Here is a 57,671-nt window from a genome sequence, read left to right on the forward strand (position 1 = left end):
AAGCCTTTGCACCCCATTTATTCATCCTGCCGTAAGTGGTGGAAGCGTCTTCGCTCAACATCGGTAAAACTTCATTGAGTTCCTTCAACACAAAGTCGTACACCTCTTTCCGGGTGTTTTGTTGGGGCAAGGTGGTATCCTTAAAGTCCACTACAATGGGCACATTGCCATGGTTGTCCAGCAAAAGGTAATAAGCCAATGCCCTGATGGCCCTGAGCTCTGCGGTGGCGGCATCATTAATGTCACCCAATTTCAAGGTACCTTCTTCTAATTGCGACAATACGGTATTTACTTTGGTAATCGCAGAGTACGCATTTTGCCAGGTATTATAAGGCTGCCATTCCTGTGTAGTCCAGGCGTGCTGGTGCATACGTCGGTAAGTACCGGCATCGTCCCATCCATTTGGACGCACCGGCGTAATGATGGCATCGGCGGCCTCTTCCTGTAAGTCGAAATAGCCTTGCCAGCCACACATCACCGTACGTAGGGAAGCATAAGCTGGCGCCAGGATGGCTGGCAAATCTTTCTCTGTAGGTTGAAATTGCGAAGGCAGTACCTCCGAATAAACCTCTTCATCCAGCTTAGTACAGGAGCTTATGGCGCCTCCGCAACTAATGGCTGCAACAAGTATATATTTTACGAAATTCGTTTTCATGATTTATAATTTAGACTAAAATGAAACATTAAGGCCGGCAGTGAATGTGCGTGTTGTTGGATAAGCGTCGCGGTTTTCAATGCCCGGTGCAAAGGTGAAATCGCCTGTGTAACTTACCGCTTCCGGATCCAGGCCTTTGTATTTGGTAATAGTAATCAGGTTTAATCCAGAAACATATATCCGCAGGTTTTTAACCCCTTTTATCAGCCTGTCGCCAAAAGTATAACCCAACGTAATGTTATCTATTTTAACGTAATCGCCTTTTTCAATGTAATCACTTACATACACGAGGTCGTTATTTAATACCTGTCCATATTTAGGATCATAAGCTGTAGCCAATGCATTGTAGGCCTTATTTACTGGGTTTTCATAATACATTCGCTGCATGTTTAGCACATCGTGCCCAAAAGCACCACGCACGTTTACAGATAAGTCGAAGTTTTTAAAATTAAAGGAGTTGTTCCAGCCAAGGAGGTATTTAGGAATACCATTGCCGTAATATTGGCGGTCGTCTGGTGAGGAATCAGAAATAGAGATGACCTCTCCGTCTTTATTTTCTACCAGCCATTTGCCATTTTCGTCTACACCAACACTTTTCAAAACAAAGTACTGACCAATCGGTCCACCCACATTTACCCGGTGGGTAGATGTTTGTATCGGCTCACCTGTATAACCGGCATCAAAGAAATCGGCCGTCACGTCAAATTTATCATTAGATAAGTTAACCAGTTTATTCTTATTGGTCGAATAGGTCACATTAGAATTCCATTTAAAAGCTTCGCTATCAACAACTTTGAAATTAACCAAAGCTTCAAAACCTGAATTTTCCATGGTACCTGCATTGATCAGCATGCTTTCAATTAAGTATGGTGGTACAGGTACACGGAAGTTATAAATCAAATCTTCTACCGTTCTGGTGTAATAATCTAATGATCCTGTGATTCTGCTACCTAATAAACCAAAGTCTACACCCACGTTATATTCTTTCTTCTTCTCCCAACGCAAGTCTGGATTGAAGTTCCTGGCCGGTACAAACCCCTGCACCCATTTACCATTGATAAAAGCACCCTGGTTATAGGTGAAATTATAACTGGTTTGCGACATATAAGGATCATTGGCAATGGTACCGGTAACGCCGTAACCAGCCCTGATTTTTAAGTCAGACACCAAAGTTACATCCTGCATGAAATCTTCTTTAGTTACACGCCATCCTACAGAGGCCGCTGGGAAAGAACCCCATTGGTAGTTCTCTCCAAATTTGGAAGACCCCTCTCTTCTGATACTGGCCATGAACAAGTATTTCTCATCCCAATTATAGGTTAAGCGACTGAAGAAACCTGCCAGTTGCCATTTACTTTTATAACTGCTCATTGTTGCCAACCCACGTTGTAACGCAGATCCGGCTTCTAATTTATTCCAGGTATAGGCATCGGTAGGAAAATCAAAATTATAAGCATTAAAGCTTTCATAAACGGCATCTTGCCAGCTATAACCACCTAAAACGCTGAAGTTATGTTTACCAATAGTTTTATTGTAGTTACCGGTAAATTCTACCAGGTTTTCTACATTGGCGTAGGTAGAGCGGGAGGCCGTTCCATTTAATTGAGCCTTAGTGGTATTAACGTGGTTAAAAGTAGTGCTGTTACCATATAAATTAGTGTTTTGAACATTAGAGGCCATTAATTTTAAGCTTAAGTCTTTAATTGGCCTGTAATCAAGGCTACCATTAACGCGCATTTCCTTAAAGGTGTTGTCGTTAGTAGCCTCATTTATTCTTGATAAGGGATTGTCGTAATTATAAGCTTCTCTTTCCTGCCATTTACCATCTTCATTGAAAATGTTATCTGTTGGATTTCTGATAATGGCCTGGCGGTAAGCGTAACCATCAGCACCACCTTGTTTAGCGGTGGTGGTCCGGTTAATTACCTGAATATTAGTTTTCAGCTTATCATTAAACATCGCATGGTTTAAGGAGGCCCGTATGTTCAGGCGTTTCTGACCTGTACGGATAAAAATACCCTCCCAATCACGATAGTTAATTGAGCCCGTAAAGTTGGTGGTATTGTTACCTCCGAAGATCGTTACATTGTGGTTTTGACTCACCGGATTTTGCAGAATCTCATCCAGCCAGTTGGTGTCGCCACCATAGTCGATATACTGCTTACCCTCACCAATTAAGCGACGGTAATCGGCCGCCGTTAACATATTCGGCTTCCTGGCAATCTGCTGTACATTTACATAGTTGGCATATTCGATGGTGGCTTTAGAATCAGACCTGTTTTGGCGAGTAGTAATTAAAATTACCCCTCCGGTGGCGCGGGTACCATAAATAGCGGCCGCAGAACCATCTTTCAGCACGTCGATCGACTCAATATCTTCAGGTGAAACCGTATTCAGGCTTCCCGGAACCCCGTCGATCAGGATTAAAGGTTCAGAGGTTCCACTGATGGAATTTAAGCCACGAAGGTTGATTTGCGTACTTGCGGTAGGATCGCCTGATGGGGTAGTGATCCTTAAACCCGCTACCTTACCCTGCACCAGTTGCGCCGCATCACGCACTGCGCCTTTGGTAAAATCTTCGGCCTTTACTGTCGCAATGGCACTGGTTACCTCACCCCTTTTCTGGGTACCGTAACCTACCACCACCACTTCGTTCAAACCGCGACTTTCGGCATCCAGTTTCATGTCTACGTTTGTCCTTCCTCCCAACGCTATCTCTTGTGCAACATAACCAATATAGCTGAATATGAGCTGTGCATTGGCATTATTAACCCGCAGGGTATAGTTACCATTCTGATCCGTACTAGCGGCATTTGTTGTTCCTTTTTCCTTAACAGATACCCCGATTAATGTGGTACCATCTTTGGCATCGGCCACATTTCCTTTGATCAAAAGGGCATCCTGAGCAAAGAGCTGACAGGGTAAAAAGAACAGCAAGAGAAGCCAGGTTCTTTTGCATAGGTAACGATAAGGTTCGGTTTTTGTTTTCATGTTCATCTTGTTTGGTTCAACTAATCAAATGACTAGTAGTCTACAAGTTATGACCAAAAACACAAATTCAGTTTTCGTATATTATCAGGTATTACCCGGTTTTTACCCTATTATCTGGAAGGGGCAAATGGATAGATATCGATTGTTGTTTTTTGTTCTGAAATGAGCTGACTTACTAATGATCCGGTTGCAGGACCAAGGCTCATGCCCATCATTCCATGTCCGGTAGCCACCACCAGGTTATCTCTTTTTGTACTTCTTCCAATATAAGGTAAGCCATCAGCAGAAGAAGGACGGAAACCATACCAAATATCCTTTTCGGCCGGTAGCGCAGGGTGCAAATTGGGTAAGTACCGCGGTACAGATTCTACGATTCCCCTTACCCTTTGCATGTTAATCCGGGTATTAATTTTATCAAGCTCCATGGTACCGCTATACCTGATTCCCCCATCCATAGGCGTAATGGCTACCCGGGCTTCGCAAAGTAAAGCCGGAATCGTCATGCGTTGCTGCGGTTCCGGTTCCATAAATGAATAACCTTTTCCTGGCATCAGACAGATTTTGATATTCATCATTTTTGCTATGGCTGGCGACCAGGAGCCTGTGGCGAGCACATACTGGTCGGCTTCCCACACCTTTTTGCCGGTAAAAACTCTTGTGATCTTTGATCCTGCGGTTTCTATTTGCGTGACTTCCTGTTGGCGGGCGATGGTGACACCTGCTTTTTCCAGAAAACGTAATAAGGCATTCATCACTTTAGGCGGACTCATGTGTGCATCGTCACGGAAATGTGCTGCACCAAGAATATCCAGGTTAAGGTTTGGCTGCAGTTTTTTACAATCCTCCGAGGTTAATATGGCCATATTCATTCCCAATTCTTGGGCACGTTTTACGATATGTGCTTCTTCTTCAGCAGCCCGTTCGGTTTTAAACATAGAAAGTATACCATTACTTTGCAATTCGAAATCAAAACCAGGTTCTTTGGCCAGGTCGATATAAAGTTGCTTGCTTAACAGGTTAAGTTCCATTAATGGAATTGCAGAACGGGAAACATGACCTGCATTGGCATGTTTCAAAAATTTCAGTCCCCAATTAACCAACTCCGGATGCAGGGATGGCCGCACGTAAAATGGACTTTTCCGGTTAAACATCCAACGGACGCCTTGCTGCACCATGCCCGGTGCGGCAAGCGGTATAAAATGACTCGGAACAATCATGCCGGCATTTCCGAAAGAACAGTTGTCGGTAATGTCGCCTTTATCAAGAACAGTCACCGTATGCCCAGATTTATGAAGGTAATAGGCAGAACTTAGTCCTACGATGCCGCCGCCTATGATGAGTATATTTGCCATATTAATTATATTGAGATGAGCGACAGGATTAAATCACAAGAAAACCATGCGCATAAGGGTCATCATCATCGATTTTTATCGTGTTATACCCATAAACTTTTGCCCAGCCTTCTACACTTGGAATGATTGCCTCCTGGCCATTCAACTGGATTACATCTTCCACCTTGCCGGTAAACTTGCTCCCAATAATACTTTCGTGGATGAAAACATCACCTTTTTGCAATTTACCCTTTGCATGCCACTGCGCCATCCTGGCGGAAGTACCTGTGCCGCAAGGCGATCGGTCGATGGCTTTATCACCATAAAAAACAGCATTACGTGCCGTAGACGTTGGATCAAGGGTGGCGCCAGCCCATAAAATGTGGCTACAGCCGTTGATGGTCGGATCGAGCGGATGTACAAAAGTATGGGCTTCATTAATTCTTTTACGGATCACCTGGCTCCAGGCAATTAATTGCGAAGCCGTGAAATTTTCTATACCCTGAAAATTCTCCTGAGGATCAATAATTGCATAAAAATTACCACCATAAGCTACATCAAAAGTTAAGGTACCTAAATCAGGGCAATCTACGACTAAGTTTGCCGCAGCCAGGTATGCCGGCACATTCTGCAGTTTTACCGAGGTAACTTTATTCCCTGTTTGCTGATATTCAATCTTTACTAAACCTGCTGGCGCTTCCATGCGGATGATGCCTGGTGTTTTAGGAATGATAAGTCCTTCTTCAATAGCAATGGTAATGGTGCCGATGGTACCATGGCCACACATGGGCAAACAGCCGCTGGTCTCAATAAATAAAACTGCTACATCATTCTCTGGATCGTGAGGCGGATAAAGGATACTGCCCGACATCATATCATGACCGCGTGGTTCAAACATTAGCCCGGTGCGGATCCAGTCGTATTCTCTTAAAAAATGTTGTCTTTTCTCGCTCATATTGGCCCCATGAAGCACAGGACCCCCACCTGCAACCAGTCTTACTGGATTTCCGCAGGTATGTGCATCTACGCAAAAGAAGGATTTGGTCATTGTTTGATCCAGTTGAGGTCTATAAGTCTAAAAATACCTAAAGGATTATTTGCTTTCAGCGCATCAGGAAGCAGGTCATCATCCCAATCCTGCCAGGCAACCGGCCTCACAAAACGGTAAACAGCCGTAGAGCCAACAGAAGTAAAACGACTGTCGTTGGTAGCTGGGTATGGTCCCCCATGTTGCATGGCCGCACTCACCTCCACCCCCGTAGGTACACCATTTAAAATGATGCGCCCCGTTTTATCGGTCAGCGTACTGATCAATTCCGGATAGGCTTGCAACTCCCCTTTTTCAGCCATAACCGTTGCCGTAAGCTGGCCTTCCAAGGCGGCAACAAGTGCCGTTAATTCAGCATGATCTTCTGCCACAACTAATAAAGAATAAGGACCAAAGACCTCTTCATGTAGTTGTTTATTACTCAAGAATACTGTTGCGCTAACGGAAGCCATGCGCGCTACCGACTGGCTTTTCAATTCTGTATTAACTAAAGGTGATTCGGCAATTAAGGTAACACCGTTGGCGCTGAGCACAGCTTTAGACAAAGCCCCGTAATTTTCACAAATGCCAGGCGTAAGCATGGTTGCTGATGGCGTTTCTTTGATCGCCGCAGCCAGAGCTTCCTTAAATGTATCCAGAGCGGGTGACTTTATGGCCAGCAGGAGGCCAGGGTTAGTACAAAACTGTCCGGCACCCAAGGCAATAGACGCTGCACATTGCGATGCCAGGACTTGCGCCCTGTTGTTTAAAGCTTCCGGCAATAATACAATAGGATTTATGCTTCCCATTTCAACAAATACCGGTATAGGATGTACGCGTTGCTGTGCCAGCTGTATTAAGGCATTGCCTCCTTTAAACGACCCTGTAAAAGCCACAGCTTTTGTTTTCGGGTGTTTAACCAGGTAGGCACCAATGTCGTGACCTTCATCGTACAACAATGAAAATAAGCCTGTAGGAACGCCTGTTTTTTCTATGGCTTTTAATATAGCGCCACCTACCAGGGCGCTGGTACCCAAATGTGCAGGATGTACTTTTACCACCACAGGACAACCTGCTGCAAATGCAGAAGCGGTGTCGCCACCTGCAACTGAAAAAGCCAATGGGAAATTACTAGCCCCGAATACGACTACTGGTCCTAATGGGACCAGCATCCGGCGGATATCAGCTCTTGGCAGTGGTTTGCGGTCGGGCAAGGCTACATCTATGATGGCATTTACCCAGGAACCTTCTTCCACCAGGTTAGCAAACATACGCAATTGACCAGTGGTGCGGCCCATTTCGCCCTGCAAACGACCTACAGGGAGGCCGCTCTCCTCGGCGGCCCTGCAGATCAATGTATCCCCTAACCAAGAGATTTCGTCGGCTATTGCCCTTAAAAAGGCAGCCTTTATGTCTTTATCAATATTTTTATACTCTTGAAAGGCTTGTTCAGCGCCCTTCATGGCATCGTCTGCATCCTGCAGGCTAGCGCTATGAAATTCTCCAGCCAGGGCTTTTCCCGTTGCTGGATTGATTGCCGGAAAGCCAGGACCCGAAGGATCTCTAAAGGCCGAACAAATTATGTTTCTATACGCCATATGATCTTTATTTATATACCCCAACTGCCTTCAGGTAAGGCTGGTCGGCTGGCCAGGGCATCGTTTAGAATTTTCATTACACGTTCACGCTCTTCGCCATGGATAGCCAAACGTGGCGCACGCACGGCCTCTGTGCCAATGCCAGTGGCTACTTCGGCCAGTTTAATGTACTGCACCAGTTTAGGCATAATATCCAGTTCTAATACTGGTAAGAACCAACGGTATATAGTTAAAGCTTCTGCAATTCTGTTTTGTTTCACTAACCTGAAAATAGCCACGGTTTCTTTAGGGAAAGCATCAACTAAACCAGCCACCCAGCCGTCTGCTCCCATGACCAGGCATTCCATCGCAATAGGATCTACACCCGTAAAGATTTTAAAGCGGTCGCCAAAACGGTTGATCATTCTGGTAATATTAGAGATGTCGCGGGTAGACTCTTTTACCGCCTGAATATTACTGTATTTAGCCAGGTAATCGAACATCTCCAGGGTTACTTCAATTTTATAATCAACCGGGTTATTATAAATCATAATCGGTAGGTCTGTACTTTCTGCTACTGCAGCGAAAAAGGCCAAGGTTTCTTCCACATCTGCATAATAACGCAGGGGTGGTAATAACATTAACCCATCAGCACCTAAAGCCTGTGCTTTAGTCGCTGCTTCCACCGCTTTCTTCGTTGTCGATTCACCAATATTTAACAATACAGGTACCCGGCCATTGACCTCTTTGAGGGTGTGCGACAATAAACTGAATTTCTCATCATCAGTTAATACACTGGCCTCTCCAAGGGAACCACATAATATAATCCCATCCACACCAGCTTCCAGCTGTGCTTCAAGGTTAAGATTAAACGCATTAAAGTCAAGTTCGTCATTAGCCGTAAACTTGGTTGTTACAGCAGGAAATACACCAGTCCAATTGATACTCATGTTGTTTTTAGTTTTTATCTGTTTAAATAATGTCGCCTTTATTAGTCGATTGTGCTATGCCAAAGTTAAAGCGGTAGCCTAGCAAACTATAACCTGATATTAACCAATATAAACAGTAAATACACCTAATGATAAGCTACGCTCAGCTTCATAAAGAACCTAAGCCTAAAATTATTTCGTTTTAACAACCTTGATATAATACATTTTCTCCAAACCATCTGTTGTTACCAATACATCTTGTTTGCTTTTTAATTTTAGCGCTTGCCATTTTGCGGTTGGAACCAGGCGTAAACTACTTATTCCTTCTTTTTTTAAGACCAGCGGCAGGTTAAAACCATCGAAGGCACCAACCCATCGGTAATTCAAATTGCCCTTGTTAACATAAAACTCCAACGTCGGAATATTGGTGGTACGCAGGTATTGATCAAAGACTTTTGCATAGTCATATCCGGCCTTTTTTGAAATATAAGCTTCTACTTGTGCCGAAGTAACGATCTGGTGATAAAATGCCTTATTCAAACCCCTCAGGATAGATCGAAAAAGGTTGTCGTTGTTCATGCTGTGACGGATACTGTGCAATAAATTACCACCTTTGGGATACATATCTCCACTTCCCATCGCATTAACTCCATAGTTGGCGATAATCGGTTTATCATTACGTATGCCCTTTCGGATACCATAATTATATTCATTACCTGCCTGTTCTCCGAAATGGTAATCTGTAAAAAGCGTTTCACTGTAATTGGTAAAACCTTCATGCACCCACATATCGGCAAGGTCATTGGTGGTCAGGTTATTGCCAAACCACTCATGACCGCTTTCATGGATGATAATAAAGTCCCATTTTAAACCCCATCCAGCACCGGAAGGGTCTCTGCCCATATAGCCAAATTTGTATTGATTGCCATAGGAAACTGCCGACTGGTGTTCCATGCCAGTATGGGAAGCATCAATTAATTGATAACCATCTTCATAAAATGGATAGGGACCAAACCAATGTTCTAATGCTTTAAACATCTTATGCACCTGGTCTGGCATATAGGTCTTGGCTTTCGCCTCATTATAATCTAACACCCAGTAATTCACATCCAGTGGACCTTTTTCGCCGGCATAACTTTCTTTGAAATTCACATACTTACCGATGTATGGGATAATACAGTAATTGCTGATCGGATTGACCACATTATATTTGTAAGTGGTAGTTCCGTCCTGGTTATTCTTTTTAAATATTAATTGGCCATTACCCACTGCCACGAGGCTGTCGGGAACGGTCATTGTAAGCGAGGCACCTTTGTCCGGCTCATCACTCTGGTGGTCTTTATTGGGGTACCATACCGAAGCCCCCAAACCCTGGCAGGCTACCGTCATCCAGGGGCGTCCCTCGGCATCTTTTGCAAAGATAAAACCCCCATCCCAGGGTGGGCGAACGGCTTCATGTACCTTTCCATGGTAATAGATATGTACACTATGTTCTTGTTTTAATTCCTGTGGAGGCACTGTAACGTACCATACACTTCCTTCTTTTCCTTCTTTGGCAAACTGTAAAGCCTGCCCATCATCATAGATCACACTATCAATCACCAGTGGATCCATCATGTCGATTTGCATCCTTGTCTGTCCATCATTACGCTTCACAACCTTGTAGACAATTTTATTCGAACCTTGTATGGTTTTGCTGTTGTAGTCAGGTTTTAAGCCTATTTCATAGCGCTGCACATCCCACCAGGTGCGTTCAGGTAAGAGACTACCCCGTAAGGTATCAGCACGGCTGAAAGTTTTTGCAGGTTTTAGCGCTTCCTGTGCAGAAAGTGTAGATAAGCTTAAAGGAAAAAGGGACATGCAAAGCAGTCCCAGTTTTAATGTTTTATTCATCTGTATCATTTTAAAAAGCTTCTGCCCTGATTGCTTCAATTTCTGCTGTGGTCATGGCGAGTGGTTTGCCTAACATTTCATGACCAGTACTGGTGATTAAAAAGTCGTCTTCTACCCTAATACCCGTGAAATCACGGAAACCTTGCAGCTTGTCGTAATTGATGTATTCACTAAACTTATTCGATGCACCCCACTGATCCATTAAATCGGGAATAAAGTAGAGACCAGGTTCTACAGTAAGCACATACCCAGGTTGCAGCTGTTTACCCAAACGCAAAGACTTCAGGCCAAACTGTGATGTGTTTTTAGTCAGCGTATCAGTATAACCCACATATGCCTCACCCAAGTCCTCCATGTCGTGAACATCAAGCCCCATCATATGACCGGTGCCACATTGAAAAAACATCGCATGCGCACCCTGTTCAACCGCATCATCAATATTTCCTTTCATTAACCCCATGTCTTTTAAACCTGTTGCCAGGGTTTTGCAAGCCTTCAAGTGCACGTCGAGGTAACGCACCTCCGGACTCAGCAGGTTCACTGCCTGCTGGTAAGCCTCCAGCACAATGTCATAGGCATCTTTTTGCTCAGCAGTAAATTTCTTGCTTACCGGAAAGGTACGAGTCAGGTCGCCCGCATAGCCAAATGCCGTTTCTACACCCGAATCATTGAGGACCAATTGCCCTTCCTTTAAGGTGTTTCCGTAATAATGGTTATGTAGAATCTCGCCCCTGGTGGTTACAATGGCCGGATAGGCTAACTGACCGCCACTGGCCACTGCCGCCTGCTGGATAGCTGCAACCAAATCCCGTTCGGTTTGCCCTGGTTTGGCCATTTGCATGACCATCAGATGAATGTCGGCAGAAATTGATGCCGCCAGGTGATGCTCCTGAATTTCTTCTGCTGCTTTAATAGAACGTTGTGCTATTACGGCTTTAGTGAAGGCCAAACTTGCAGCTTCAGCCAGCTCAGCTACTGGCAAATGAAGCACCTTTGCCAGGCGTATTTTATTCTCGCCGCGGTATGGTGGCAGAAAGTGCACCAATCTATTTTGCGCCAGGGCATTCTCCAGGTAGGTTTCCAAAGCTGTTGAAGCCTGTATATACTCCACCCCACTGGCGGTACATTTCTCTTTCAATGTTTCCTGTCTGCCCATCCATACGATGTCATCCAGGCTCATCTCCTCACCAAAAACTATTGTTTTATCTTCATCCAGGTCAATTAGGGCTGCTAAATGCGGTTCATTAATACCGAAATAATACAGGAAAGTACTGTCCTGTCTGAAATGATAGGCATTATCTTTAAAGTTCATCGGGCTTTCTTCATTGCCCATGAACAATAAAATTCCTGACCCTAATGTGGAGGCCAATTGCTTGCGCCTGTTGATGTAAATTTCTTTAGTAAACATGTGATATCTATTTTCTTTGAAAGACCACTTCTGTTATTCCGTCCTGCTGAAGCGGGACATGGTAACTGCCTTGCGTGGTTTTCTCGAAGTTAGCGATTTCATAGGACGCTTGTTGGCTGTGACCCCTTGTTTGTGTATATTTTATTACCGCAGCAAGGGTAAATTCGTTAGCAGGGGCCAGTTTTACACGCACTTCACCCGTTTGACGGTGATAAGAAATTTCGGCAATACTTCCTGCATCGAGGTTGATCCATAAACCAGCTTCAGCAAGGAACACGGCATTTTTTGCAGCAGTAAGCGGTTTAACCCTGATCAACTGTTCCTCTTGCTGCAGGTTACCACCAAAACTTAACCAGCCAAACTCTTTAACATTAATGATATAGGTTCCCGTATTAACAGCATAACCAAAGAAACCAGAACCATAATCGCCAGAAATACCATCGTTACGTAGCGTTGACGGGAAAGCATGAAAAGCCGCCGGAGCAAAACCCTCCTGGGTGATATTGGCTAGAGAACCCATTAACCCGGCATAACCCGCACGCAGCAAGTAAAAATCATCCGGATGTTTGCGGTATTCTTCCAACACAGGTATCGCGTTCAGGGCAGAACCATAATGATGAATCATTCTTTCCACGCGTTGCAATTTACCACCGTAAAGGAAATCCCAGTAGCGCCTGGCGTTTCCGTTATAGGCCCAATGCGGCACTACAGGAACATAGGCCAGGATTGCATTTAAGGTGACGTCTGCTTTATCATCAAAGCCAAAAAAGGCCGACCAGATGTATACTTCTTCTTGACCTGTTGAATCCCAGGGCATTTCACTTCCAAAAGGATAGGCAAGTGAGCGCCAGTGCAGCGCACGCTTTTTCATGTCTGCTTCCAGTTTGCCGGCCAGTTCAGTCATGCCTTCGGCCTGCAGGTCTTTTAAAATCAGCAAAAACACGGTACCTTCCATTTGCCCGTATTGTGCATAATGTGGTGCCAGCCGCGTCATGGCCAGGGAAGTTTCTGCCGCATGGGTTAAATAGGCTTTCCAGCTGTTGGTATCCACCAGTCCTTTGTAATTTCTGGCTAACCGGTACATCACCCAATGGGCAGCCGCCACATGCGGGTAATTATAAGAACGGCCTAAAGAATTTGCTTCCTTGGTTGGCCATGCCGACCAGGTTTTAAAATTTATATTTTCGTCGTAGGTGCCTTTTGCTAAGGAATCCGGAGCATAATAAAACAAACTCTTTTTAACGCCATATTTATTTGGGCCCTCACTCAACTGGATGCGCCCAAACATAGTGCTGTCGGCAAAACGTTTCAACTTCGCCACTTCGTTCACATTGGGTAATACCAGTTGTTTCATCATGGCACCCAACCAACTACCAGCACCCCCTTCATCGCTCAGACCGGCAATCCAGGCCCGGTTATCCTGCCGCACCTGCGCCTTTTTTTCATCGTCGTAAGTGATCACCGAAGGGCTTCTTTTAAATATGGGATCAGGTTCATCGAACCATTGTTTAGTGGTTAAGAAGTTACCGTAATCAGCTATGACCTGGCTTTCTGGTTTAATTACTTTATAACTCACGGTTTGCACTAAACCATCGTCATACGTAACCGTGAGCCTTGCTCTGCCCCAGGTATTGCCTTTTACTTTATAGGTTTTCCAGTCATTCTTTGTGTTTTCAGCAGCGCTGATGGTTAAGGCATCTTGCGGATAAACTGCTATAGATTTAACTTTTTTAGGGTATTTTAGAAACAACTTGGCATCCACATCCTGTGGCAGTACATAACCTGGTACGGAAACTGCTACCGGGCGTCGTTGTTGTACCAATTTACTTTCCAGGGATTTTACAGGACCTGCAACTACAAGTTTGAGTCCGATCTGGCGAACTTCACCAGGTTTTAATACTGCAGATTGTGGCGTGTTCCATTGTTCTGCACCTTTCCATTCCTGTTCTGCAGGTGCCTTGCTGTAGACCATCCATTCATAGAAACCTTCAAACACAATGCTGCGTGGTGTCGGATCGTCGAGCAAAGGATTATAGGCTTCGAAAGGGGTGTCGCCATCAGGAATTACCAATAACGATGGTGCCAAACCACTCAGGCGGGTTACTTGTAAGTAACCTGCATCCATACCGATATAAGGATCATAAAACACATTTTGCGCATGCGTTTCATCAAGCGATTTGCCTTCTAAAATATTGTTAAAGATCATAGGGATGCCCAGACCACCAATTTCTACATTGGCTTTACTCGCATTTTTAAGTTCGAAACGTAATACCAGCTGTCCATCTTTCATCTCCCAGAAACGCTTCACCTGCAAAGGGATGTCTGCGGCAAGCGTTGGCGCTAAATCTGCGGCCGCTAATACTTTACCACTGCTTTTTAATACTTTTACAGGAGCACGTTTAGTTGCAGAAGAAAATTTCTGCCAGTCTTTTCCTTCGGTTTTTAACGTCAGGTTGATATCCCCCAGGTGATACAGTCCATCGCTATGCCGAACATTTAAACGATCGGAAGGTGTAAAGTCGAAGTTAGTAACTGTTTTAGGGGACAATGCCGCTACTGTTTGCGACGATTTAACCAGTTTAAGTTGCAGATCTCCGGCTTCCAGGTTCAAACTACCTTGTTCCAGTCCTAAGGTAGCCCGGCGTTGAGCCAACTTTTCCCAATATTTTTGGGCTAACACCTGACGTGGGACCGTAAAAGTAAATAAGACCATGAAGCATAAGTAAGAGGCGGAAGGTATTTTGTTGCGCATAATCGTTTTTATTAGAAGTTTGGAGTGGTTATTTTATGTCACTGAAACTATCATAAGCTCTTTCTATGTTGTGGTAGTCACTGCAGCAGGCTGTACGCTTCATCAAATGGTTTATGATTACCTATATAGCGATCATCAGATTTAGAATTTCGATTTTCAATCCTTTGCTTTTGGTAGTTTCAGTTAATCAAAAATATACTTTTTGTGTTAGCGCAAAGGGCATTCTCCCAAACCGGACAAAATCCGGCAAGTATTGGTTTATTTAAGGTAATCTGCAAATTATATGGGCAGGCATTTCTGCTGCAGCCACTTTGCCTCCTCAGGTTGGAGAAAAGGACATAACTGCACATATACCTGTTGGTTGTAGTCGTTCAACCAAGTCACCTCTGCTTGTTCCAGTAATTCCTTTTTCACCAATTGTGTATCTATGTGCGCAAGGGTGAGTGTTTCAAAGGCATGAAATACACCAAATTCCGTTACACTTTTTATAATGGTTAACACCAGGTTTTCAGTCCGCACACCATGTGATCCCGGCCGGTAAATACCAGGTTCTATAGACGTGATCATGCCTGGTTGCAGTGCTACCGGCACATTACTTGGCCCAATATTTTGTGGCCCTTCATGCACATTGAGGTAAAAACCGATGCCGTGGCCGGTGCCATGTCCATAATTAATGCCTTTAAGCCAAAGGGGCTGCCGGCAGATGGCATCGATTTGGTATCCGCGGGTCCCTTCTGGGAAAACAGCTTTAGAACCACAAATTAACGCTTTTAACACGAGTGTATAATCTTCCTGCTGTTGTGCGGTGGTAAGCCCCATGGGGATGCTGCGCGTTACATCTGTGGTACCATAGTGATACTGTCCGCCAGAGTCGACCAGGAACAAACCTTCAGGTAAAACAAGGACATCGCTAGCAGGAGTGGCATGATAATGAGGCAAGGCCGCATGTGCCTGGTAACCTGCGATGGTATCAAAACTTACGCCTGCAAAATTCTCTTGTTGGGCACGGTAAGCTTCCAGTTGATCTGCAGCCGATATTTCTGTGATGGGTTCCTTACCAACATGTTCTTCAAGCCATTTGAAAAAGCGCGTTAAAGCCACACCGTCTTTGACCATGACCTTACGGACTTGCGCCAACTCTATTTCATTTTTGATGCTTTTTAAGTGCGTACTCGGGTTGACGGCTAATTGTACATCAACTTCGGCGGGCAGTAAATCATATAAACTAAAGTTACATCTTTTGGGATCTAGAAGTATGGAGGCGGCTGCCGGGAGCATTAGTAAGTTACTACGTAGGTTGTGATACGATTCTACAGTAACCCCCTCCTGCTGAAGGTGCCATATATGTGTAGCTGATAGTTTCCCTTCTGCAATAAACAACTTTACACTATCTGGTCCAATCAGGGCATGGCTTAACACCACTGGGTTATGGTTTATATCCCCTCCCCTCAGGTTAAAAAGCCAGGCAATATCATCGAGTGAGGAGATCAGGTGGTGACTAGCGGGCTGTTTGGTCATTGCTGCCCTAACTTCTATTATTTTTTCTGCTACCGACCTACCGGCATCTTCCGCTGGAATTAAAGTTGCAGCGGCATTTGGTAAAGGAGGTCTGTTTTGCCATATTGGGGAAATCAGGTCTGCAGAAACGCAGTTGATGTTTTTTGCTTTTAGCCCCCTCAATAATTCACCACCCAGCTGCACGGAAAACAACTGGTAGTCAAAACCAATCTCACTACCTTCAGCCAACACGGAAGCTAAGTATGCAATATATTCAGGCGTGTGCTGTACCTTTAATTTCACCAGTTCAAAACCTGAATCCTTAAGCTCCTCTTCTGCCTGGATAAAATAACGGAAGTCGGTCCACAAACCAGCAAAGCTGTCGGTAATGACTAGCGTGCCTGCAGAGCCTGTGAACCCACAAGTAAATTCCAATGCCTTATAGTGGTCGGGCAATACCTCACTCCCGTGCGGATCAGCGGATGCAATGAGATAAGCAGCCAATTGCCGTTCTTTCATCTCCTGCCGTATAGCGGCTAACTTATTTATATAATTCATCTTTGGATAATCTTTGTGGGCTGGTTTAAGACCAGGCCTCCTGCTAATGTAGTATAAGAGAATTGAAGATTGGTAAGGATGGACTGATTTCGTTAAAAAGCGAAAACTTAAAGTTAAAATGTACATCCACCCCTGACATTACAAAAAAAAGGGAGCCTGACTTTCAGATCAGACTCCCTTTACCTTCCCTAAACAAGGGGGAACGCTATCGTTTTTAATAACTCATTTTTACAATTTCCAGCACGTCGGCTGGCGACAAGCTTTTATGCTCACCTAATCCAAGCCAACCCCTATCGGTAAAACGCTGCGAAATTTTCTCAGCGGTTCCTTCACAGTCGGCTGTATAATCTGATAGTTTCGTATCGATTTCTAAAGAATGAAAAAATTCAACCGTTTTTTCGATCGCTTGTTTCGCCATTTCATCGGTTGTACCAGAATTAATGCCCCATACACGTTGTCCGTATTGTGCTAACTTTTCTTTCTTCGCTTCAAAATTATATTGGTAGTGACCTGGAAGAATCACTGCAAGCGTTCTGGCATGATCGATACCGAACATGGCCGTTAACTCATGACCCATAGCGTGGATGGCCCAGTCGCCAGGAACCCCCTTTTGAATCAAGCCATTCAATGCCATGGTGCAACTCCACATAAAGTTAGCTGCAGCTTCGTAATCGGCAGAATTTTTAATAATCTTAGGTGCTACATCCACCAGGGTTTGCAAAATACTTTCCGCAAAACGATCCTGTAATAAGGCCCCGATCGGGTAAGTCATGTATTGTTCCAGCACATGGGTAAAGGCATCTGTAATGCCATTAGCCAACTGGCGCATCGGAATAGATTGTACTACCTGTGGATCCAATACTGAAAAAACAGGGAACAAACCAGGACCACCCATGGCTAGTTTTTCCTGCGTTTCCTTGCGGGTAATTACGGATCCAGAGTTCATTTCCGAACCTGTAGCCGGTAAAGTTAACACCGTACCAAAAGGCAAACCTTGTTCTGTTTTGATGGACTTTTTAAGGATATCCCATGGTTCATCACCCTCATAAAGTGCCGCAGCAGAAAGGAATTTCACGCCATCAATGACGGAACCACCGCCTACAGCAAGCATATAGGTAATACCTTGACTTTTAATGATGTGTAAAGCCTCCATTAATATTGCATACTCTGGATTAGCAGGGATGCCGCCAAATTCTACCACATTAAATACAGATAAAGCATTTTTCACCTGCTCATAAACACCATTAGACTTGATGCTACCGCCACCATATAACAGCATCACTTTAGCATCCTGTGGAATTTCCTGCGCCAGGTTGGCGATCTGACCTTTTCCAAATAATATTTTGGTTGGATTTTTAAACTCGAAATTTAACATATCAATATATCTTCTAAATTTTAACTATCATTTTACCTTCGTTTTTGCCATCAAACAGGTCTAGAAATGCCTGTGGAATCTGGTCAAAACCTTTTACAATCGTTTCTGTATAAGCTAATTTTCCTTCAGCCAACCATGTTGTTAAAGTTTCCATACCATGAGGAAATTCGTTGGCATAATCGCCAATAGTAAAGCCCTTCATCAGGGAACTGGTGGAAATTAATTTCCATTGCATGCGTGGCCCAACAGAACGTTCTGTATCATTATAACCGGAAATAGATCCGCATACCACTACCCTGGCCAGGCGGTTCAGGTTAAACATGACGGCGTCAGAAATGTCTCCACCCACATTATCAAAATAGATATCAACACCGTTTGGTGCCGCAGCCTGGATGGCTTTAGTCATATTGTCCGTAGTTTTGTAATTAATACCTTCGTCGAAACCGAATTTATCCTTCAAGAGCGCCACTTTCTCATCTGTTCCAGCAATCCCGATCACCTTACAGCCCATAATTTTACCAATCTGTCCAACTACGCTTCCTACTGCACCAGCAGCCCCGGAAACGACTAGTGTTTCCCCTTGTTTAGGACTACCAATATTCTTTAATCCCAGGTAAGCGGTTAAACCAGTCATCCCCAAAATGCCCAAATATGCAGTAATACTGGCCGCATTAGGATCTACAGGTGTAAGTCCGGCTCCTGTAGACACGTTATACTCCTTCCAATCCAGGTATCCGGACACGAAAGTTCCAATTTTAAATTTCGGGTTTTTAGATTCGATGACTTCTGCAATCACACCAGAAGACATCGGCTCATTTAGTTGGAATGGAGGCACGTAAGATTTAGCGTCAATCATGCGGCCCCTTAAATAAGGATCGACCGATACGTATAATGTTTTTAATAAAAATTCACCATCCTTAATTGCAGGGACTTCTTGTTCTACGAATTTGAAATCTTCCATCGTTGGTCTGCCAACGGGTCTTTTATTCAATAATATTGCGCTATTTTTCATAGGTATTTATTGTTTTTTAAAAAAAATTTATCAAAGGTTTTAAATGACATATTAGCATTACCCTTCTACTCTTTAAACCTTACCATTTCTAACAACTCATTTAATTGATTTGCTTGTTGCTCACTAAGATTTATGATTAACTCATCTACCATCTGCCGGGCCTGTTCCTTTAATTTTGCACCACTGGGTGTCAGTTTCACATATACCACACGCTGGTCGCTAGCATTCCGCTCCTTCTCGATCAAACCCTTTTCCATTAATTTATTGAGCAGCCTGGAAGTGTTAGGCATCCTGTCAATCAGGCGATCACCGATTAAATTAACCGTTGCAGTTTGTTTGGGTTGCCCATATAAAATACTCAAAGCATTAAATTGCTGTAAAGACAATCCCGTTGGCTTTAAGGCCTGGGCTAGTGTATTCAACACCCAGTTAGAGGTAAAAATGATATTGGTTAATGCACGCTGTTGTGCACTCAGAAAATCATGTTTTATTTCTTCTTCTATTTTCACCCTGCAAAATTAGCATCCATGGATGCTAATTCCTAAAATATGCCTTGGAGATATGCAAGTGGATTGTAAAATAAAAATTCTCATATTTGTTTTTCAAATACGTACACATTGTTTATAAACGATTTCCTTTTCTATACTGGCATCTTCTTGATCACCGTTACTGCCATACCCTTGGTTCGACACGACTATTGGATATTTCGTGTATTTGAATACCCGAGGCTACAAAAACTAACACTTAATGCTCTTATACTTGTTTTAACTATTTATTACTTTCCAGTAAATCTAAGCGGGCAACTCATTGGGGCGCTATTGTTCCTAAATCTAATTTACCTGCTTTACCTGGTGTTACCTTTTACGCCATTTAGCAGTAAACAAGTGATGAAAAGCCGTCACCCGGCTGGAAAAAACAATTTGAAGCTGTTAATTGCGAATGTTTACCAGGAAAACCGCCAAAGCGCTGCTTACCACCAGTTAATTGACAACTGTAATCCTGATGTGATTTTAATGGTGGAAACCAACACCTGGTGGGCAGAACAAATGGATTCTATATCTGAATCCTACCCGCATCAGTTAAGGGCACCCTTGGAAAACACCTATGGCATGATGTTGTATTCCAAACTGGAACTGGTTGGTGGCTCAGTAAACTTCCTGGTGGAAGCTGACATACCTTCAATAGAGGTTAATGTTAAATTAGCATCCGGACAATTGTTGAAGCTGCATTGCTTACATCCTCAGCCACCTGTACCACAAGAAAACCCACGATCTACAGAAAGAGACAAAGAAATTTTGCTGATTGCGAAAAAAGCAAAAGATAGTAAAATGCCTGTACTGGTTGCGGGCGACTTAAATGATGTAGCCTGGAGTTATACCACAGAATTGTTTGGCAAGATCAGCGGCCTGCTAGATCCACGTAGAGGTCGTGGATTTTTTAACAGCTTCAATGCGAAATATGTCTTTCTTCGTTTCCCCCTCGACCATATCTTTTGTTCTACAGATTTCACGTTAACACATATCAAACGGATGAAAAGCTGTGGTTCTGACCACTTCCCGATGTTTGTTGAGTTCCAATATGACCCACAGGCAGAAGTACTCCAGGAGCAACCAGAGGTAACTGAAGATGATTTGGAATTAGCAGAAGAAAAGTTGAATAATGTGTAAACCATAGCGCTTTAGCATTCATAATATATCTTTTCACCGGCTGGAAACCAACTTAAAAGATACCATGACATTAGTCGTAGTTAGCTATGACACCATTGTTTTTGTCGCAGAGCGAACCCGCTTGCAAAAGTGGCTGAAAAGCAGAATTAAGGCAGATTCATTAAAACTTATTGTCACCAAATTAATTTTTTAACCGCGCAAATGTGATGTAGTCCGTATTGAGCGGTACAAGTCCATTTTTTCGCATTTCTGCTGCAATTTGTGCCCGATGATAGGTGCCATGGTTAAAAATATGCAATAGAATATCGCCAAGCGCGTTGGTGTAACTTTCATTTTGTGTATTGGTGTAATTAATACTGATGTGTTCCTCTTCTTTAAAATCAGCAATAACCTGGGTTAATGCATTTGAAGACAAATGATGATGTTTTTCGCAATCAGCAAGTGTAAAGTCTTCCCACACCCCTACAGCAGGAGTTATTCCTGTTATTCTACTTACCCAGATGTTTTGTGCGTTAGTCAGGTGACTTAATAAAAGAAGGCAGACAGGCGGTATGGCTTCTCGCTGAAGCTTTAGGGCATCAAAAAGTAATTGATTTGCCCAGTTATTATAATGCCACAATTGTTGAATCAGTTCGGACATAAGTGTTTATTGATCAAGACTACTGAAGTATAAAGATATAAACAAGCCTTAAAAAAACCAGGCAATAAATAACTATGCAGTTTCAATCCTTAAGTTGCAAGTATCGGAAGGCTAAAGAAAAAAGATGATCCTTTATTCATTTCACTCTCGACCCCTACCTTTCCACCATGTCTTTTAATAATTTCTGCCGACATATAAAGTCCTAAGCCGAATCCTGGAGTTGACTTTGTATCCATTCGTTTAACACGGTAGTAACGTTCAAATATTTTACCCATATCATGAACTTTTATACCAATACCTTTATCTTTTACACATACGTGAGCCTTTCCATTTAAAGCCATCATAGAAACTTCAACAACTTTTAACTTATTGGAGTATTTTATCGCATTATTGATAAAATTATTGAGCACCTGACCTATTTTATCCCGATCCGCTTTCACATTTAATGCAGCACCTGGGATAAAGAGAATTTCCACTGCAGGATTGATAAAACGTGATTCCTCAACAATTTCTTCTAATAAACCATTCATGGAGAAAGTTTCCAGTTCCAAATAAATTTGTCCCTCCTCAGAACCGGAAACGGTAAGAAATCCGTTAATCATACGGTTCATTTTTTTGATAGAAGCATTAACCCTGGCAAGTGAGGAATTGATAAATGTATCTTCTTCATTTTTAACCCTGGAGGTAATCAATTGCATGTATGCCTGAATAGCCGTGAGTGGCGATTTTAAATCATGGCTAACCATGGCTATGAAATCATTTTTTCGAAGTTCATCCTGCTTATGAATGGTAATATCATTAATTACACCTGTAAAGTAGGCCGGCTTTTTTTCCATGTTATAGGATACATTGCCAGTTATTCTAACCCAATGCAATTGGTTATCATGAAAGTTACGTAATGGAAATTCCAACTCACATTTATCGCCACCTTCCATACTGGATTCTATGGCAGCAATAAACTTATCCCGGTGTTCCGGTTCAATCCTGTCGATTACAGATTCATAACTTAAGTCCTGCTCTGAATACACCCCAAAGATCTCTTTGAATTGCGCAGATGTTTGAAATAAACGTGTCGCAGCTTGAATAGAGAATGTACCTAATTCTGCACAATCTATACTCATTCCAAGCATTTTACTACTAATATCTAAATCCAGCTGGGTTTTCTTTAATTCGGTTATATCATTGAAGGTAATGATGGCACCACTATTCTTTTGATTAGACTGACGGACGTATGGCATGGTCATCACCTGGTACCATTTTCCATTATTAGTTTCAATCTCTTTGGTGATCACATTACCGGTATTCAATACCTTCTGAATATCATCAATAAGGGTTTCAAACTTAATATTGGTGGTAATATTACTCAAAGGCCTGCCTATATCAGTCTCCAGTAAATTAATTTGCTTCACTGTACCAGGAGAAAACTTCATCAACAGCAGGTCGTTGTTGATAAATAACTGTCCATTAACATTACTTCTGAAATAATTATTAAGGTCATCATTTATTTCGAGCAATTCCTTATTTTTTAGTTGGTATTCCGAATTAATGGTATCCAATTCCTCGTTTACAGATTGCATCTCTTCGTTGGTACTTTGCATTTCTTCATTGGAAGAGATCATTTCTTCATTAAAAGACTGCATATTTTCATTGGAAGCATCTAATTGCTCATAAGCAGAATTTAGTTTTTCCTGTACATCTTTTAATTCCTGTTCCAATTGGAGGGTGTATTGATCAAGGAAAATATCCTCATCGAAATCCTGGTGTTCATTTTTAGAATTTTTAATCTGTTTATCTGCTGTTAAGGTGACCATAAGTAGCCTATTCTCCTTTTTTTTGCTTGTCAGGGGACTCACCACCATATTCACGTTAACAAAAGAATCACCCATTTTAATCTTTATGCCGTTCAAACGGCCCATTACATTTGTTTTTAACACAGTGTTGCTCAACGTACTGAACACCATGGCTAATTTTTTGGGTAATAAGCTTTCCAGGTTTGATGTGAAATGTTTTGGCAGCAAAAATTTGGCTGTATTGCCATAAGATTTGACGACTTCTTTATTCTCATCCACACAGATCACCAGGTATTCCTGTTCCTCCGCTAGTAGAGTATGCATAGTTTCTGCAAGCGAATGCTGTGGTTCATTAATCACTTGTTGATGACTTCCATAGGCAGCCTTATTTCTCACCTCAGAGAAATCCGGCATAGAGAAGGCGTCGAAGCTCACAATCCTTTTTGACTTAACATTTCTGTATAACTTATATTGTTTATTAACTACTTCTAAATTGTGGATGATGGGCATCGGGTTCTCACTTGAGCCCAGAAATAAATAACCTTCCATTTTAAGTCCGAAATGCAACATACTGAACACCTTTTTTTGCAATAATGGGGACATATAGATCAGCAAATTACGACAACTGATGAAATGCATATTACAATATGGTGGATTTTTAACCAGGTCGTGCTGTGCAAATATGGCCATTTTACGCAACCGTGGCTTGACCCTGTACTGGTTCCCTTCTTTTAAAAAATATTCATTTAGTCGTTCCGGCGATATATTCTTCACCACATCCTGACGGTACAATCCTTTACCTGCATGCACCAATGCTGCACTATCGATATCAGTACCAAAAATTTTAACCACAGTATGCTCCAGATGTCCTGTCAATTGTTCGGCTATAAGAATAGCTAATGAATAAACCTCCTCTCCGGTAGCACAACCTGCAATCCAAATTTTCAGTTCCTCTTTTGGATTAAGCTTTTTTAATAATACTGGAAGGATATTTTGACTTATATAGTCAAAAGCCGCCTTATCTCTAAAAAATGAAGTTACGCTAATTAAAAAATCTTTTGATAAAGCTCCAACTTCGTCTGGCGAGGTTTTTAAAAAAGCAAGGTATTTTTCGAGGCTATTAAAATCATGGTATGCTGCTCTTCTTTTGGTGCGTCGTAAAATGGTAGAAGATTTATAATCTGAAAAATCAAGGGGTGATTTCTGCCTGATTAATTCTACGATTGATTGGAGATTAACCTGATCATTTGTATCCTCAGTTTGCTGGCTCCCTTCACGATTGATGTAATCCTCTATTCCACCAGGCATTGCCGCTGGTTCCATTACAAAATCTACCCTTCCAGTGGCAATGGCTTTTGTGGGCATACTTGGAAAACTCGAAGTATAAGGGTTTCTGACCATCACCATTCCACCTGCATTTTTAATGGTTACTATTCCCTCAGACCCATCGTTGCCTAATCCAGAAAGCACAATTGCTATTGCTTTTCTACCACAGTTTGAAGCTAAAGAATTAAAAAATGTATTGATGGTTAGATGTAAAGCAATGCCTTTTCCTTTATGACTTAAATACAACCTATTCCCTTTAATAGTCATGTATTTATCATGGGGAATCAGGTAAACCTGGTTACATTCAATCCGTTTCCCATCAACAGCTTCTTCTACAATAAGCTTACTGTGTTTAGCCAATAATTCAACCATTCTACTTTTAAATGTCGCGGAAAGATGTTGAACAACAACATAGGATACCCCGTCTAATGGGGTATGATCAAAGAATGTATTGATTTCCTCTAAGCCACCTGCAGAGGCGCCGATGGCAATAATATATTCAGGTTCTTTCATTACCATTGTAGGTTGGAATACACTATTTTATTCATGGAGGAGGATATTAGTCATGCAAGCAGATGTGTTTTTCTAAAGATAGGTTAAAAATCATAGCTTCTTTGTTGAAGTGATAAAGGTAATAACATAAACACTCTTAATAAATGAGCAGCATCACTTATATGATGGTAGAGTAGTGTTTCAGCATTTCACGAGAAGATCTAGCCGCCATGGCTTGTATGGCTATCGAAACGGTAAGCAGAACACTTTCAGACTTCCGCGACGAAAAATTAATTAAACGTGAAGGAATCAACATTACAGTTTTAAACGTAGAAAAACTCAGGAAAATGAAGAACTAATTCTTTCCTTCAAAATATAATATCTAATTTTTGGCTGTCAAACTAACCAAATTTCTTAACAGTCTAAAGTATTATTGCTCCTATGCCCTACAAGGATATTTTTATCGGATTCTTACTCGTAATCTGCGTTTCAAAATCATATGCCCAAGACCTAAGCATCTCCAGTCCGGATGAAAAGCTGACCGTTAAAATATCACTAGATCAGGGTAAACTTTTCTATAGCGTGCTACTTGGTAACTTAGAAATGCTGGAAAAGTCTCCTTTAGGACTTCGCGGAAGCCAGGTAGACCTGTCGACCAACTTACGACTTAGTGGAAAAACGTCACGCCAGATTGATGAGAACTATACGGAGCCTAAAATTAAAAAGAGTAAGGTCCGGTACCAGGCTAATGAACTAGTTGTGCAATTTGAAAATGGAAAAAAGAATAAACTGGAGGTCGTTTTTCGGGTAAGTAACAATGATATTGCTTTCCGCTATCAGGTACCACAAATAGGTGAACCTGCGAATATGATTATTGAAGAAGAATTAAGTGGTTATAATTTCCCAGCCATTACCACCACCTTTTTAACACCACAGGCACCCCCTATGATAGGTTGGATGAAAACCAAACCGAGTTATGAGGAAGAATATACAGTAGATCAGGAAATGGGTACACCTTCGAAATATGGCGTTGGTTACACTTTTCCTGCGTTATTTCATGTTGGCAACAAGGGCTGGGTTTTAGTTTCTGAAACGGGTGTGAATGCCTCTTATAGTGGTGGAAAGCTTAGCGAAGGAACAAAAGATGGCTTATACACACTTGCTTTTCCTGAAGCTGGTGAAAATAACGGAATAGGTCGCGCAAACCCTACTTTGGCTTTACCTGGCCACACACCTTGGCGTACCATTACGGTTGGGAATACCCTGAAGCCTATTGTAGAGACCACCATTCCTTTTGATGTTGTAGAACCGGCCTATGAAGCATCTAAAACCTATACTTTTGGGCGTTCAACCTGGAGTTGGTTACTATGGCAGGATGGCAGCATTAATTTTGAAGATCAAAAGAAGTTTGTCGATCTCTCTGCAAACATGGGTTATGAATTTGTATTGGTTGATAATTGGTGGGATACCAGGATAGGACGTGATAAAATTGAACAATTAGCTGCCTACAGCAAAGATAAAGGCGTTAGCGTTTGTTTATGGTATAACTCTAATGGCTTTTGGAACGATGCGCCACAAGGACCTAAAAATAAAATGAATACGGCTATTGCCAGAAAGAAGGAAATGGCCTGGATGCAAAGCATAGGCATTAAAGGCATTAAAGTTGATTTTTTTGGAGGCGATAAGCAGGAAACCATGAAGCTTTATGAAGATATTCTATCGGACGCAAATACCTATGGGCTGACCGTTATTTTTCATGGCTGCACATTGCCTCGCGGTTGGGAAAGAATGTATCCGAACTTTGTAGGAAGTGAAGCCGTATTGGCTTCTGAAAACCTGATTTTTACGCAACATGCTAACGATAAGGAGGCCTTTAACGCAACTTTGCATCCCTTTATACGTAATGCTGTGGGTGCCATGGATTTTGGCCCCGTGTTGTTAAACAAGCGTCATAACCAGGATAATAATGGGGGTATGATCAGAAAGACAACAGAAACCTTTCAATTGGCAACGGCAATACTATTTCAAACACCTGTCCAAAATTTCGGCATCACTCCAAACAACCTGAACGAGATGCCTGACCATGTGATAGATTTTATGAAAAAGGTGCCAACCACCTGGGATGAAACAGTGCTCCTAGATGGCTATCCGGGGAAATATTGTGTATTGGCCAGACGTCATGGCGATACCTGGTACATTGCAGGCATTAACGCAGAACAAAGAGAAAAAACAATAACTGTTTCTTTACCAATGTTAGCAGACAAAGAGGTGATGCTGTACACAGACGATCAGACTAAACAACCTAAGGCAAACAAAGTTCGTCTTCAGAAAAATAATCAGATAAAGTTAACCTTGTTAGCTAACGGGGGTGCAATTGTAGTCGGGAAATAGAGGGATTGATAATTATGCTAACTTCTGCATGGATCGATTGTATGTTGACGAAAAAGAAATATTTACCTGTAAAGCCTACACATTAAAATTAACAGCATGACAAGACTTATTAAACACTCCATTCTTGGGCTAATTATTCATTTATTGACCACTGTCGCTGTTTTTGCGCAACCTGGCTTCGGTGAGGCAGAAAAAATTACTGCCGACTGGCGTTTTCACCTGGGCGACCTTGATGAAAAAAAACCGGTGGATCATAACAGCCGGTCGTGGCGAACTGTGCAATTGCCACATGACTGGAGTGTTAAACAACCCCTCAGTGCGACATTGGCCAGTGCTACCGGATACCTTCCGGGAGGAATTGGCTGGTATTATAAAAAACTGACGATTCCTCAGGAAGACCAGGGTAAAAAGTTACACCTCTATTTTGAGGGTGTGTATAACCGCAGCGAGGTGTTTGTGAATGGACAGTCGGTTGGGAAACGACCTAACGGTTACATATCCTTCGGATACGACATTAGCCCTTATGTTAAATATGGGCAGGAAAATGAAATTACAGTGCGGGTTGACCATAGCCATGATGCTGATTCCCGCTGGTACACAGGCTCGGGAATATACCGTGATGTGTGGTTGGTAAGGGCAAACGCAGTTCACCTAGATCAATGGGGCGTTTATGCATACCCTGAAGTAAAAGGCAAAAAAGGAACCCTGCACGTTCAAGTCGGTTTAAATAATGATTCGCCTACAAGCGCTAACCTCTCTGTACGCAGCGAACTTTTGGATGCGCAAGGATTAGTAGTGGCGAAAAAAACAAATAAAGTTACGCTTGATGCTGCCGGTAAAAATGAAATAAAGATCCAACTGGAAGTAAATCATCCAAAGTTATGGAGTCTAGCTAGCCCTGCGCTTTACACATTACGCACCACGGTGATGCACCAAAACAACGTGATTGACCAGTCTACGGTAGTCACTGGCTTTCGCACCTATACTTTTGACCCCAATAAGGGGTTTGCGCTAAATGGTGAACAGATGAAAGTAAAAGGGGTGTGCTTGCATCATGATTCAGGTGTATTAGGGGCAGAAGTGTATCCTGAAGTGTGGCGCCGCCGCCTGATGACTTTGAAAGCATTAGGTGTAAATGCAATCAGGACCAGTCACAACCCACATTCCTCTTCGTTATATGCACTTTGTGATGAGATAGGACTCCTGGTGATGAACGAAGCTTATGACGAATGGGAGTTTCCAAAGCGCAAGTGGCTTCAGGGCTGGAATGTTGGCGTTCCCGGATTTCAAGGTTCATTTGATTATTTTAAGGAATGGGGAGAAAGAGACCTTGCCGATATGGTAAAAAGGGATCGTAATCATCTTTCGATATTTGCGTGGAGCATTGGTAATGAAGTAGATTACCCAAACGACCCTTACTCCCACCCTGTACTCGCTGGCAATAAAGAAGGTGGTTTTACGCAGCCAATTTTTGGCGGCTACAAAGAAGATGCGCCTGATGCGATGCGTTTAGGCGATATCGCCAAAAAACTGGTTGCTGTGGTAAAAAAGTATGATACAAGTCGCCCGGTGACTGCTGGCTTAGCCGGAGTGGCTATGTCTAACGAAACAGCTTATCCCGGCGCACTAGATATCGCAGGTTATAATTATACAGAAAGCCGCTACAAAGAAGATCATAAACGTTATCCGAAGCGCGTAATTTTCGGAAGTGAAAATCGCCATGACCTTAATGCCTGGAAGGCGGTGAGAGACAATGAACATATCTTCGGCCAGTTTCTTTGGACAGGAATAGATTACCTTGGTGAATCTGGTCGCTGGCCCTCACGTGGTTTCTACTCAGGTTTATTAGATTTTGCGGGGTTTATTAAACCACGGGGCTATTTCCGTCAATCCCTATGGGCAGATAAACCCATGGCCTATTTGGGAACCTACCCGCTTAGGGAAGGCGCTGCTGCTACTGATGTATGGTCGGCTTTGGAATCAGAACAAGGGCAAAAGAAAGATGAAGCGCCATCAATGGATGCCTGGCCTATATGGAATTATCAGGATGGACAATTAATTCGGGTAGTTTGTTATACCAATGCAGAAAATGCACGGCTAGAGTTAAACGGACAGGTTGTTGGCCAATTAAAAGCCTACGATCAGAAAAGTGGAATCATTTACTGGGATATCCCTTATGCTGCTGGTAAACTGGAGGTGATAGGCTTGGATAGTAAAGGCAAAGAAATAACCCGCGTGCAAATACATTCCAGCAAACGCCAGTACGCCATTAAGGTATTACAAGGGAATGAGCTACAGGTAAAAGGTAAGAGCAGCCTGGCTCAGATCGAGCTTCAGCTCGTTGATGAAGATGGTATTCCCGTACAGCTTGCTGATGACGAGATCACTTGTGATATTGTTGGCAATGCGAGGTTGCTTGGTATGGAAGCTGGAAACAATAGCGATATGAGTAATTATACCGATAACAAACAACGTGTATTCCATGGAAAAATGATTGTCTATATACAAGCCAATGGAAAACCTGGCGAGCAGGTTGCGGTGCGATTTACATCACCCTGGCTAAAACCAGCAATCATAAATATTAAGTTATAAATAAACTAATATTTGGATATCAAATGATTCCATATTTATAATATTTCCTTGTTCAACACGAAAGTCAATAAAATGTTTCTGATCCCAATTTTATGGAAGGGCAAAACAAATGCACAAATGCAACAGTTAGGATTTATATAATATCAGTATGATGGAAAACAATCATTTGGAACGTTTTGTAAAAGCGCAGCAAAAGGAATTCGAAGCTGCACTTAGCGAGGTAAAAAATGGACGTAAACAGTCGCATTGGATGTGGTACATCTACCCGCAACTACAAGGACTCGGATTTTCGGAAACCACCAGATTTTATGCCATTAAAGATATTGAACAAGCTAAGGAATACCTGGAACACCAGATTTTGGGTGCAAGACTAGTGCTGATCAGCGAAGAATTGCTCAAATTGGATTTAAGTGCACGCCAGGTATTTGGAAGTCCCGATGACCTGAAATTGCATTCCTCTATGACGCTTTTTGCGGAGGTGCAGGGCGCAAATCCAATATTCGAGCAGGTGTTACAAAAATTCTTCAAAGGTCAGAAAGATAATAAGACGCTTAGCCTATTGCGAGCACCGTTTAACGGCAATTCATAAATTTGGCATCAATCTCCTACTGCTAATCCATTCCGATGTTTCTCCAAAAATTCAGTTGGCGTTAATTCAAACTGGGTATAAAAACATTTACTAAAATACGAATGAGAATTGAACCCCACCATGTAGCCAATTTCGGCAATGGAATATTCCTGTTCAATCAATAATTTCGCAGCCATCTTCAAGCGAATCAACCTGACAAATTCATTTGGTACGTGACCCGTTTTAGCTTTGATCTTTTTATATAAACTCGATCGGCTGAGGCCAACCTCCCTACCCAGATCTTCTACAGAAAGTTGCGGATCTGCGATTCTCGCTTCGATAATTTGTGTTATTTTTTCCAGGAACTTATCTTCCCGGTTTCCGGTACTGAGTATTTCCGGCCCCGCGAGCGGGTTTTGTGCAAAGCGCTGTTTTAAATTTGACTGTAATTCAAGCAGGTTTTTAATAATTAACGATAGCTGTTTCCATTTAAATGGTTTCGAAATATAAGCATCGGCACCACTCTCCAACCCCTGTATTTCAGTTTCCGTATTTGTTTTAGCGGTGAGTAAAACAACGGGCAGATGACTGTAGTCGATATCCTGTTTAATGATTTTACACAACTCGATACCATCCATTACGGGCATCATAACATCAGAAATCACCAGATCAACCTGATGGTTATCTAGTTGCTTCAATCCCTCTTTTCCATTTTTCGCCTTTAAGGTATGGTAGCCTTCAGTCATAAAACTTTTAGCAAGAAAATCCAACAGCGAGGGATCATCTTCCACCACTAAAACTGTTGGCTTCCCTTCATGTTCTTCTTTCACTTCTATTAGATCTATGACCGGTGCAAGTTCATATTGGCGAAATGGAATGAGCACGGTAAAAATGGTTTTTAGCCCTTCTTCACTTTGGACTTCTAGCCTTCCCCCATGTTTTTCACTTAAAGATTTTGCAAGTGCAAGTCCGATGCCCGTGCCACCCAGGTTGGTATACTGATGCTCTTCTGTCGATACCTTAAAAAACTTCTCAAAAATCGAATCCAGCTGCGCTTTTGGTATCCCGATGCCATCATCCTCCACACTAATGGATATCATTTCTTCTCCATTCGAAGTGGTATGCATATCATTAATTTTTATCTCCAATTTTTTCCTCGCAAATTTGAAAGCATTAATCAATAAATTACTCAGGATCTTCATCAAAGCTTCCGGATCTGCATAAATATCCAGTTTCTTGAATGCGCTGACCACCACAAATTCCAAACTTTTTTTTGTTGCAATTGGAGAGAATCGATCCCTGATGCTGTTGATTAAATAAATTAGTTCTACAGGTTCTTGGTGGATTTCAAAAATATCGCTTTCAATGCGTCTGAAATCAAGTAATTGGTTCACAAGAGTGAGTAGGCGATCTGAATTTTCCTCCATAATCAGCAACTGATTCATACGTGCTGGATCTTTTTCCTTACCGGCAAGGAGCTGTTCTAAGGGTGCAATAATGAGCGACAATGGCGTCCGTACTTCATGTGCCATTGCGGTAAAAAACTCTATCTTTTGTTTATAGAAGTCCTGCTCATTTTTATTTTTAAGTTGCTCCAACTTAATTTCATTTCTTTTCCGCGCTTTTTTATACACCAACCTGCGTAACCAAATGGCACCTATAACCAGCACGATCAGGTAAAAAACATAAGCTGTAATGGTTTTATAAAAAGGTGGCAGGATAGTAATTTTTATGCTGGAAACTTCGCCAATCCCGGTGCCTAAATCGTCAATTACTTTCACCTGAAAGCGGTATTCTCCAGCCGGTAGATTGGTATAGGTGGCTTTGCGCTGGCTGCCAACATTATTCCAGCCCTTATCAAAGCCATCCATTTTAAAAGCATATTGCAGTTTGTTAGGCGCAATAAAACTAAGGGAAGCATATTCAACACTCAATACAGACTGGTTGTGATTTAAAATGATTTCGCTGGTGTAGTTGATGGATTGCTTTAACGGACTGTGCTCATCATTCACTTTCAGGTCTTTGTTAAAAAGCTGAAAATTAGTAAAACTTACTTTTGGTATAGCGGCACTGCTTTTCACCTTATCAGGCTGAAAGGTATTAAACCCGTTGATGCCGCCAAAGTAGAGTTTACCCGATGAATCTTTGTAATATGCCTTGTAATTGTATTGCTGACTTTGCAGATTGTCCCATTTTCCAAAACTCCTTTTAGTTCTTGTTCTAGGGTCATACTCAAAAAGGCCGCTATTAGTAGAGAACCAAAGTTTTCCTGATCGATCTTTCACTATTCCATAAATTACAGTATTACCCCAGTTTTCATCATCAAAAACTTTAAACTTCCCGGTTTTTTTATGAAGGACATTTAGCCCGCTGCCATCTGTTCCTAGCCATAAGTTCCCTTCATCATCGTCGAGCATGCAAATCACCTTGTTGGAGCTGATGGAACCCGGTTTTCGCGTATAAGCATATTGCGTAAGGTGATTATTTTGATCCATTCTGATCAATCCATTATCGTAAGTTGCAATCCAGATTACTTTGTCTTGATCCTGGTAGACCTGATAGATACAACTTTTATCCAGATTTTTCCCTTTAATGCGAATAAACCGGTCATTTTGCGGGTCATAAAGATTTAAGCCCGAGATGGTTGATACCCAGATGCGTCCCTCCCGGTCTTCATCAATAGAATACACGCTATTATCACTTAACGAAGCCGGATTAGCGGGGTCGCTTTTATACCGCTTTATTTTCCCGGTACGTGGGTTCAGAATATTGATTCCACCGGTGTACATGCCGATCCAGATATTGCCCTTTTTATCTTGGTAGAGTGCATGGATGTTGTGGTAAGAAAGGCTATCCTGTGTAGCAGTAAAAGGAAATTTACGGAAAGATTTATCTCTATCATTGAAATAGTTTAAACCACCATCTTCTGTTCCGATCCACATCTGGCCAGCCCCTGTTTCTAGAAAAGCACTTATGGCATTCCCTGATAGTGAATTTTTAGCACCTGAAGGATAATAATATTCAAATCCAGAGCTCCCTTCATGGAAATAATTTAAGCCACCAAAATAGGTGCCTACCCAGATGCCGCCTTCCTTGTCTTTAAAAACTTTGTAAACAGCATCGTCATTAATGCTGTACGGATCATGGTTCTTTTTCTGATAAACAGTAAAGCGATTATTTTTCCGGTCGAAGATGTTTAAACCTTTCTCCGTTCCTAAAAAAATATAGCCGGGTTTGGGCTCATAAATTGTCCGTACGATATTATCACTAATAGAATTCCCTGATGATTTGCGGTAGATGGTAAAACGGTTTGTGCGCTTATTCCAGAGATTTAGGCCGCCCGCCATGGTCCCTATCCAGATATCGCCGTTGGCATCTTTATATAAATCGAGAATCACATTGCTCGAAAGTCTGGCTGTTGGTGATGAGGTATTGTATTGTCTGATTTGATTGGTCTTCGGGTTAAGCACATCTATCCCCTTATCATAGGTGCCAATCCAGATCTCACCGGCATCATCCTGAAGTATTTTAGAAACCTCGTTTGATGCTATTGCCGGAACGGATGTTGTGTTGAAACGTTTAATTTTATGACGCTTAGGAGAATAAACAAAAACTCCTTCAGCTTTGGTAGCGATCCAGATGTCACCATTTTTTGCCCTGATTATATCATTGATAAAGAAATGCTGAAGCGGTTTAAATAAAGTAAATTTTTCGGTTTCCAGGTTGAAGATATAGATCCCCTCATCGGTACCTATCCAGAAGGTCTTCGCGTCGTAATTAAATATCTTTCGGATAAAGTTATTCCCCAAACTTCCCGGCATTCCTTTCTGGTATTGAAAAGATTTGAAATCGTAACCATCAAATCTGCTCAGACCATATTTGGTACCAAACCACATATAGCCCTGATCATCCTGCTCAATGTCCCATATGGTATTGGCACTTAAACCATCCGATACGGTGTAGTGCCGAAAGAAAATTTTCTGAGCGGTGACCGACTGTAAAATAAAAAAGCTACAAAAAAGGAGCAGGGCGATAGCCCTGCTTTTTTTGATCATCATAAATGGTTAGATTGGTATTACAAGATAGCGAAATTGCCCATTTCAGCGGTAATTTTTATATCATTAAGTTTTTTAATCAGTTCAACTTCTTCTTCTTTATAAGGTGTTCCATCTTTTCTAAACACCTCATGAAACCATTCTTTTGGTTCCTCTCCATTAGGCAGTGGGGTATCCCAAGCATGTTTGGTGTTAGATTTTCCATCTACCAGACCCCAGTTAATGGCACCTATGTTTTCTTTTTTCAGGATTGGCATCACATTTTCAAAACGGCTGCCCTTTGTGCGGGCCATGTATTCTGTACAGATCATTGGCCTTCCGTGAGAACGTAGCATACCAATTACACGTTGATGCCACTGAGGCTCTTCATAATCGTGATACGTAATTACATCAGAATTTAAAGCCTGAAAGGCATTCAGCTCTTTGTAATCCCAAGCCCAAAGCCCGGCACTGATGGGTTGATCCGGGTTAACCGCCCTGGCCCATGTAAATACGCTTTTCAGCAAAGGATAAGAAGTGGTTAGCTTGCCTGAATTTCCAGGTTCATTGTATAAATCCCACAGTAAAATGCGCTTATCTGTCTTGAAGTGGGTCATCACATCCTTAACATATTTTTCAAGTGCAGGAAAATTAGCTGGATTTTTTGAATCGGGATCACCCGGGTCCTGTACCCATCCAGAGTTGTGGATGCCGGGTTTCGGTGCCGGCTGTTTGCCAATTTTACCCTGCTTGTTCCAGCAATCGTCAAAGAACACGAAAATGGTTTTGATGTTGTGTTTGTTTGCAATGCCGAGGTATTGGTCCATTCTTTTTTTGAATCCCTCCGGATCTTGCTTCCAGGCCAGGCTATGCAGATAAACCCGCATGGTGTTGAAACCAATTCCTTCTGCCCAACCTAGTTCTTTATCAATCGTAGCCGGATCAAAAGTATCTGCCTGCCACATTTCTAACTGATTGATGGCTGTACTAGGTAAAAAATTAGCCCCGTTAATCCATTTGTGTTGTTTGTACCAGGCATTAGCTTTTTCTATAGACCAAACCTTACCAACAACTGGTGTAGCTTCCTGTGCCTGCACTACTGATGCTACGCTTAACAGCAGCAGTAATAAAAGTTTAAAATGTTTTTTCATCATATCAATTAGGTGTTGTCCGGCCTACGCCGAGCGGGTTTATTTATTTTGAGAGGGAATATTTAGCTCCTGATCTGCTTTAACCGGAATACCAAAAAATGGAGATCCATCTGCATTCCAGGTAAATTTCTGTGCTCGCGGAGAACGTTGTCCACCGCAACCTTGCCCCGGACCAGCATTGGCATGGTATAAAATCCAATCTTCTTTTCCATCAGGCGATTTAAAAAAGGAGTTATGACCAGGCGCATACACGCCATTTTCTGGCGATTGTTTGAACACCGGTTGCGGACTTTTTACCCAGGAGGAGGCGGCTAATAGATTTTCAGCTGTTAAGGTTAACATGCCCAAAGCATAGAAATCTGTCCAGCAGCCACTAGCTGAATAGATCAGAAAAACTTTCCCATTGTTTACAAGTACCTGTGGACCTTCGTTTACATCTACATGTGGTGGGTTGTTAGGATCATTCAGGTCACCATGTTTTTCCCAATCAAACTGGGGAGTAGATATTTTATACCTTTCCCCATCAATAGTCCAGGGGTTTTTCATTTTAGCGATATAAATTTCCTGCTTCTGGTTCACGTCTCCCTCCCATCCAGCCCATATCATATAAAGCTGGTTCTGGTAGGTGAACACGGAACCATCAATTGCCCATTTATTCGTGGCATCGCCAACTTTTCCTTTAAATTCCCATTCTCCCTGAAAAGGATCTTTAGATGAATTTTCCATTACGTACATGCGGTGGTTCTTATTTTGGCCATCATCTGCAGCAAAATAAACATACCATTTCCCAGCAATAAAATGAATTTCCGGTGCCCAGAGCTCTTTAGAATAGGCCATATCTGCAGGTGGAACAAAGATGGTTTTGTTGTCGGCAGTATTCAGATCTGCCAGGTTTTTGGTTTTCCAGATCACCAGCTTGTTTTGCATGGTTTGGGTATAGTAATAATGACCATCCTTATAAATGCTCCATGGGTCAGCTCCTGAAGGAAGCAATGGGTTTTTAAAAGTTTGCGCAACGCTCACCTGTACGATGAACAATAGCAACAAACTCAATATAATGCGGTATCGCTTGATGTATTTTTTCATATTATTGTTCTCCGGAAGGTTTGCTTATCTGCAATCCTGTGGCTACTGGCATACCAAAATATGGGCTACCATCGGTTTTAAATGTAAATTTCTGCATTCTGATGTTTCTTCTGTCGGCACATCCCTGGTTGGTTTCAGCATTGGCGTGGTAAACAATCCAGTTCTCCTTGCCATCTGGCGATTTAAAAAACGAATTGTGTCCCGGGCCAAAGGCATTGCTTTGTGGTTGTTTGCTAAACACTGGCTGTGCTGACTTTAGCCAATCAGCTTTTACCAAAGGATCTCCCCCGGTTTTAAGACTCAGCATCCCTAAACCATAATCATCTGTTCCACAATAACTTGCTGAATAAATTAAAAAAACTTTATTATCCGGTGATACGAGTGCCTGTGGCCCTTCATTAACACCAAATCCGTTTTTTTCCCATCCTAATTCTGGCTCTGTCAACTTTGTGGATGATCCTGTTAGCGTATAAGGATTCGCCATTTTAGCGATGTAGATATTTTGTGTTAAATTCACATTGGTCACATCAGGTCTTCCGCACCACATAAAATAGCGGCTACCGTTCATTTCCAAAATTGATCCATCAATTGCCCAGAAATCAGTGTCGGCGCTGAAAATCCGGCCTTTATCTACCCAGGTTCCTGTGGTTGGATCGGCACTGCTGTTTTCCAATACCCAGGTACGCTGGCTGCTATCGGAACCATTTCCTGCAGTGTAATAAATGTACCATTTGCCATCCAGGAAGTATAACTCTGGTGCCCAGACGTTTCTCGAATTAGCTGCGCCTGCTGCCGGAATGAATACTGTTTTTGGAATGGCAGCACTCAATTTAGACATTGCAGTAGTGGCCCATAAACTGATAGAACTCCCGTTGGTTTGCAAATAATAATACACCCCGTCTTTTTGAAAAACCGATGGGTCTGCACCGCTCATCAAGGGGTTGGAAAAGGTGCTTACTACCGCTGGTGGATTTACGGGTATAACTGGAACAGGGTTACTTGACTTTCCGCAAGAAATACTTACAGAAATCAAGATGGCCAGTCCAACAGTATGAAGCTTAAATCCTTTAAGCATTTGGTTATTTATCATAGGATATATTTAGATAATATGTACAGGACTTCCATAAATCGTCATTGCGAAGCCGATGTTTAATTGGCTGCGCAATGATGACTCTTTTATTAATATTTAGGATTCTGCGTTAAATTTGAATTTAAATCTATATCGGCCTGCGGGATAGGATAAAACTCATGTTTCCCTACAATAAAACCAGTAAAATCAGCGTCTCTCGTGGCCAATGTCGGATTCAAATCTCCCCAGCGGGATAAGTCTGCCCAACGCCATCCTTCGCCAGCCAGTTCCGTTACACGTTCATGTTTCAATTGCGTTAAAAACTGTGACTGGTTCAGTCCTGGCTTTGCAACAGTTAATGTTGCCAAACCCACTCTTTGCCTCACACGGTCCACATATTGGTAAGCTTCAGCAGTTCTGCTTAAACCATTTAAGGCTTCAGCATACATTAAAAGCACGTCTGCATAGCGGATTAAACGGTAGTTATTGGGTGAGCGGAAACCTTCTTCGTTTTTCCAGTGATCGTTTAATAATTTACGGAACCATACACCGTTTGCATCAGGTCCATTGCCATAACGGCTGGCAAAAGTTTGCCCATAAACTATTGTTGCAGTTGGACCAGCTGGGTTAGCGTTATTGAAAATAAGAGATGCCGCCAAGCGTGGATCCTGTGCACCGCTAACGGTAGTTTCCTGTAAAAACTCATCCACTAGCCATCTGCGGGCTCCCCCATCAGAAAAGCCTACACCCGGAGGCGCGAAAAATTGAGAGATAGAGGTACCGGTATTGTTGATTCTAGTCTCATCCACATCATCATCAGTACTTTCCGATTGATTTTCACTAAATTGAATTTCAAAGATCGATTCGCTGTTGTTTTCTTTGCTGATGATAAAGTTATCCCGGTAATCGGGCATTAAGCTATACATAGCGCTTCCAACTCCGGTAACCAGGTAAGCAAATGCATCGGCAGCTTCCTGATACTTCAGCTGCTGAAGATAGGTTTTACCCAGAAGCGCATAAGCCGCACCTTTCGTTGCACGGCCTAAATCCGTTGCTGAATAACTCACTGGTAAATCAACTATAGCTTCCGTTAAATCTTTAGCCACCTGCGCAAAAGCCTCTTCTGTAGTGGCATTCGCCGGAACATCTTTCGGCTGTGATGGCGTCAACATTAAAGGCGGACGACCATAATAAATCGTTAGGTTGAAATAAAATAACGCCCTTAAAAATTTAGCCTCTGCGATGATTCTTCTTTTATCGTTCTCATCCATTGGTATTGCAGGCACATTTGCGATCACCTGATTGGCCCTAAACACGCCAACATACAGGTTAGACCATGTTTGAGAAGTTAGCCCATCATTATAATCGGTTTGGTTAAAGCGCATTAAGTTGTTCAGTCCACCGTCACCGCCAGATCCATAACCTTCATCAGATTTTAGAATGCCATGGTAAAACATCCAGCGTGAATATAAACTAGCGGTACGGTAAAACGTACTGTAAACCGCATTGATGCCTTTTGTGGCGTCCTCACCTGTTTTCCAGAAACTGGCAATAGTTGGTGCATTTGGATTAATCGCATCAAAGTCTCTTTTACAGCCTGTAAAGGCCATGAGCAATGCGGTTAAAATGAATATATATTTTTTCATGATTTATTTTATTAGAATCCTACACTAAAACCAAATGATACTATTCTTGATGATGGGTAATTTCCGTTATCCACTCCTGGCTCAAGGTTTGCGTTCGCCCCCACTACATCAGGATCCAGCCCGCTATATTTAGTAATGGTAAATAAGTTTTGACCACTTACATATAATCTGGCGCTGCCGATACCTGCATTGGAGATCAGTTTGGAAGGCAGGTTGTAGCCAAGTTCTACATTACGTAACCTCAGGAATGAACCATTCTCAACCCAACGATCGGTGTTGCCCCTCGCATTTTCGTTAATCCCTCTATCATTTGCCGCAAACTGATAACCCAATCTCGGAAAATTGGTATCCGTATTGGTTGGCGTCCAGGGGCTAATTGCTGTTCTATAATTAGAATTGCCGTAACTATCCAGTTCTCTGAGCACGTCGTTGTATAATTTTTGTCCGAATGCACCGTAAAACTGAACAGAAAGACTAAAATCTTTGTATCTGGAATTAAACTGCAAACCAGTGGTAAATTTTGGAAATGCAGAGCCCGCAAATACGCGGTCTTTATCGTTTATATCATCATTGGTACCCCCGTCAATGGTATTTACATAACGGATATCGCCTGGTTTAGCATAAGCACTTTGAGCCCGATGTGCATCTATTTCAGCCTGACTTTGGAATATGCCATCTGTTTTTAATACATAATATTCACCAATGGAACGGCCAACCTGCGTACGGGTATTGCCAGATTGGATGTAATCTTTCGGCTGACCAGTTTCCGTGTCGATACCCAAATTACCTAAGGATAATACTTTATTTCTCACGATGCTGATATTTCCCGCGATATCCCATTTAAAGTCGCCATCCAGATTTGGGCGGTAGGCTAAATTTAGCTCTACGCCTTTATTTTGAATGGAGCCTATGTTTACAATAGGATCACCCTGTAAATTACCTAAGTAACCTGGTAACGGCTGAGCGAGCAAAACATCCTCCGAAACTGACCGGAACACATCAAAGTTTACGGTTAGCTGATTTTCGAAGAGGGATGCATCAAAACCCAAATTGGTTGTTTCTTTCCTTTCCCATTTCAAATCACCGGATGCCAGTCTAGCCTGAATAGCGCCAGCATTGGTTGTTTGCCCGCTACCCAACACTACATCAGGCGCCTGGTTCAAGAAACCAATATATTGATATGGACTTAAAGTATTAACACCCAGCACACCATATGAACCCCTTAGTTTTAAATCAGAAATCCAATCAACTTTGAAAAAATCTTCTTTGGAAATTCTCCAGCTTAAAGCTCCGGAAGGGAAATAGCCTGTTCTAAACTGAGGAGAGAAACGAGAATCTTTATCTGCACGGAAGGTAAAGGTTGCCAGATATTTATCATTATAAGTATAGTTTACCCTACCTAAATAAGAATCTAATAAGCTTTTATAGATCGTTCCGGAAGAAGTACGGCCGTCGCCTGCCGTAGAGGTTAAAGTATTTAAATAACCGCCCCCAAATTGCGCTAGCCTGATTCCGCTACCAAAAGTATTATCCGTTTGTGTAGTTTGCTCCGTGTAACCAACTACACCGTTGATGCTGTGTTTACCTATCACATAATTGTAGTTCAATGTATGCTCCAATAAATAACTCAGGAACTGGGAGCGGTTATCACTTAGCTGACTAAAATCAGGCGACTGGTTCTGATACCAGGAACCATCTTTTCTAATCGATTTGCTTTTATCAAAACTGGTTTCGATACCTGCGTTAAATCTATAAGTTAAGCCCTCAATTATTTTAAAGTCTAGATAAGCGTTACCAATAACTTTTGCAAAATTTGATTTAACTGACGTAATATTTGCGATAGCGCTTTGGTTACGGGAAAAAGTATTAATACTTGCATTCGAACCATAACCCCATCCACCTGGATTGTTCGTACTGATTAAAGCATCATCCTGAACAGGAATTAAAGGTATGCTGGTGAACATATCATACCAGGGATTTCCTGCAAAAGCACCTCCCTGGAATGGAGATTTTGAAGTGGAAGAAGAAAAGGCCAGGTTTTCTCCAAATTTAAATCGTCCTTTTGTGGTTTCAGTATTAACCCTGAACGATGCACGCTCAAATTCTCTGGCAATTAAAGCGCCTTTATCTTTAAAATAGCCGCCTGAAATGAGGTATTTCGACCCGTTGCCACCGCCCGAAATACTGGCGTTATAATCCTGAACTGATCCGGTGCGAAGTGTCTCATCCACCCAATCGGTATTGGTTATGCCATTATAATTAGCAACACCCGGCTGAATAGCCATTCCCGATGCCTGATAAGCAAGGGTATTGGTTGCCGCATATTCGGCCGAATTCATCATATCATATGTTTTAGGCACTTGAGAAACACTATATCTTGTGGTAACTGATATTTTTGCAGGTCCGTCTTTACCTTTCTTCGTTGTAATTAAAATCACTCCATTTCCTGCTCTAGATCCATAGATCGCAGCAGCAGAGGCATCTTTAAGGATTTGTATATCTTCAATGTCATTCGGACTAACAGTAGTATTAGGATCAGCAATCATCCCGTCTATTACATACAAAGGATTTGCATTACCAAAAGTGGCTAAACCCCGAATATTTACTACGGCTTCCTGACCAGGGGCGCCACCATTTCTTACGGCTACACCTGGTGATTGGCCTTGTAAAGCTTCTGGCAAGGAGCGCGAGACTAATTTTTCGGTATTGCCCGTGCTTACTGTACCTGTAGCGCCGGTTAAATCTCTTCTTTTAATAGTTTGGTAACCAATGACAACTACATCTTCCAATACAGTCTCGGAGGATTCTAAGGTAACATCAATTACCGGATTACCCCCAACCAGAATTTCTTTGGATTTGAAGCCAACGTAATTGAATATTAAAGTGGCATTCTCCGGAACCGAGATGCTGAATTTTCCATTCCCATCTGTTACCACCGCTCCACCACCGCCCTTAATGTTTACGGAAACACCTCCAAGGACTTCGCCTGAAGTTGTCCGCACCGTTCCTGTAACCACAACATCGCGTTTTTCAGCTTTAATTTCATAGGTTTTGAGGTGCATATCCACAGCATAACCCGGGGATATTGCTGCTACCATCAATAATGGCACAGCGAGTATACCTTTAAGGTTACTGACCTGATGAACATGAAATAAACTGAGTAAATTTCTTTTTTTCATAATATTTACATTTGGTTTTTCTGAATAGAAATTAGATCGGACCTGTGCTTTAAAAGACAGCCCATAAGCTTACCTGATTGGCTTTTTTTCATTGACGTGATTAGGTTTATATTGGTTAGCAATGCGTAAAACCTGGGAGGTTTTACTATAGCAATTGTAGAAAATTTATCGGAGATTCGGTTATAAAAATTGTTTCAAAATCTGTAACAATTGTGGAATTTCTGTGGAGAAATCAACCTCAGCGTTTGAAATTGATCGTCTATGCTCTTTAGAACAGGTAGGCGTTTGAAATCAACAAATGGATGTGGATAGGTGTTATTTGCTGACAACCTAATCAACAACTATAGTGAAGACTATTGGACTGGAGCGTTTTGTATAAGCACAGGAAAGCAATTACAACAATGCCTATGTGAGGTGATAAATGGGCGCAAATGGCTTCGACCAGGCGCTCATACAAGAGCGGGGATGAAACGCATCAAGTACGGGATTAGTACGACACTCGTACGGGAGTCGCCGTACGAGTGTCGTATGAAAGGCGTTTCTGACCCGTCTCTGGTCCGGTCTTACCAGGAACCACAGTGCAAACCAGGTTGGTTTGCATGGAAGTGTTAATTGGATAGGATAGCTTCCGCCCACCTAGAAAATAGGGAGGTCAAACTAAGCAAATAATAAAGCCGCTTTTCTTAGAGAGCGGCTTTTTTAGTATTAACTGTTATTGTTATGGTCAGTAATCATTTTCCCAACCTGCTGCACAAAATCAGCATCTAATTCATCTTGGGTACTCCAAACAACCTCTTCTTCACTGGGCTCTGGATAAATCACCCCAAGTTTATCTAAACCGTCCATGATGCGGTAAGTACCGTTGTCTTGTGGCTCTATTGTAAGTCTTTTTTCTAATAGTTGTAGTTCGAATGATTCCATGTATATAGTGTTTCCTAGTTAAACACAGTGGGATGTTAAATGTTTATAGACAATTTTTATATTCAAGCTGATGGTCTTAAGCGTTTTGAAAAAGCCGGAGAATTCAGTGGTTAGGCTTATCCGGTAACCGATAAATATTATACAATTCGACCACTGGAAGAAGCTGCTGAATACCTAAACATATGGTGGGCGACAGACTGGTGCGAATTAAGGTAGAACTGATGGATATAGTTGCTGTCAGAAAAACAGTGGACCCAACTGGGTGCTTCTCGAACCATTTCTTACCTGTTTTATGTTTAATTAGTGATCTGAGAAAATAATCGCGATTTAAACGGATAAAAAAAAGACTTCTATCGATTAAAATTATAATGGTTAATCTGTGCTAAAATATTAAAACTAGTGCGCATTTTTAATGTTAAAACTTTGAATTGTTTTGTAAAGGAGTAGGAGGTTATCACCTAAATCTCCTATTTGGCGAATCTGACCATTGATGTCATAATCAATTCGTTTATCTCCTATTTGGCGAATCCGGCCATTTATATCATAATCAACTCGATCATCTCCTATTTGACGAACTCGGTTATTAATATCATAATCTATTCGTTTATCCCCAATTTGGCGAACACGATTATTAATATCATAATCTATTCGTTTGTCCCCAATTTGGCGAACACGGTCATTGATATCATAATCAACTCGATCATCTCCTATTTGGCGAACACGATTATTAATATCATAGTCTATTCGTTTATCTCCGATTTGACGAACTCGGTCATTGATATCATAGTCAACTCGATCATCTCCTATTTGACGAACTCGGTTATTAATATCATAGTCTATTCGTTTGTCCCCGATTTGACGAACACGGTCATTGATATCATAATCAATTACTAAACCGTCAATATCACTCAAACGGCCGTTCACGTCATATTTCAATGGTTTATCGCCCATGCTGTCAAAAGTGGAAACATTTATATTTTGCAGCCTACCTTTTGAATCTAATCGTACATTCAAACCTTCCTTTTGCACGATAAAAACCTGTTTTTTATCGTTCCCAGAAAGGTAAAGCTTAATTGTTTGTGAATAAACAGTACCCGAAAAAATAAAAAAAGAAAATAAAAATAGGATGGTTTTCATAAGGATTAACTAAGGTGACTCATTGCTGGCCAATGATAATGAAATATTTTTAAGCACTCCGACAAAAACCACACATAAATCAGTGCCTAAAAAATGTCTAAAAAAACAAAACCCTCTTTACAATTTGTAAAGAGGGTTTGTGGGCCCAGCTGGGCTCGAACCAGCGACCAAAAGATTATGAGTCTTCTACTCTAACCAACTGAGCTATAGGCCCCGAAAAATCTTGTTTGATTTTGCGAGTGCAATGTTACATATTTACATCGAATTTTAAAACATATTTAATGCAAAATATAAAAAATGTTATTTTCGATTACGGAAATGTGATCTTCGAAATAGACTTTAAAAAGGCCCAAGATGCTCTGCAGCAATTGGGTATACAAGATATAGAAAATTTTTTCGCCCACAAAGGACACAATAGTTTATTTGATGATTTCGAGACAGCGACCATCACACCCGACCAATTTAGGGAAGGAATCAGGCTTGCAGCAAAAAATAATGACCTTACCAACCAGGAAATTGATGCCGCATGGAATAGTTTATTGATCGGTGTTGCACCAACTATCCACGATGTGTTGTTAAAAGTAAAAGAAAAATACCGGACGTTTTTACTAAGTAATAGCAACGAGATCCATTACGACTACATTGTAGACTACCTCAAAAAAGAACATGCACTCGAAGCCATTGATACTTTATTTGAGAAAGCTTACTTCTCGCAACACATGTACCTGCGTAAACCGCATGTAGAAATTTTCAACCAGGTGATTAAGGAAAACAACTTAAAACCTGAAGAGACGTTATTTATTGACGATAGTCCGCAACACCTGGAAGGTGCTAAAAAAGCCGGTATACACACCCTATTAATGACGGAAAACCCGAAAAACCTGGAAGCTTTCCTAAAAAAGAACAACATCATCTAAGCATGACGAATAAAAGATTTAAAACCTTAAAGGAATTTTATCCTTTCTACCTCTCTGAGCATCGGAATTTAACAAGCCGCATTCTCCATTTCATTGGTACCGGCCTGGTGGTGCTGCTATTCATTACCGCCATCCTTTTTCACAACTATCAGTTTCTCCTGGCTATCCCTATTGTGGGTTACGGCTTTGCCTGGGTAGGTCATTTATTTTTTGAAAAGAATAAACCGGCTACTTTTCAATACCCGATGTTTAGTCTGGCAAGCGACTTTATGTTATTTTGGGATCTGCTATCGGGCCAACAGCCATTCAGGGTAGAGGACTAACATTAATAGTTTTTATCTATAGTTAAATAGAAATTAACAGTTTTTATTTATTCGATCGAAGCGCTACTTTTATAAAAATTATTATTTATGGACGAGCAAAACAAATCGAATAGAAAACTAACTACTGCATCTGGCAGACCATATTACGAACATGAAAACACTATGTCTGTGGGAAGCCGGGGTCCTTTATTACTTCAGGACTTTATTTTACACGAAAAAATGGCGCACTTTAACAGAGAGCGCATCCCTGAACGTATCGTTCACGCTAAGGGAACGGGTGCCTATGGCACTTTTACCGTTACTCATGACATCACAAAATATACAAAGGCAAAGTTATTTTCGGCAGTTGGCAACAGCTGCCGGATGTTTGCCCGCTTCTCTACCGTAGGTGGTGAAAAAGGCAGTGCCGACTCAGAAAGAGACCCTCGCGGATTTGCGGTTAAATTTTATACTGAAGATGGTAACTGGGATATGGTTGGTAACAACACACCCGTATTTTTCGTCAAAGACGCTAAGAAATTCAGCGACTTTATTCATACGCAAAAACGTGATCCACGCACCAACCTCAAAAGCGCAAACATGGTATGGGATTTCTTTTCGCTAAATCCAGAAACTTTACACCAGGTGTTGGTATTGATGAGTGACCGCGGTACTCCTTTCTCTTATCGCCATATGCATGGTTTCGGTAGCCATACTTACTCTTTAATTAATGCAGACAATGAAAGAGTTTGGGTAAAGTTTCATTTTAAAACCCAGCAGGGCATTAAAAACTTCAGTAACGAAGAAGCCAATCAAATGCGTAATACCGATATGGACCATGCGCAACGTGACCTGGTTGACGCCATTGATAATGGTGAATTTCCAAGATGGACCTTAAAAATCCAGGTCATGACCGAGGCGGAAGCAAAAACCTTCCGTTGGAATCCTTTTGACGTTACCAAAGTATGGCCACATGCGGAATTCCCATTAATAGAAGTAGGTGTAATGGAACTGAACCAGGTTCCAAACAATTATTTTGCTCACGTGGAACAAGCGGCCTTTGCCCCTTCTAACCTGATAGATGGTATTGGTTTTTCTCCCGATAGGATGTTACAAGGACGTATTTTTTCTTACGCAGATGCACAACGTTACCGTTTAGGTGTAAATCATGAGCAAATACCTGTTAACAGGTGTCCATTTATGGTAAATAACTACCACCGTGATGGACAAATGCGTGTAGACGACAATGGTAGCGACCATCCAAACTACTTTCCAAATAGTTACGGTGATATTGTTCCTGACCCGGAATATAAAGAACCTTCGTTGGAATTAGATAGCAATGTTGCCGATTGGTTCGACAGAAATGAAGGCCCTGGCGACAATGATCACTATACTCAAGCGGGCGACCTTTACCGAAAGGCGCTAAACGATGAAGGCCGGATGAACTTAATTGAAAATATTGTAGGCTCCATGATTGGTATCAATGGCCCTAACCGTGCAAAGATTGTGAATCTTCAATTATGCCACTTCTTTAGGGCAGATATGCAATTAGGTATGGCTATTGCAAAAGGACTTGGTGTTGATATTGAACAGGCGATGCCTGCAAGACACTAAACCTATAATTCAAATAGAAAAGGCCTGATGAATATTATTTCATCAGGCCTTTTCTATATTTAGCTAGCTAGATTATTAAAACTTCCTGCGTGCTTTCTCTTTAGCAATAAGGTTAAGCTCCCTGCTCGTTTGTCCGGCAACCGAAGTATTTTCCTGCGCTCTTCTAAACAGATAAGGCATTACTGCTTTGATTGGGCCATAAGGCACATATTTAGCTACGTTATAATCCGCATCAGATAAGTTGAAGCTGAGGTTGTCGCTCATTCCTAATAATTGAGAGAAATACACATGTGAATGGTTGTGCGGAATTTCATGCTCATCTAATAGCTGGGCAAGGGTCTGGCAGCTTTCTTCATTATGTGTACCAGCAACAAAACCAATTTCTTTAATGTTCGCTACGCAATATTGTAAGGAAGCATCGTAATCTTTATCGGTTGCAGCTTTATCACGTTGAATTGGTGATGGATAGCCCATTTCTTCCGCTCGTTTTCTTTCTTTCTCCATATAAGCACCACGAACCATCTTAACGCCTAAAACGAAACCCGTTTCACGCGCAATCAGGTGATCGGCTTTCATATCAGCCAGTTTATCATGACGGTACATTTGGTAAGTATTGTAAACCAGTAAGCGCTCGCGGTTAAATAAACGCATCATGTCTAAGGCAAGGTCATCAATCGTTTTCTGAATCCAACTTTCTTCCGCATCAATCATGATGGGTACATTTTTGTCGTAAGCCCTTTGGCAAATTCTCTGACAACGTGCGCGTACTTTTGCAAATTCTGCTTCCTCAGCGGCTGTAAGGCTTTGTTGGGCATCAATTTTTTCTAACAGGGCAAAACGACCTATACCAGTAATTTTAAAAACGGTAATAGGCACACGTGAATCACCTGCCGCACGTTCGATGGTTCTGATAATTTCCTCGCAGGTAAAATCAAATACCTCTTCTTTTTCTTCTCCTTCTACAGAATAATCGAGAATAGTACCCACCTTACCTAGCGCAAGTTGTTTAATGGTATTTTCGCATTCGGCGATGGTTTCTCCACCGCAAAACTGCTTAAAAATAGTAGCTCTGATGAGGGGTTTAAGAGGTAGTCCCGCATTTAAAAAGAAATTGGTAATCGGGGGGCCAATTTTGACTAGAAAGTTACTGCTAATCACTTTGTATAAATAATAGGCACTGTTTAAGTCAGCATTCGATTTATTTCTAAACGCAATCTCTGTGTTTTCAAAATTCAATCTTCTTCTGGGGGTTGTTTCCATTGATGAGATATGTGTGTGTAATGCTGCAAAAATATAAAATCCATCACATTTACCTTGTAAAACAGTTTGTATTTGTTGTAAATTGCGCTCATAATGATAGATTTTAAACTAGAAGGTGAGTTTATTCCCTTAATCCAGCTTTTAAAAGCAACTGGTCTTGTTCAAAGTGGTGGCGAAGCACAAACTGTAGTAGAAGACGGATTGGTAAAATATAACGGTGCAGTTGATTATCGTAAACGATTAAAAGTTCGCGTTGGCGATGTGATCGATTTTATGGGTAAAACGATAAAAGTAAGCTAATGGCAGTATTAGAGAGTGCAGGTAGCACCATCCACTTTGAAACACAACTTGCGCCCTTGATGAACATCATTGAGCAAGGTAAATACAGCAAAGTATTTGTCTTTACAGATGGCAACACCTCTGAAATTTGTTTACCGGTTTTTCGGGAGATGTTAGATGATTTCAGTGAATTTGACTTGATTGAAACGGACCCAGGAGAAGAAAACAAAAACATTGACTTCTGCATTGGTATCTGGAAAACCTTACTGGATTTTGAAGCGGACCGCAAATGTCTGATGATTAATCTAGGTGGTGGTGTGATTACAGATATGGGTGGCTTTATTGCCTCCACTTATAAAAGGGGTATTCATTTCATCAATATTCCTACTACCCTACTCGCTCAGGTTGATGCTTCGGTGGGTGGAAAAACAGGCATTGATATCGACAACGTTAAAAACATGGTGGGTACCTTCACCTTACCTCAGGCCGTATTTATCGAAACGGCATTTCTAAAAACATTACCTGAACGTGAATTACTATCTGGTTTTGCCGAAATGATCAAACACGGTTTAATCGCCGATCAGGATTATTACCAGGCATTAAAAACCAGCGACTATAAAAATCCAGCTGCAGAAGCAATTTTCCGCTCTGTAGAAATAAAAAATGAAGTAGTCACCACAGACCCTCAGGAACAAAACCTGCGTAAAATTTTAAACTTTGGTCACACCATAGGTCATGCTGTAGAAAGTTATGCGTTAAGCAACAACCCTATGCCGCTAACCCATGGGGAAGCTATAGCGATCGGCATGGTATGTGAAGCCTTCCTATCTCATCGAAACAGCACATTAACAGCAGCGGAATTGGAAGACATCACCACCTACATCTTGAGCTTATACCCTGCTTACACCATTGTACCGGAAAGCTTTGATGACCTGTTGGCCCTTATGCAAAGTGACAAAAAAAACGAACATGGCCAGGTGATGTTCTCCCTATTAGAAAATATTGGCCATTGTGGATATAATTGTATTGTTACTACTCAGGACATTAAAGAAAGTTTGAATTACTTCAACAACTTTTATACTAATAAACCTGCATAGGGCTATTATTTCGCAGCAACAGCTAAAGGAACTAACACACAATAATTAATTTTTTTAAATTAACTATTGACAAATTAAATTTTGTTTGTACATTTGAAATAATAAAACAACAAACAGGTGTTAAAGCCTGCTAAAAAACAAGATGAAACTATCATAAGTTTTATAGCTTCCAAAGGCAATAAGCACAAGTAACGATAGCAACATCACCATAAAAGACAATAAAATACTGATGAGAAATATTACTACATATTGGTTTGGTTACTTCTACTATTTTAGTAAGAGCCGGGACTGATATGCAATTAAAATAACAAGATAACTGTATATGAAAAGTCCCGGCCTAAAGCCGGGACTTTTTTTGTTTAAAAAAAATGAAAAAAGCAATTAGGGTAGCCATTCAAGGTATTAAAGCATCATTCCACGAGGAAGCTGCATTTAAATTTTTCGGAAAAGATATTGACACCATCGAGTGCAACTCTTTTAAACATACGTGTGAGGCTCTGGAGAAAAAAGATGCGGATTTTGTGGTCATGGCTATAGAAAATTCCATTGCAGGTAGCCTGCTCCCTAATTATACGTTGATCAGAGATTACAATTTCTCCATCGCCGGAGAGGTTTACCTGCCGATACAATTGCACCTGATGGCCTTACCGGGTGTAAAATTTGAAGACATCAAATATGTTACCTCCCACCCCATCGCCATCCGCCAGTGCATTGATTTTTTTGATGAATACCCACATTTACAGGTGGTTGAAAGTACAGATACCGCAGCTTGCGCAAAGAAAATAAGGGATGAAGAATTAAAAGATACCGTGGCTATTGCCAACACCCTTGCTGCTGAACTATATGGCTTGAATATTATTGAAAGAAGAATCGAATCCAATAAGAAAAACTATACTCGTTTCCTGATCCTGAAACGTGACAAGTCTGACGACGATAAAACAATCAATAAAGCATCCATTTGCTTCCAGGTGAGTAACCATGTTGGTGCCCTTTCTAAAGTACTAAACATCTTTGCAGAGAATGAGGTAAATCTTACTAAAATTCAATCGATGCCAGTTTTAGGCAAAAGGAATGAATATTATTTCTACATAGATATTGAATGGAAGAACATGGAAAGTTATGATACTGTGGTTCGAAGAGCCGTAAAATACACCGTGAACTTTAACATCATGGGCGAATACCTTAAAAACGATAAAGTCTAATCAATCAAAATATTAACATTAAAACCCCTACACAATGAAATTAAATTTAAACATCCAGCCCCTAAGTAGCTGGATCAACCTTAAAAATGAACCTTTAATTATCTCTGGACCATGTAGTGCAGAAACAGAAGACCAATTATTATCTACTGCACACTTACTAGCAGCAACCGGAAAAGTTTCTGTATTAAGAGCAGGCATCTGGAAACCACGTACCCGTCCGGGAGAGTTTGAAGGCATTGGTAGTATTGGTTTAGAATGGCTTAAAAGAGCAAAAGAAGAAACAGGATTACCTACCGCTGTAGAGGTTGCAACGGCTAAACATGCAGAAGAAGCACTAGCAGCTGGTGTTGATATCCTATGGATTGGTGCAAGATCTACCGCGAATCCATTTACCGTACAAGAAATTGCTGATGCCTTAAGAGGTGTTGACATTCCGGTATTGGTTAAAAACCCGGTTAATCCAGACTTATCTTTATGGGTTGGTGCATTAGAGCGTATTAACAATGCAGGTATCACTAAATTAGGTGCTATCCACAGGGGTTTCTCTTCATACGAAAAAAGCTCGTTCCGTAACGAACCAATGTGGGAACTAGCGATACAATTAAAAACACTTTGCCCGGAATTACCAATCATTAATGATCCAAGTCATATTTGCGGTAACAGAGAACTTATTCCATACATCTCGCAAAAAGCTTTAGATCTTGATATGCAAGGTTTAATGATCGAATCACACATTGATCCTTCGGTAGCCTGGACAGATGCAAAACAACAAGTAACCCCAGCAGCCTTAGCAGAACTGGTAGAACGTTTCAGCTTACGTAAACCAGAGTCTAAAAATGAAGCTTTTACAGATAAATTAGCTGAATTAAGAAAACAAATCGATAAAATTGACGACTTGATGATCCAGAAATTAGGTGAAAGAATGTCAATTGTTGAAAAAATCGGTGAGTTTAAAAGAGATAACGATGTAACTATACTACAAGTTAACCGTTGGGATGAAATTATCCAGAAAAGATCTGCTTTTGCAAAAGCATTGAAACTAGATCCAAACTTTACCGAGAAATTCCTGGAACTGGTTCACAACGAATCCATCAGAAAACAAACGGAGATCATGAATGAAGGTAAAGAAACTTCAAGCATTGAAGAAGCTTCAGCCCAATAGCAAGACACGGTATGAAAACAAACGCAATTGTTTCTTTCCCGAATAAAAAAGAGATCCGTGCTGAAATCAACCTTACAGGTTCCAAAAGCGAAAGCAACAGGGCGCTAGTTATTGCCGCCCTGAGCAAGGGGCTTGTGGAGGTTGATAACTTATCGGATGCTGAAGATACGGTGGTTTTAAATCACATTTTAACCGGTCTGGCACATCGCGATCATCAGCTGCAACACGTTGATGTAGGGCATGCCGGTACAGCCATGCGTTTTCTAACCGCTTACCTGGCCACACAGCAGGGCACGTTTTTGCTAACAGGTTCCAAACGCATGAAGGAAAGGCCCATTAGGTTATTGGTTGATGCTTTAAAAAACATGGGCGCCGTTATTGGCTACGAAGGTGAAGCAGGGTACCCGCCTTTGTTAATTGCCGGTGGATTTGAACAAACCACCAATAAAGTTTGTATTAAAGGAAATGTGAGTAGCCAGTATTTATCTGCATTACTCATTATCGCTCCGGTGCTTCCTCAAGGCTTGTCGCTTGAAATTATAGGGTCCCCTACTTCAAAGCCTTATATCGACATGACGTTGAGCATGCTACTAGAATCTGGCATTAAACATGAATGGAAAGACAGTACCATCACCATTGCACCACAACCTTATCAGGCGAGTAAACTCACTGTAGAGCCAGACTGGAGTGCAAGCTCCTACTGGTATAGCATTGCTTGTTTAGCAGACCAGGCAACATTGACGCTGCCTCACCTGAAAGCGAAAAGCTTGCAGGGCGACAGCAGGATCCAGGAGATTATGCAACAACTGGGCGTGCAAACTACAAGAACTGAAAATGGCATTAAACTTGAATCAACGGGTGAAATTAACGCATCCAAGGAGGTAATTAACCTGAAGGATTGTCCGGATTTAGCACAAACCATTATTGTAGCCGCAGCAGCTAAGGGCTTGAACCTTGCTTTTACGGGATTGGAAACTTTAAAAATCAAAGAAACCAACCGCATTAAAGCCTTACAAAATGAATTGGCTAAAATTGGTGTGGCTTTGCTGGAAGATAACGAAGTTTATACTTTAGCTTGTGAAGGATTGCATTTCCCGGAGCATATCTTCGTTAAGACCTACGATGATCACCGGATGGCCATGGCTTTTGCGCCACTAAGCTTGTTGATTAAGGAAGTTGAGATTGAAGACCTGCACGTAGTAGAAAAATCATATCCTGACTTCTGGAAAGATTTAGAAAAAGCAGGATTCACCGTTAAAGAATTGTTTAATACCTAAACTAAAAATTATGGCTGGAAATACATTCGGACAATTGTTTAAAATATCCACTTTTGGAGAGTCACACGGACCAGCCATAGGCGTTATTATTGACGGCTGTCCGGCGCAATTAAACATCGATCTTGACTTTATTCAATCAGAACTCGATAAAAGAAAACCGGGGCAGTCGCGCATTACCACGCAAAGAAAAGAAAGCGATACCGTGCAGGTACTTTCTGGCATATTTGAAGGTAAAAGCACTGGAACGCCCATTGGTTTGCTCATTCCTAATGAAGACCATCGTTCTAAGGACTATGAACACAACAAGGATGTATATCGACCTTCTCATGCTGATTACACTTACGATGCTAAATATGGCTTTCGCGACCACCGTGGTGGCGGCAGATCGTCTGCCAGGGAAACCGCAGCCAGGGTAGCGGCTGGTGCCATCGCTAAACTTTTATTAAAAGAGCAGGGCATCGAAATCTTCGCACATGTTGCTTCTGTAGGCAAAATCAATGCGCCTAACCTGGAGGACCTCAGCGTTGCCGAATTGCTGGAATTAAGGGAGGATAACATTGTACGATGTGCTGATCCGGCTACAGCAAAACAAATGATTGAATGCATTGATGGTATCCGTAAAGATGGTGATACCATAGGTGGTAAAATCAGCTGTCTGGTTAAAAACTGCCCAGTAGGATTAGGAGAGCCCGTATTTGATAAATTACATGCAGATTTAGGGAAAGCGATGTTAAGTATTAATGCGGTACATGGTTTCGAATATGGCTCAGGCTTTTCAGGAAGTGAAATGAGAGGTTCTGAACACAATGATATCTTTATCAATGATGGCGATGCCCCAAGAACGATTACCAACTTTTCTGGAGGTATTCAAGGAGGTATTTCTAATGGCATGGAAATTAATTTTACCGTAGCATTTAAACCTGTTGCCACCATTATGCATAACCAGCAAACGGTTAATGCCGCTGGTGAGGCTTCAGAAATTAAAGGCAAGGGCCGTCATGACCCTTGTGTAGTACCACGAGCAGTAGTAATTGTAGAAGCCATGGCTGCCCTGGTATTAGCCGATCAGCTGTTGCGAAGCAAAACTAACCGGGTGAGTTAAGCCCAAAAAACTTTATAAAAAAAGCTCAGCATGTGATATGCTGAGCTTTTTTTATGAGCTATTCGATTAGCTGAATACTGAATTTACAATAATCGAAACCTTTCTCCTATCGATATCTTTAAAAGATCGCCGGATATTTAACCTTGTTATGTTCGTGCATCATTTGGTAAACGGTTTCTACTACATCATCTACAGATGGTTTAGTAAAATAATCACCATCAGAACCATAAGGCGGACGATGCGCTTTAGCAGATAATGTTTTAGGCTGTGCATCCAACATAAAATATCCACCCTGATCTTCCAGAATCTGTTGCATGATATAAGCACAACCCCCACCCGGAACATCCTCATCTACCACCAATAACTTGCTGGTCTTTTGTAATGATGTTGCACATATTTTATCCGTATCGAAAGGCAGTAAAGTCTGTGGATCTACAATTTCTATGGAAATACCCAATTTCTGTAATTCTTCAGCAGCCTCCTCAATAATTCTTAATGTCGACCCATAAGACACCACAGTTAAGTCAGTTCCTTGTTTAATAACTTCGGCTTTGCCCAATGGCAAGGTATATTCACCAATATTTTCAGGTAATTTTTCCTTTAAGCGGTAACCATTTAAACATTCAATCACCAAGGCCGGTTCATCAGACCTGAACAGGGTATTGTACATACCGGCAGCCTGTGTCATGTTACGCGGCACACAGATGTGCAAACCACGTAAAGATCCAAGGATCATGGAAATAGGCGAACCGGAGTGCCACACCCCTTCTAAGCGGTGGCCACGGGTACGGATAATGACTGGAGCTTTCTGCCCCGCTTTGGTGCGGTATGATAAACTAGCCAGGTCATCACTCAATATATTTAAGGCAAATAACAGGTAGTCGAGGTATTGTATTTCGGCAATTGGTCTTAAGCCACGAAGTGCCAAACCAATGCCCTGCCCTACAATAGTCATCTCCCTAATGCCTGTATCCGTAATTCTTAACTCTCCAAACTTAGCCTGTAAACCAGCAAAACCCTGGTTAACATCACCAATATTCCCAAGGTCTTCACCAAAAGCAACCAAACGGGGGTCGCGGGAGAAATTACTGTCGAAACAAGCGTTCAGGATTTCCCTGCCATCCACCATTTTACTTTGTTCCGTATAAACGGCTGGATTTTCCTCCACTAGCAAAGGACTTTCTTTGCCATCGGTAAACAACTTGGAGTTATAACGCTCCTTATTTGCTTCTAATTGCTCATTTAACCAGTTGACCATGGTAGTACGTGCAGCAGATGATTTATTTATGGTCATCCTGAGTGCTTTACGTACTGCAGATAAAACTTCCTTGCGTAAGGCATCTGGTGTTCCCGTTAACTGGCTAATTAATTTATGTATTTGTGCATCACCATCAGCCATAGCCGTCAGCATGCCAACAGCAAGATCTTTTTCAATTTTTATACTACCCAGAAACTCATTCCAGGCTTCCTTTTGAGCCAAACGTACCAATTGTTTGGCTTCAGTCTCTAATTCAACTAATATTTCTTCGGTACAAATAGCCGATTCGACCATCCACTTGCGCATCTGTAGAATACAGTCATATTCTTTCTCCCAGTCCAGGCGTTGTTTGTCTTTGTAACGCTCGTGTGACCCTGATGTAGAATGACCTTGAGGTTGTGTAACCTCGGTTACATGGATCAATACCGGTACATGTTCTTCACGACAAACATCAATGGCACGCTGGTAAGTTTCGCATAAAGCGGGATAATCCCACCCTCGTACCTTAAAAATTTCGTAGCCAGCGCTATTTTCATCACGCTGAAAGCCTTTCAGGATTTCAGAAATATCTTCTTTAGTCGTTTGGTAACGTGCCGGTACGGATATGCCGTAGCCATCATCCCAAACAGACATGGCCATAGGAATCTGTAACACACCTGCAGCATTGATGGCTTCGAAAAACACCCCTTCAGATGTTGATGCATTGCCAATGGTACCAAAAGCTACCTCATTGCCATTAACCGAAAAATTCTTTAAATAAGCAAGCTCAGGATTTTTTCTATATAATTTAGAAGCATAAGCCAGGCCGACTAAGCGGGCCATTTGTCCACCTGTTGGTGCAATATCGGAAGATGAATTCTTCATGGCCGTCAAATCCTTCCAGCTCCCATCTTCATTTAGGGAACGAGTTGCAAAGTGGCAGTTCATCTGTCTTCCAGCAGATGCAGGATCGGCCTCCAAATCAGGATTTGCATAAAGTTGTGCAAAAAACTCTTTGATGGTACATATACCTGTAGCGAAGGCAAAAGTCTGATCCCTGTAATAACCAGAGCGCCAATCGCCATTTTTGAATGCCTTGGCCATGGCTATTTGCGGTAGTTCTTTACCATCACCAAAAATGCCGAATTTTGCCTTTCCCGTTAAAACTTCCTTACGACCTAATAAACTAGCCTGACGACTTTCATAAGCGATTTTATAATCGTTAATGACGATGGTTTTGAAGTCTTCAAAGCTTAACGCAGAAGCATCAATCGGGTTCGTGGTAAGTTTATTATTTGGCATCATAAGCATTTATATTACTGGACAAAGATAACATTTTATAAAGCATGGGTTAAAAACCTATGTAATTATATAGTGGTATACTTTTTGAAATGTTATTTTAAACATTAGATTTGTTTAAAACATACATACATGAAAAAGCTAATTATACTATTTTCCTTCGTATTAGGTATTGCAGTTACAACTCAGGCACAAACCAAACCAGCAGAATTTAAATTTGATAAAGAGA

General features: G+C 41.7%; 40 protein-coding genes and 1 tRNA gene (2 of these 41 running past the window's edge). 15 read left to right on the forward strand and 26 right to left on the reverse strand.

The features are described from left to right. The 13 genes from IWX76_RS04920 to IWX76_RS04980 form a co-directional block, all read right to left on the reverse strand. Window positions 1–655: the start of a RagB/SusD family nutrient uptake outer membrane protein gene (locus IWX76_RS04920; RefSeq protein ID WP_334641239.1), read on the reverse strand. 944 nt of this gene lie to the left of the window's left edge; only the first 655 of its 1,599 coding nucleotides appear in the window; its start codon is at window positions 653–655; the stop codon falls past the left edge of the window. A 15-nt stretch (window positions 656–670) separates the two neighbouring features. Beyond that, on the reverse strand, window positions 671–3,646 hold the full coding sequence (locus IWX76_RS04925; protein WP_196858747.1) for a SusC/RagA family TonB-linked outer membrane protein: 2,976 nt from the start codon (window positions 3,644–3,646) through the stop codon (window positions 671–673). Window positions 3,647–3,756: 110 nt separating this feature from the next. Continuing rightward, the gene (locus tag IWX76_RS04930) at window positions 3,757–4,998 is read right to left on the reverse strand and encodes an NAD(P)/FAD-dependent oxidoreductase (protein WP_196858748.1); all 1,242 of its coding nucleotides are present in this window, start codon (window positions 4,996–4,998) and stop codon (window positions 3,757–3,759) included. 28 nt (window positions 4,999–5,026) lie between these two features. Next, a complete protein-coding gene (locus IWX76_RS04935; RefSeq protein WP_196858749.1) occupies window positions 5,027–6,025 on the reverse strand; it encodes a 4-hydroxyproline epimerase in 999 nt (332 codons plus the stop codon). Then, window positions 6,022–7,602, reverse strand: coding sequence for an aldehyde dehydrogenase (NADP(+)) (locus tag IWX76_RS04940; RefSeq protein ID WP_196858750.1), 1,581 nt, complete (start codon window positions 7,600–7,602; stop codon window positions 6,022–6,024). Before IWX76_RS04940 ends, IWX76_RS04935 begins: the two co-directional genes overlap by 4 nt. Before the next feature lie 11 nt (window positions 7,603–7,613). Continuing rightward, window positions 7,614–8,531 carry a dihydrodipicolinate synthase family protein gene (locus tag IWX76_RS04945; RefSeq protein WP_196858751.1) on the reverse strand — a complete coding sequence of 306 codons (918 nt, stop codon included), beginning with the start codon at window positions 8,529–8,531 and terminating at the stop codon, window positions 7,614–7,616. Window positions 8,532–8,702: 171 nt separating this feature from the next. After that, window positions 8,703–10,403: a M1 family metallopeptidase gene (locus IWX76_RS04950; RefSeq protein WP_196858752.1), complete on the reverse strand. Its 1,701-nt coding sequence runs from the start codon at window positions 10,401–10,403 to the stop codon at window positions 8,703–8,705. Between the two features lie 10 nt (window positions 10,404–10,413). Further along, on the reverse strand, window positions 10,414–11,811 hold the full coding sequence (locus tag IWX76_RS04955) for an aminopeptidase P family protein (RefSeq protein WP_196858753.1): 1,398 nt from the start codon (window positions 11,809–11,811) through the stop codon (window positions 10,414–10,416). Between the two features lie 7 nt (window positions 11,812–11,818). Next, entirely contained in the window at window positions 11,819–14,563 is a 2,745-nt protein-coding gene (locus IWX76_RS04960; protein ID WP_196858754.1) for a DUF5695 domain-containing protein, read from the reverse strand. A gap of 279 nt (window positions 14,564–14,842) precedes the next feature. Then, window positions 14,843–16,618, reverse strand: coding sequence for an aminopeptidase P family protein (locus tag IWX76_RS04965; RefSeq protein ID WP_196858755.1), 1,776 nt, complete (start codon window positions 16,616–16,618; stop codon window positions 14,843–14,845). A gap of 214 nt (window positions 16,619–16,832) precedes the next feature. Further along, window positions 16,833–17,993 (reverse strand): iron-containing alcohol dehydrogenase, encoded by a 1,161-nt coding sequence (locus tag IWX76_RS04970; protein WP_196858756.1) that lies wholly within the window; start codon window positions 17,991–17,993, stop codon window positions 16,833–16,835. Window positions 17,994–18,006: 13 nt separating this feature from the next. Then, complete coding sequence (locus IWX76_RS04975) at window positions 18,007–19,005, reverse strand: NADP-dependent oxidoreductase (RefSeq protein WP_196858757.1); 999 nt, start codon at window positions 19,003–19,005, stop codon at window positions 18,007–18,009. A 65-nt stretch (window positions 19,006–19,070) separates the two neighbouring features. Next, window positions 19,071–19,514 (reverse strand): MarR family winged helix-turn-helix transcriptional regulator, encoded by a 444-nt coding sequence (locus tag IWX76_RS04980; RefSeq protein ID WP_196858758.1) that lies wholly within the window; start codon window positions 19,512–19,514, stop codon window positions 19,071–19,073. A 108-nt stretch (window positions 19,515–19,622) separates the two neighbouring features. Here IWX76_RS04980 and IWX76_RS04985 point away from each other — a divergent pair, with 108 nt between their 5' ends. Next, entirely contained in the window at window positions 19,623–20,672 is a 1,050-nt protein-coding gene (locus IWX76_RS04985; RefSeq protein WP_334641244.1) for an endonuclease/exonuclease/phosphatase family protein, read from the forward strand. 181 nt (window positions 20,673–20,853) lie between these two features. On the opposite strand, the gene IWX76_RS04990 is transcribed toward IWX76_RS04985, so the two are convergent. Continuing rightward, window positions 20,854–21,312, reverse strand: a complete 459-nt coding sequence (locus IWX76_RS04990; RefSeq protein ID WP_196858759.1) for a DinB family protein — start codon at window positions 21,310–21,312, stop codon at window positions 20,854–20,856. Between the two features lie 89 nt (window positions 21,313–21,401). Further along, window positions 21,402–24,941: a chemotaxis protein CheB gene (locus tag IWX76_RS04995; RefSeq protein ID WP_196858760.1), complete on the reverse strand. Its 3,540-nt coding sequence runs from the start codon at window positions 24,939–24,941 to the stop codon at window positions 21,402–21,404. A gap of 185 nt (window positions 24,942–25,126) precedes the next feature. On the opposite strand from IWX76_RS04995, the gene IWX76_RS05000 reads away from it, so the two are divergent. The 4 genes from IWX76_RS05000 (at window position 25,127) to IWX76_RS05015 (ending at window position 30,492) form a co-directional block, all read left to right on the forward strand. Beyond that, window positions 25,127–25,279: a helix-turn-helix domain-containing protein gene (locus IWX76_RS05000; RefSeq protein ID WP_334641343.1), complete on the forward strand. Its 153-nt coding sequence runs from the start codon at window positions 25,127–25,129 to the stop codon at window positions 25,277–25,279. Window positions 25,280–25,361: 82 nt separating this feature from the next. Further along, on the forward strand, window positions 25,362–27,311 hold the full coding sequence (locus IWX76_RS05005) for a glycoside hydrolase family 97 protein (protein WP_196858762.1): 1,950 nt from the start codon (window positions 25,362–25,364) through the stop codon (window positions 27,309–27,311). Between the two features lie 96 nt (window positions 27,312–27,407). Continuing rightward, entirely contained in the window at window positions 27,408–29,903 is a 2,496-nt protein-coding gene (locus tag IWX76_RS05010) for a sugar-binding domain-containing protein (RefSeq protein ID WP_196858763.1), read from the forward strand. A gap of 148 nt (window positions 29,904–30,051) precedes the next feature. Further along, on the forward strand, window positions 30,052–30,492 hold the full coding sequence (locus tag IWX76_RS05015; protein WP_334641247.1) for a DUF1810 domain-containing protein: 441 nt from the start codon (window positions 30,052–30,054) through the stop codon (window positions 30,490–30,492). A gap of 8 nt (window positions 30,493–30,500) precedes the next feature. Here the strand turns inward: IWX76_RS05015 and IWX76_RS05020 are convergent, their stop codons facing one another. The 9 genes from IWX76_RS05020 to IWX76_RS05060 all read right to left on the reverse strand — a co-directional run bounded on the left by IWX76_RS05020 (window position 30,501) and on the right by IWX76_RS05060 (window position 44,908). Continuing rightward, window positions 30,501–34,529: a hybrid sensor histidine kinase/response regulator transcription factor gene (locus IWX76_RS05020; RefSeq protein ID WP_196858764.1), complete on the reverse strand. Its 4,029-nt coding sequence runs from the start codon at window positions 34,527–34,529 to the stop codon at window positions 30,501–30,503. A gap of 17 nt (window positions 34,530–34,546) precedes the next feature. Further along, entirely contained in the window at window positions 34,547–35,659 is a 1,113-nt protein-coding gene (locus IWX76_RS05025; protein ID WP_334641249.1) for a 1,4-beta-xylanase, read from the reverse strand. A 36-nt stretch (window positions 35,660–35,695) separates the two neighbouring features. Continuing rightward, window positions 35,696–36,742 (reverse strand): glycoside hydrolase family 43 protein, encoded by a 1,047-nt coding sequence (locus IWX76_RS05030; protein WP_196858765.1) that lies wholly within the window; start codon window positions 36,740–36,742, stop codon window positions 35,696–35,698. Between the two features lies 1 nt (window position 36,743). Then, a complete protein-coding gene (locus IWX76_RS05035; protein ID WP_334641251.1) occupies window positions 36,744–37,832 on the reverse strand; it encodes a glycoside hydrolase family 43 protein in 1,089 nt (362 codons plus the stop codon). A gap of 89 nt (window positions 37,833–37,921) precedes the next feature. After that, entirely contained in the window at window positions 37,922–39,457 is a 1,536-nt protein-coding gene (locus IWX76_RS05040; protein WP_196858766.1) for a RagB/SusD family nutrient uptake outer membrane protein, read from the reverse strand. An 11-nt stretch (window positions 39,458–39,468) separates the two neighbouring features. After that, a complete protein-coding gene (locus tag IWX76_RS05045; protein WP_196858767.1) occupies window positions 39,469–42,636 on the reverse strand; it encodes a SusC/RagA family TonB-linked outer membrane protein in 3,168 nt (1,055 codons plus the stop codon). Between the two features lie 705 nt (window positions 42,637–43,341). After that, on the reverse strand, window positions 43,342–43,557 hold the full coding sequence (locus tag IWX76_RS05050) for a hypothetical protein (protein WP_196858768.1): 216 nt from the start codon (window positions 43,555–43,557) through the stop codon (window positions 43,342–43,344). Window positions 43,558–43,953: 396 nt separating this feature from the next. Beyond that, window positions 43,954–44,694, reverse strand: a complete 741-nt coding sequence (locus tag IWX76_RS05055; protein ID WP_196858769.1) for a hypothetical protein — start codon at window positions 44,692–44,694, stop codon at window positions 43,954–43,956. A 140-nt stretch (window positions 44,695–44,834) separates the two neighbouring features. Then, a tRNA-Ile gene (locus tag IWX76_RS05060) sits at window positions 44,835–44,908 on the reverse strand. 67 nt (window positions 44,909–44,975) lie between these two features. Between IWX76_RS05060 and IWX76_RS05065 the strand changes: the two genes are divergently transcribed. The 3 genes from IWX76_RS05065 to IWX76_RS05075 all read left to right on the forward strand — a co-directional run bounded on the left by IWX76_RS05065 (window position 44,976) and on the right by IWX76_RS05075 (window position 47,527). Further along, window positions 44,976–45,611, forward strand: a complete 636-nt coding sequence (locus IWX76_RS05065) for an HAD family hydrolase (RefSeq protein WP_196858770.1) — start codon at window positions 44,976–44,978, stop codon at window positions 45,609–45,611. 2 nt (window positions 45,612–45,613) lie between these two features. After that, complete coding sequence (locus tag IWX76_RS05070; RefSeq protein WP_196858771.1) at window positions 45,614–45,934, forward strand: Mpo1-like protein; 321 nt, start codon at window positions 45,614–45,616, stop codon at window positions 45,932–45,934. Window positions 45,935–46,021: 87 nt separating this feature from the next. After that, window positions 46,022–47,527, forward strand: a complete 1,506-nt coding sequence (locus IWX76_RS05075; RefSeq protein WP_196858772.1) for a catalase — start codon at window positions 46,022–46,024, stop codon at window positions 47,525–47,527. 75 nt (window positions 47,528–47,602) lie between these two features. Here IWX76_RS05075 and IWX76_RS05080 read toward each other — a convergent pair whose 3' ends face one another. Beyond that, the gene (locus IWX76_RS05080; protein WP_196858773.1) at window positions 47,603–48,787 is read right to left on the reverse strand and encodes a proline dehydrogenase family protein; all 1,185 of its coding nucleotides are present in this window, start codon (window positions 48,785–48,787) and stop codon (window positions 47,603–47,605) included. Window positions 48,788–48,880: 93 nt separating this feature from the next. Between IWX76_RS05080 and IWX76_RS05085 the strand changes: the two genes are divergently transcribed. The 6 genes from IWX76_RS05085 (at window position 48,881) to aroC (ending at window position 54,906) form a co-directional block, all read left to right on the forward strand. After that, window positions 48,881–49,087 (forward strand): RNA-binding S4 domain-containing protein, encoded by a 207-nt coding sequence (locus tag IWX76_RS05085; protein ID WP_196858774.1) that lies wholly within the window; start codon window positions 48,881–48,883, stop codon window positions 49,085–49,087. Then, entirely contained in the window at window positions 49,087–50,163 is a 1,077-nt protein-coding gene (gene aroB / locus IWX76_RS05090) for a 3-dehydroquinate synthase (protein ID WP_196858775.1), read from the forward strand. The genes IWX76_RS05085 and aroB overlap by 1 nt, the downstream gene beginning before the upstream one ends. A gap of 368 nt (window positions 50,164–50,531) precedes the next feature. Further along, window positions 50,532–51,365 (forward strand): prephenate dehydratase, encoded by an 834-nt coding sequence (locus IWX76_RS05095; RefSeq protein ID WP_196858776.1) that lies wholly within the window; start codon window positions 50,532–50,534, stop codon window positions 51,363–51,365. Between the two features lie 34 nt (window positions 51,366–51,399). Next, entirely contained in the window at window positions 51,400–52,527 is a 1,128-nt protein-coding gene (locus IWX76_RS05100) for a chorismate mutase (protein ID WP_196858777.1), read from the forward strand. A gap of 11 nt (window positions 52,528–52,538) precedes the next feature. Continuing rightward, entirely contained in the window at window positions 52,539–53,804 is a 1,266-nt protein-coding gene (gene aroA, locus IWX76_RS05105; protein WP_196858778.1) for a 3-phosphoshikimate 1-carboxyvinyltransferase, read from the forward strand. A 10-nt stretch (window positions 53,805–53,814) separates the two neighbouring features. Further along, window positions 53,815–54,906 carry a chorismate synthase gene (aroC, locus tag IWX76_RS05110; RefSeq protein ID WP_196858779.1) on the forward strand — a complete coding sequence of 364 codons (1,092 nt, stop codon included), beginning with the start codon at window positions 53,815–53,817 and terminating at the stop codon, window positions 54,904–54,906. A 118-nt stretch (window positions 54,907–55,024) separates the two neighbouring features. On the opposite strand, the gene IWX76_RS05115 is transcribed toward aroC, so the two are convergent. Beyond that, window positions 55,025–57,448: an alpha-ketoacid dehydrogenase subunit alpha/beta gene (locus IWX76_RS05115; RefSeq protein ID WP_196858780.1), complete on the reverse strand. Its 2,424-nt coding sequence runs from the start codon at window positions 57,446–57,448 to the stop codon at window positions 55,025–55,027. Window positions 57,449–57,574: 126 nt separating this feature from the next. On the opposite strand from IWX76_RS05115, the gene IWX76_RS05120 reads away from it, so the two are divergent. Further along, window positions 57,575–57,671 carry the 5' portion of a DUF1573 domain-containing protein gene (locus IWX76_RS05120; RefSeq protein WP_196858781.1) on the forward strand. It continues 284 nt past the right edge of the window, so the window shows 97 of its 381 coding nt (coding positions 1–97); its start codon is at window positions 57,575–57,577; its stop codon lies off the right edge, out of view.

The organism is Pedobacter sp. CAN_A7 (genome assembly GCF_015752175.1).
Taxonomy (GTDB): domain Bacteria; phylum Bacteroidota; class Bacteroidia; order Sphingobacteriales; family Sphingobacteriaceae; genus Pedobacter.

Bases quoted from the DNA above. Each gene is read 5' to 3' on its own strand.
- IWX76_RS04930 (WP_196858748.1), bottom strand. From the start codon at position 4,998: ATGGCAAATATACTCATCATAGGCGGCGGCATCGTAGGACTAAGTTCT.
- IWX76_RS04960 (WP_196858754.1), bottom strand. From the start codon at position 14,563: ATGCGCAACAAAATACCTTCCGCCTCTTACTTATGCTTCATGGTCTTA.
- IWX76_RS05025 (WP_334641249.1), bottom strand. From the start codon at position 35,659: ATGATGAAAAAACATTTTAAACTTTTATTACTGCTGCTGTTAAGCGTA.
- IWX76_RS05100 (WP_196858777.1), top strand. From the start codon at position 51,400: ATGAAATTAAATTTAAACATCCAGCCCCTAAGTAGCTGGATCAACCTT.
- IWX76_RS05010 (WP_196858763.1), top strand. From the start codon at position 27,408: ATGACAAGACTTATTAAACACTCCATTCTTGGGCTAATTATTCATTTA.
- IWX76_RS04925 (WP_196858747.1), bottom strand. From the start codon at position 3,646: ATGAAAACAAAAACCGAACCTTATCGTTACCTATGCAAAAGAACCTGG.
- IWX76_RS04965 (WP_196858755.1), bottom strand. From the start codon at position 16,618: ATGAATTATATAAATAAGTTAGCCGCTATACGGCAGGAGATGAAAGAA.
- IWX76_RS05075 (WP_196858772.1), top strand. From the start codon at position 46,022: ATGGACGAGCAAAACAAATCGAATAGAAAACTAACTACTGCATCTGGC.
- IWX76_RS04955 (WP_196858753.1), bottom strand. From the start codon at position 11,811: ATGTTTACTAAAGAAATTTACATCAACAGGCGCAAGCAATTGGCCTCC.
- IWX76_RS05020 (WP_196858764.1), bottom strand. From the start codon at position 34,529: ATGATGATCAAAAAAAGCAGGGCTATCGCCCTGCTCCTTTTTTGTAGC.
- IWX76_RS05035 (WP_334641251.1), bottom strand. From the start codon at position 37,832: ATGATAAATAACCAAATGCTTAAAGGATTTAAGCTTCATACTGTTGGA.
- IWX76_RS04970 (WP_196858756.1), bottom strand. From the start codon at position 17,993: ATGTTAAATTTCGAGTTTAAAAATCCAACCAAAATATTATTTGGAAAA.
- IWX76_RS05115 (WP_196858780.1), bottom strand. From the start codon at position 57,448: ATGATGCCAAATAATAAACTTACCACGAACCCGATTGATGCTTCTGCG.
- IWX76_RS04995 (WP_196858760.1), bottom strand. From the start codon at position 24,941: ATGAAAGAACCTGAATATATTATTGCCATCGGCGCCTCTGCAGGTGGC.
- IWX76_RS05005 (WP_196858762.1), top strand. From the start codon at position 25,362: ATGCCCTACAAGGATATTTTTATCGGATTCTTACTCGTAATCTGCGTT.
- IWX76_RS05015 (WP_334641247.1), top strand. From the start codon at position 30,052: ATGATGGAAAACAATCATTTGGAACGTTTTGTAAAAGCGCAGCAAAAG.
- IWX76_RS04950 (WP_196858752.1), bottom strand. From the start codon at position 10,403: ATGAATAAAACATTAAAACTGGGACTGCTTTGCATGTCCCTTTTTCCT.
- IWX76_RS05050 (WP_196858768.1), bottom strand. From the start codon at position 43,557: ATGGAATCATTCGAACTACAACTATTAGAAAAAAGACTTACAATAGAG.
- aroA (WP_196858778.1), top strand. From the start codon at position 52,539: ATGAAAACAAACGCAATTGTTTCTTTCCCGAATAAAAAAGAGATCCGT.
- IWX76_RS04945 (WP_196858751.1), bottom strand. From the start codon at position 8,531: ATGAGTATCAATTGGACTGGTGTATTTCCTGCTGTAACAACCAAGTTT.
- IWX76_RS05070 (WP_196858771.1), top strand. From the start codon at position 45,614: ATGACGAATAAAAGATTTAAAACCTTAAAGGAATTTTATCCTTTCTAC.
- aroC (WP_196858779.1), top strand. From the start codon at position 53,815: ATGGCTGGAAATACATTCGGACAATTGTTTAAAATATCCACTTTTGGA.
- IWX76_RS05095 (WP_196858776.1), top strand. From the start codon at position 50,532: ATGAAAAAAGCAATTAGGGTAGCCATTCAAGGTATTAAAGCATCATTC.
- IWX76_RS04935 (WP_196858749.1), bottom strand. From the start codon at position 6,025: ATGACCAAATCCTTCTTTTGCGTAGATGCACATACCTGCGGAAATCCA.
- IWX76_RS05085 (WP_196858774.1), top strand. From the start codon at position 48,881: ATGATAGATTTTAAACTAGAAGGTGAGTTTATTCCCTTAATCCAGCTT.
- IWX76_RS04990 (WP_196858759.1), bottom strand. From the start codon at position 21,312: ATGTCCGAACTGATTCAACAATTGTGGCATTATAATAACTGGGCAAAT.
- aroB (WP_196858775.1), top strand. From the start codon at position 49,087: ATGGCAGTATTAGAGAGTGCAGGTAGCACCATCCACTTTGAAACACAA.
- IWX76_RS05055 (WP_196858769.1), bottom strand. From the start codon at position 44,694: ATGAAAACCATCCTATTTTTATTTTCTTTTTTTATTTTTTCGGGTACT.
- IWX76_RS05045 (WP_196858767.1), bottom strand. From the start codon at position 42,636: ATGAAAAAAAGAAATTTACTCAGTTTATTTCATGTTCATCAGGTCAGT.
- IWX76_RS05030 (WP_196858765.1), bottom strand. From the start codon at position 36,742: ATGAAAAAATACATCAAGCGATACCGCATTATATTGAGTTTGTTGCTA.
- IWX76_RS05080 (WP_196858773.1), bottom strand. From the start codon at position 48,787: ATGGAAACAACCCCCAGAAGAAGATTGAATTTTGAAAACACAGAGATT.
- IWX76_RS05040 (WP_196858766.1), bottom strand. From the start codon at position 39,457: ATGAAAAAATATATATTCATTTTAACCGCATTGCTCATGGCCTTTACA.
- IWX76_RS04975 (WP_196858757.1), bottom strand. From the start codon at position 19,005: ATGAAAAATAGCGCAATATTATTGAATAAAAGACCCGTTGGCAGACCA.
- IWX76_RS05065 (WP_196858770.1), top strand. From the start codon at position 44,976: ATGCAAAATATAAAAAATGTTATTTTCGATTACGGAAATGTGATCTTC.
- IWX76_RS04940 (WP_196858750.1), bottom strand. From the start codon at position 7,602: ATGGCGTATAGAAACATAATTTGTTCGGCCTTTAGAGATCCTTCGGGT.